Below are 57,671 nucleotides of genomic sequence, written 5' to 3'. Positions count from 1 at the left end.
CGAGCGAGACGGAACACTGCAACGTATTCGGCTGAAATGGTTGGGCGATGCCAACTTGGACCAGAGCCAGACCGCGCGTTGATCAACCCCAACGGCGACGGATCTCACCCTGGCCGAAGTCGCCGGCGGAGTGCGCTGACACCGCGAAAACCTCTTAGCCGCAAGGCAATATCGGAGACCGCACAAGTAGTTACGTTGCCACAATTTCCCAAGTCGAGCAGTACATTTTGCATGGTCTACGGCTCAGTCCGTTGGTACAGCGGGACGTTCTGTCTCATCTCCCCGCAAACGTAGGACAACTTGGCCCTTTAACACCGGCGCGGTGGTTGAGCATAGTTTCTAGATGCCAAGGTCAACGCAGCGGAGGCCGCGGTGACGCGTTGTGTCCATGTAGGTCGATCGCCCGCCTGGACTGATCGTCGTTCGGGGAATCCCCTTATCGAGGAGGTAACTCCCTACCTGTCAAGGCTATTCAAGATGCGCATACAACACCGAGTTGGCTGTGCTGACCGGTTTTCGTGAGTTGACACTTGCCGAAATCAAAGCACCGCGGTTCGCGGTGATGGCCATGCTGGTCGGGTGCTATCGAGGGCCTGACCGTCACGGATGGCCCCAACGGCGTCGGCAACGCCCCCAACGACGTACCAGTCTCGGCGAATCAACACACGACGCTGCGCTAGCCAGTGTGATCATGCGATGAGGTTTCACGCCACCACTCGGTTCCACAGCATGGTGTCGAGCGTGTTGGAGCCGATCGACAGCTTCGGCGAGCAGGCGCTGTTCTTTGGCGAAACCGTGCGGTACATCCCCAACGCGGTCACCCGATACCGGAACGAGACCACCCGGCTTATCGCCGAGATGGCCCTGGGCTCAGGAGCATTGGTCATGATTGGCGGTACGTTGGGGGTCGCGGCATTGCTGACATTGGCCGGAGGCGGCGTGCTCGCCGTACAGGGCTACTCGTCGCTGGGCAACGCCGGTGTCCAAGCGTTCACTGGGTTCCTCTCGGCTTTCCTCAACGTCCGGGTGATCGCGCCGGTGAATACGGGTATCGCGTTGGCGGCCACCATCGGTGCCGGCGCCACCGCACAACTGGGCGCAATGCGGGTAGCCGAGGAGATCGACGCCGTCGAATGCATGGCGGTGCACTCGGTTTCATATCTGGTGTCCACCCGACTGATCGCCGGCCTGATCGCGATCATCCCGCTGTATTCGCTGTCGGTGCTTGCCGCGTTCTTCGCGGCCCGGTCCACCACGGTGTTCATCAATGGACAATCCGCGGGTCTGTACGACCACTACTTCAATACCTTCCTCATCCCATCCGACCTGCTGTGGTCGTTCCTGCAAGCCATCGTGATGGCAATCGCGGTGATGCTGGTGCATACCTACTACGGCTACAACGCCACCGGCGGGCCGGTCGGAGTCGGTATCGCAGTCGGGCAGGCGGTGCGGACTTCGCTTATCGTCGTGGTGGTCATTACCTTGTTTATCTCGCTCGCCGTTTACGGAGCGTCCGGCAACTTCAATCTCTCGGGCTAACACCATGGCAGCAGGCGGATCTCGGCGTGACGGCCATCGTCGTCGTCTGCAGCGGTTCGAAGGAATCGATACGGTCTAACGCCGACAGTGAATCTGGCGACGCGACACGCCAAGTGCGCGTAGCGTAATTCGCACTCGGTCACTACGGACGACCATACGGAGGCGAGTATGTCGTTTGTGCTGGCGGCGCCGGAGGTGCTCGCGGCGGCCGCGACGGATCTGGCAGGTATCGGCTCGACAATCGGTGCGGCCAACATGGCGGCGGCAGCGATAGCGGCAGTACCGCCGGCGGCCGCCGATGAAATATCGGCGGCTGTCGCCACGCTGTTCGCCAGGTACGGCCAGGACTACCACGCGCTCAGTGCACCGGCGGTGGCGTTCCACGACCGGTTTGTCCACGCGCTGAACGCCGCCGCCAGCTCCTATGCCGGCGCCGAGGCCGCCAACGTCTCACTCACGCAGGACCTCTGGAACGCAATCAACGCGCCTACCCAGACGTTGCTGGGGCGCCCACTCGTCGGCAACGGCGCTAACGCCGCACCGGGCAGCGGACTAAACGGCGGAGACGGCGGGTTCTTGTTCGGCAACGGCGGCAACGGCGGATCCGGTGCAGCGGGCCAAAACGGCGGCAGCGGCGGCGCCGCAGGACTGTTCGGCGGCACCCCCGGAGCCGGGGGCGATGGCGGCTTTGGCAATAGCATCAGCGGTATCCAACCGGGCAACGGCGGTAATGGCGGTGCCGCCGGGCTGTTCGGCACCGGCGGCACCGGCGGTCGCGGGCTTGAAACGTTCTTCGGCAGCACCGGCGGCACCGGCGGGGCCGGAGGCGCCGGCGGCACGCTGTTCGGCAACGGCGGCGCCGGCGGCAACGGCGGCGCGCCCCTCGGCGACATCAACGGCACCGGCGGCGCGGGCGGCTCCGCCGGACTGTTCGGCAACGGCGGGGACGGCGGAAACGCGGGCAACGCGATCAGCCTCAGCGGCTTAGCTGGCGCCGCCGGCGGTAACGGGGGTGCCGGCGGCATGCTTTCCGGCAACGGCGGCCACGGCGGCAACGGCGGCAACGCGGACCCCACCAGCAGTGCCGTCGGCGGCGTCGGCGGCAATGGCGGTGCCGGCGGCATGCTTTCCGGCAACGGCGGCCACGGCGGCGACGGCGGACTCGGCGGCACCAGCGGCAATGGCGGTGCCGGCGGCAACGGCGGGCTCGGGGGCATACTTTCCGGCAACGGCGGCAACGGCGGTGACGGCGGTGACAGCAGCGCCGAAAACGGCGGCGCCGGCGGCAACGGTGGGGCCGCCCGGCTGTTCGGTGACGGCGGTGCCGGCGGCGCCGGCGGGCTCGGTGGTAGCGGTGGCAACGGCGGGAACGGCGGCACCGGCGGCGCCGGCGGCAACGGCGGGCTGGGGGGCACGCTTTCCGGCAACGGCGGCGCCGGCGGCAGCGGCGGCGACGGCGGCAATGCCAGTGTCCTGGCCGGCACCGGCGGCACCGGTGGGGCCGGCGGGGCCGGTGGTAACAGCGGCATGCTTTTCGGCGACGGCGGGGCCGGCGGTTTCGGCGGCGGTGGCGGCCTCATTGTCACCGGCGGCATCGGCGGTAACGGTGGCAACGGTGGCGCGGGTGGTAACGGCGCCGCAGTTTTCGGTAATGGCGGGGCCGGTGGTTTCGGCAGCTTCGGCGGCGTGGGCGGCGACGGTGGCGATGGCGGCCGCGCCGGGCTAATCGGCTCCGGTGGTTCCGGAGCCGCGGGCGGGCAGTCGTTCAGCGGCTCCGATATCGGTGGCGACGGTGGCAACGGTGGCAATGCCGGATGGATCGGCAACGGGGGTAATGGCGGCAATGGCGGGCTGGGCAACGGCGCGGCTGGCCCGGGCGACGGCGGCGACGGCGGCACCCCCGGTGCGCTTTTCGGCTTCACCGGCTCACCCGGGGCACCGTAGGCAGGGGTAGCGGATATGACGTTCGTGGCGGTATCCAGGGCCGGTTAGCTGCCCGCGGCTGGAGGCTCGACCGGCTCCACGCCGGCCAAGTGACGCTGAGCCAGGTCGCGGTAGGCCTGCGGGTTGACGTTCACCCACATCTCCGCGCCCGTACCCTCGATTGGCCCCTTGGCCTTGGCGGGCGCACCGACCACCAGCATGCCCGCCGGAATCTGGGTGCCCCCCACCACCACCGCACCCGCCGCCACCATGCAGCGGGCGCCTATCACCGCGCCGTCGAGCACGGTGGCGTGGTTGGCGATCAGCGCCTCCTGCCCGATGTGGGCGCCATGGATGCAGCACAAATGCGCCACGGTAGCTCCCGGACCAATATCCACCGGTATCCCGGGCGGCGCATGCAATACCGCCCCGTCCTGCACATTGGCGCCCTCGCGCACCACGACCGGCGCATAATCGCCGCGCAGCACCGCGTTGTACCAGACCGACGCCCCCGCCTCGACGGTCACGTCACCGATCAGGGTGGCGGTCGGGGCCACAAAGGCGGTGGGATCGACCCGCGGCGAGCGACCCTCAAAAGAGAACAGCGGCATCGTCTACATATACCCCAGCGTGCATATGCCCCAGCAAACACCGCCAGACTCGCCGTCGTTGCGCTCGCCCGCCACAAAACTGTAACGTGTTCTAGTTAGTAGGCCAGTGAGTTGGAGGTGACAGGGTGAGTACCGACACACGCGGCGTCGGTGTCCGGGAGATCGATGCCGGCGCCTTGCCGACCAGGTACGCCCGCGGGTGGCACTGCCTGGGCGTCGCGAAAGACTTCCTGGACGGAAAGCCGCACGCGGTCAATGCGTTCGGCACCAAGCTGGTGGTTTTCGCCGACTCGCACGGAGACCTGAAGGTCCTGGACGGCTACTGCCGGCACATGGGCGGCGACCTGTCCGAGGGCACCATCAAGGGCGACGAGGTCGCCTGCCCGTTCCACGACTGGCGCTGGGGCGGCGACGGCCGCTGCAAGCTGGTGCCGTATGCCAAGCGGACCCCCAAAACCGCACGTACCCGGTCCTGGACCACCGATGTGCGCAGCGGCCTGCTCTTCGTCTGGCACGACCACGAAGGCAACCCGCCGGACCCCGACGTCCGGATCCCCGAGCTCGCCGAGGCCGCCAGCGACGAATGGACCGACTGGCGCTGGAACAGCATCCTCATCGAGGGCTCCAACTGCCGCGACATCATCGACAACGTCACCGACATGGCGCACTTCTTCTACATCCATTTCGGGTTGCCGACGTACTTCAAGAACGTCTTCGAGGGCCACATCGCCTCGCAGTACCTGCACAACGTGGGCCGCCCCGACGTCGATGATCTAGGGAGCTCGTACGGCGAAGCGCACTTGGACTCCGAGGCGTCCTATTTCGGGCCGTCGTTCATGATCAACTGGCTGCACAACCGCTACGGCGACTACAAGGCCGAGTCGATTCTGATCAACTGCCACTACCCGGTCACCCAGAACTCCTTCATGCTCCAGTGGGGTGTCATCGTCGAAAAACCCAAGGGCATGGACGAAAAGATGACCGACAAGCTGTCGCGGGTGTTCACCGACGGGGTCAGCAAGGGCTTCCTGCAGGACGTCGAGATCTGGAAGCACAAGACCAGGATCGACAACCCGCTGTTGGTCGAGGAGGACGGTGCCGTCTACCAACTGCGCCGCTGGTATGAGCAGTTCTACGTCGACGTGGCCGACATCACGCCAGAAATGGTGGAGCGCTTCGAGATTGAGGTCGACACCACCCGCGCCAACGAATACTGGAATGCCGAGGTGGCCGAGAACCTGAAGGCGCGGGACTCCGAGGCCTCCGAAGAAGTACCCGCCGAGCAACACTAACGATCATGCCCGACGAACAGGCCGTCCCTGACGTCGACCGGTTGGCCCGGTCGATGCTGTTGTTGCACGGTGATCATCACGATCACGACGACGCGCCGACGTCCAACGGCGGCTCCGGATCATGGTCTAAATCAAGGGATTTCGGTAACGACCCGCAACGCGCTGCCGCGGTACGAGAGGCCTCCCGCGCCGACCGCGAGCGCTATCTGACGGCGGGCCTGCTGCCGGTGGACTGTCGCTTCTGCCACGTCACGGTGGCGGTGAAGAGGCTGGGGCCGGGTCATACCGCGGTGCAATGGAACACCGAGGCGTCGCAGCGCTGCGCGCACTTCACCGAAGTGCGCGCCGCCGGCGGCGATTCCGCACGCACCCGGGCCTGCCCGAGGCTGTCCGACAGCATCGAGCACGCGGTGGCCGAAGGGTATTTGGACGCGACGCCAGACGCTCACTGAGCGAACCTTCGGCCGTGCTCAGCCACCGCCGAAGGGAGGGATATTGAGTGCTCGCAGCAGCGAGCCGGTGATTGTCGTCGCCACGGACACCGCCGTGACAGGGGGCTGCCCCAGGTTGATCGTTAGGCCCGGATTTAGCGAGGGAACGAACGGATAGGTGTTGGGCATGGCTGACTGCGGGAGCACTCCGGCCAACACCAAGTCGGCCTGGACTCCTTGGATGACGCCTTGGACCAGATAATTGCCGACGTTGATCGGGTTGATCACCGGGAACAGGCTGGCCGGGGTGGGCAGGTTGGCATATTCGGTGTTGGGCCCGCCGATGTCGCCGTAGCCCAGATCGACGAGCACCCGCAGCGGCGGTTGAACCAAGTTGAGGATTGGCTGCGGAAGGTTCAGCGGCCTCAGCAGCGGCAGGTCCTGGCTCGGGATCATGTAGTAGGTGGTATTGCCGGTCGACCCAGGAGACACCGGCGCGACCACAGCTGTAGCAACCTGCTCGGGCGTGAGGTTCGGATACAAGGCCGTCGGACTCAGGTGGTCGTAGTAGATGCCGGCAACGGCGTTGGCGACCGACAGCAGGTTGATTGGATACCGGGGAAAGTGCGCGTAGCCGTCATATTGGATGGTGTAGATGTCGGTCTGATACTCCAAGTCGGGTGTGGCACCACCGAACGTCTCGTTGAAACCGGGTATGTACAAACCGACGAAGCGCTCGAACAAGCCGCCGTTGGGATTGTTGGGATTGCCCGTCAGCACGAACTGAAAATCGGCCGGGTCCGGCGGATTTGGCATGGTGCCGTTGCCGATGCCGATCAGATAGTTGGTGATGATGGTGGAGCTTTGGGAAAAGCCGAAAACGACGGTTGGCGTGCCCGGCGGTTGGGCTGCAATCGCCTGCGTCAGAATCTCGACTCCCTGAGCAACCGACGTATCGAACGTCAGACTGTGCCAGCCGGTCAGGGGCCAGCCCTGCTCAGGGGTCACCAAACCGGTCGGGATGGCAGTGTGCGGAGCGATCCGCGGCGCGATGTAGGCGTTGTAGACGTTGTTGAGGTAGGTGGTGCTCGGGTCGGGGTTGCCGGTGCCGCCCATGATCAGCGTGGCGTAGTCGGTGGCGGTCAGGCTGGCGGCCGTGCCGGTTGCCCCCGTGCCGCCCAGCGCACGCCCCAACGGCGCCGCGCTGGATGGATTGATCAGAGCCAGCACATCGCGCTGCGCGGTGTGCAACGCCGACGCGTTGAGCGCCTCCGCAGCCCGATACGACCCGGCCGCCGCATTCAGCGTCTGAACAAACTGCTGATGCAACGCGCCGGCCTGCGCACTGACCGCCTCGAACTCCTGGCCGTGGCGGGCGAAGAGCGCCGCCACCGCCCCCGACACCTCATCGGCACCCGCGGCCACCAGCCCGGTGATAGGCGCCGCCGCCGCCGCTCGCGCCGCATCCAGCGCCGACCGGATACCGTGCAAATCCGCTGCCGCGGACGCCAACGTCTCAGGCGTTACACCCAGAAGTGACATTCCGCCCCCTGCGCCTCAATTGCACCTAGCCCACGGTCGATCATCACGGCCCCGCGTCCTCTCGCCGACCAGAATCCGCCGATGCTTCGTCGCTACCGTCGCCGCCCCAGGTGTTCGGCAGCATCGGCGCGCTCGGTCCACCGCCGAAGCCGTCAGCCAAAGCGACTAACCCGTCCGGGCGTACCCCATCGGTCTTGGCAATCGTCCCGGTAAATCCCCACGACCCGGCACCCTGGTTGGAGGCCGCCGTCGCGGCCGGCGCACTGTCCGGCGGAGCGTCCAGATCGCCGTCGATGTCCATGTACTCGTCGGCGTTGTCTCTCATCACGGTCCGCCGGCGTCGCCGCAACCGCCGCTGCGCCGATGTCCGTGTCGGGGCCGCTGCCGCCGCGGCGACGTCCGCCGGCACCGCCTGGCCCTTGCCCCGATCGATCAGTGTCGGGCCCTGCCCCTCGTCGGGTCCACCGCCGAACACCAGGTAGCCGAAACCGGGTGTCCCGACCGCCGGTGCCGATGCCGTTGGCGGCGCGGGCGATGCCGACAACGAAGCCGGCGACGACGCACCCGAGGCGGCCGGCACGGCAGGGGCGGGCGCGGCGATCGCCGAAGCAATAGCCACAGTCGGCCGAGTCTGCGTCGCAACAGATTCCGGTATCTCACCACCGACGGGCACCCCGTCCACCGGACGTAAGCCCGCAAGTCCGCCCAAACCCCCAAGGCCGGCCAAGCCGAGCAACGGCAGGAACGGAGTACTCGACAACGCTGCAGGCGTCCCGAAAGTCACGGTGTCGATGGACAGCCCCACGACCATCGCAACCGCGAAAGCATTAAAGTTCTCCAGGGAAGGACTCGCCAAAAAAGCCTCCAGCGCCGGAAGTTGGTAGGGCACGTTTCCTCCCTCAAAGCCGAACAATTGCCCTATGAAGGTCTGGACGAACTTCTGCCAGTCGGCAAAGAGGCTCTCCAGGGAAAAGTCGGCGGCAGCCGATGGATCAGCCGACTTCAGTACCGGCGGCGCCGCGCTGGTTTGTGGCACCGCCGCCACGGTCGCCGCGGAAACCTCCTCATAGCTGCTCATGATCGTGGCGGCCTGTACCCACATCCGCATGTAGTCGGCCTCGTTGAGCGCGATCGGAATGGTGTTGATCCCAAAGAAATTCGTTGCCACCAACGCCGCGTGGGTGGCGTGGTTGGCGGCCAGCTCACCCAGGGTGGGCATCGCCGCCAACGCGGCGGTGTAGGCACCAGCCTCGGTCTCGTGTTGTGCAGCGGTGGCCGCAGCGTTGGCCGCCGCCTGGACTAGCCAAGCCACATACGGCGCATGGGAGGCCGCATACGACTCCGCGCCAGAGCCCTCCCACGCTCCGGACAGCACCGAGGCCACCAGCGCCGACAGTTCCTCGGCCACCTCGGCATATTCAATGCTCAACGAATTCCATGCCGCTGCGGCCGCCAGCAACGAGCCCGGCCCGGGGCCGCTGCTCAGCAACGACGAGTGAACCTCGGGCGGGAACGCCATCCAGACCGGCGCCGTCACCGCCAGCTGGGCGCGATCGGATTAGCGGCACCCGCCGCCAGCCGTATAGCGGTCACCAACGACATGTCCAACTCTCCCTCAGCTCCCTGCTGCGATGACCGCACGCCTCACCGATATTCGACACACGTACCGGCGAGGCCTGTCGAACTCACTGTGAGCGCCACCGGACCGTCCCGTATTGGAAATGATTTTCATGTAGTAATTTGCACCCAGGGTTACCGCGTGTCAACTCCGGGATACGTGACCGAGGAGCAATGAATGGCATTCAGCCCAACTGGCACGCCAAGCGCCGGGCAAGCTCCGCCGATCCTCAAATCGGCTCGGACAACTCTCATTGCATGCGGTGTGCTTTCGGCGGTCAGGTCCTTGATCGGCATGGCGCCACTGTTTGCTGTCGTCGAAGTGAGCAGACGACTCCTCGCGGGCAACACAGACGTCTGGCCGGTCATCATCGTGGCGATCGGCGCGCTGGCAATCAAACAGCTGGGTGTCTTGGCCGCGGGTGTGATGACACATCTGGCCGATATCCGGGTGTCGTTTCGAATCCGCCGTGAACTGCTGGTCAAACTGAGCAGGGTCCCGCTCAGTTGGTTCAGCGATCGCAACTCCGGCATCGTTAAGAAGGCGGTCGAAGATGATGTGGCGGCGCTGCATCGGCTCATCGCGCACTCGATCGTGGAACTCAGCGCGGCCGTGGTGCCGCCCCTGGTCGCGTTGATCTACCTCGTTACCCTGGACTGGCGGATGGCCCTGGCGACTCTGCTCCCCGTTGTCGCCGGGCTGGCCGCCTACCAGCGTGCGATGGCCAGCGCGGAGACCAAGTACCCGCAGTTCATGGAGTGGTTGGCGCGCCTCAACGGCGCGGCGGTGGAACTGGTCAACGGCATCGGTGTCGTGAAGGCGTTCGGAACGCCGGGGACGGCGAGTCGCCGTTTCCAGGAGGTGTGCCAAGGATTCGCACACTTCTTCCTCGACTGGGCGAAATCTACGAGCGTCGCCAGCGTCACCGCCGAGATCCTCCTGTCGCCGCCGAGCATCCTGCTCGCAGTCGCGACGACGGGAGGTATCCTCACGGCCAACGGCGATCTCCCGCTGGAACACTTCATCGCATTCTTGGTGTTCGGCACGGTCATAACTTCGGCATGGATGTCGCTGCTGATGTCGGTGCAGCCCCTGGCCACCGCGCTGAAGGTGTACCGAGAGATCCGTGAATTGCTCTCTACCCCAGAGCTTCCCACCCCGCATGAACCCGTCGAACTTGACACCGATGCCGATGGTCCAGTGGTGCGCATGCGTGGTGTGCGTGTCACATACGGTGATACGGTCGCCCTCGACGGGATCGACCTTCGCCTCGATCGGGGAACCCTCACCGCCCTGGTCGGTCCCTCTGGTTCCGGGAAGTCCACGCTGGCCAAGCTGCTGCCCCGGTTCAACGATCCGCGCGAAGGCTCGGTCGAACTGTACGGCGTCGATCTCCGCCGGATCGACCCCGCCGAGCTCTACCGGCAAGTCGCGTTTGTGTTCCAGGACTCGCACCTGTTGTCGACGATGAGCGTCCGGGACAACATCCGTCTCGGACGTCCCGACGCCGACGACGCGGCGGTGCGCGATGCCGCGCGCAAAGCCCAGATTCTGTCGAGTATCGAAGAGTTGCCACGCGGGCTCGATTCGGTGGTCGGCCAGGACGCGGCGTTTTCGGCGGGCGAACGCCAGCGCGTCTGCATCGCGCGCGCAATCCTCGCCGACCGCCCGATTCTGGTCCTCGACGAGGCCACCGCCAGTGCCGACCCGGAAAACGAGGCGCGCATCCAAGATGCGCTCACCGAGGTCGCGCGCGGCCGGACGGTGTTGGTAATCGCTCACCGGCTCAGCACGATTCGAGGCGCCGACGCCATCGTCGTGCTCGACCACGGCCGCATCGCCGAGAGCGGTAGGCATTCCGAGCTTTTGGGATACAACGGCATCTACGCACGCTTGTGGAAACACGAGCGGGAAGCCGAACGCGGTGTCACCGACCAGCTGGAGGCTAACCGGTGATCACCATCATTCGCCACCTACTCGAACTGCTCGACACTCGCGGCCGCCGCCATCTGCACACCATGCTTGTACTGCAAGGTGCCCAAGGAGTGCTGCAGGGCCTGGGCTTCCTGTTCGTCGTTCCCCTTCTCGGCGCTCTTTTCGAACGCCCCACGAACTGGGGTCAACTGTGGTTCTGGATCGCGGCGATCGCCGTTACTGTCGGCGTCCATCACGGATTGCTGGGCTGGAGCACGTCATTGGGTTATCTGGTGGGCACCGACGTGCTGACCAGTTTTCACACCCGGATCGGAAATCATCTGGCCACTCTGCCCATCGGCTGGTTCGGCGCCGACCGCACCGGCCCGGTCGGACGCCTGGTGAGCAAAGACGCTACCGACGTCGCCGACTTTCCGGCGCATATGCTCCGGCACATCATCGTCGGCGTTACCACTCCGGCCACCCTGATCATTGGCAGCTACCTGAGCGATTGGCGCATCGGGATCGCACTGACCATGGGCGCCTTACTGTGCGCGCTATCGCTGCGGATGTACATGAGCATCGTGGGCCGCAATGACGCCCAGTATGAGCACGACATTGGCGCTACCGCGTCTCGGATCGTCGAATACGCCCGCCAACAATCGACGCTGCGCGCCTACGGCGTGCTCAACCGTCGAGAGTTGGGCACACTCGAAGAATCCCTTACCCGCCAACAACATTCACAGTCCCGGCTGACCATCCGCGGAGCGTGGGGGCTGATCGGATGCTTCGGCACGATGCAACTGGTCGTCACGACGATCATCGCGCTGACCGTTACCCTGACGCTGCGCGGCGAGCTCGCGCTACCCACGATGATCGGTCTGCTGATCATCACCCTGCGCATGATCGATCCGATCGCCCAGCTCGGCGACCTGGCCGGCCATGTCCAAGTCAACGCCGATTCAATCGTCCGAGTGCGCGAGCTGCTGGCCGTTCCGTCTCTTCCGGAACCCGATCGAGCTACCGCGCCCGCGGGCGCCGACATCGAATTACGTGGTGTGCGTTTCAGTTACCAAAGCTCTGGGGACGGAAGCGAAATCATTCAAGGCATCGACGCCGTCATCCCCAGCGGCAGCCTCACCGCGATCGTCGGCCCATCCGGGGCCGGTAAGACCACGTTGCTGCGACTGATCGCCCGCTTCTTCGACGTCGACGACGGCAGCATCCTGCTCGGCGGCCACGACGTGCGTGAGCTCGGCACCGGCACCGTCGCGCACCTGACCGCGCAAGTCTTCGACGACGCTTACCTTTTCGACGGCACCATCGCCGACAACCTGCGGATGGCCGATCCCGACGCGGGAGAAGCCGCGCTGCATCGCGTCGCAGCGATTGCGCGCCTGGACGAGGTGATCGATCGTCTCCCCGAGGGGTGGGACACCCGCGTTGGCGAGGGCGGGTCTGCCCTATCCGGCGGGGAGAGGCAGCGGGTCGCCATTGCCCGCGCGTTGCTCAAGAACGCGCCCGTCGTGCTGTTGGACGAAGCAACGGCCGCGCTCGACGCTATCAATGAGGCCGCCGTGGCCGGCGCCATCCGCGAACTAGCCCACGATCGCACTGTTGTCGTTGTCGCACACCGACTTTCGACCGTGATAGATGCCGACCAGATCCTCGTCCTGGACGGTGGCCAGATCACCGCACGCGGACGTCACGAGCAGTTGGTCGCCGCGGATGGCACCTATTCCCGATTCTGGGGGGAACGCCTGCGTGCCCGCGGCTGGCAACTTCGGCGTGACCACGCCACCATTGCCGCATCCCACGGAGACCGCGGCACTACCGATACGTGACAACGTGCTGAGAGGAGGGCCGCATGGAAGCCGAGCACGGGTACGCGCGACACAAGGACCGCTATGCCGGGCGGCTACGGCGCATAGAGGGTCAGGTTCGCGGGATCGCGAAGATGATCGAAGAGGACAAGTACTGCATTGACATCCTCACGCAGATCAGCGCCGCTAGTAGCGCGCTGCGCTCGGTGGCGCTGAACCTGCTCGACGAGCATATGGATCACTGCGTGAACAGTGCAATTGCGTTGGACGGCAACGATGTCGAGGCCAAGCTTGCCGAAGCGTCGGCGGCTATCGCACGCCTTGTGCGGTCGTGATCGCGAAGCGGAGCTAAATTACCGTTCGCGGATGAGTGTCGCTTGATCTAGATACCGTACCGGGGTATTGTGTGGGACATGGGAACACAAACTGAAACCTGCCAATGCAAGTCCACCGGCTGCGGTTGCGGCGACTCTGGTTGCACTCAAGCCCGCGGCTGTAACTGCGGCCACCCGAATTGCACCTGTAACGACTGATTGCGACGTCCCGACCGTCAACGGCGACCTCAGCCAGCTGAGGTTGCCGTTGACGTGATAGTCAGGGGCGTGCGACACAAGGGCGGCGTGACGACAAGCATTGCCGCCTAAGCAATTTGGTTGCTAACAAGGTACTTGCGGTGAGCCTGGACAACGACGTGCCGCATGGAAGCGCCTTAACGTACTCCAGCCAGCAGCTACCCGAGCAGGGTTGCGCCCAACGCCTGCCCGACGATGCTGAACAGGTTCGCCGTGGCAGCAATCGGACCCACCCCTAGGGCGTGGATCGGCAATACGCCTTGAAAATCCTGCTCCACGAAGGTGAGTTCCACACCCACCGAGTTCAACAGCGAGCCGCCGACGCCGGCGTACATCGGCCCGCTGGCACCGGCAACCACCTGGCCCGTGCTGAACAGCCCGCCGAAGCCAAGGCTCAAGCCGGTGACTTGTTCGGTGCCCCCGGTGGGGCCAGCAACGAATTGGTTGACCACTGGTGCCAACGGGTCCAGGTTCAAGGTGGCGCCGTTGAAGAACCCGTCGACAACGTTGGCCGGGGTATTCATCAGCCCATAGAGCGCACCTGTCGGATTGCCACCGGTGATGTCGGCAACGATGTTTCCCACGCTATTGAACAGCGCCACCCCGGGGCTGACGAACGGACCCACCGCGCCCATGAGCACACCACTCAACGGTGAGGCCGCGAAATCGAGGGCACCGGTGAGCAATACCCCCTCCGGACCGGTGGGGAAGAAGTCGGCAATGAGCCCCGTGTACAGCTCGCCGTGAGAGTCATTGACCAGAACGGGATTTCCGGGAGGGGGGCCGATCGTGGACGTGATATCGCCCAGGGTGTGTTGCGCTACCGCCAACGCGACATCGTTGGGCGCGTCGATCAGTGGCACCGACCGCGCTGCGGTCTGCAGGTTGGCGAAGAACCCGGCGGGGTTGGTAGCAAGATGGCTGAACCCAGTGCAGACGCCGCCGGCCAGCGCGCTCAAGCCGGCGTCCCAGGCGCCGAACACCGTCTGGGCATTCTGGGTTGTCGTCGTAAGGACCTGCTGCCACCGGGTGATCGGGTCGACGCTGGCGGCAGCGGGTGCACCGGACGTACCCCATCCGCCAAGCAGCGTCTGCTGAGCGTTGGCGACCTCGGCACTCGTGTAGGCCCCTACGCCGGCGTTCATCGCATTGACGAACTGGGAATGAAACGCCTGCGCATGAGAGCTCAGCGCCTGAAATTCCTCGCCGAACTCACCGAACATCGACGCGATCGCGATCGATACCTCGTCGGCGGCCGCAGCCGCAATCCCCGTCGTGGGGCCCGAAACGGTCGCGGTGGCCTCAGCCAACGACGAACCAATACCCGCCAAACCCTGGGCCGCACCGTGCACCGGTTCCGGGGTGATCACAAACGACGTATCCAACTCTCCTCGATTACCTCAGATGATGGCGACTGGCCAAGACACTCCCTTGCATCGAGCAAGCGAGTTTTCCGATCGCGTTTCAACGGCTGGCGTGCCTCGACCGCTGGACGAAAAGGGCAGCGTCATAACGGATCAGCTCTCTCCGGAGTGCTCCGCCCCGGGCTAGCAGGACACGATGACGTGAGTCTCCTGGCTCTCGGATCGCTGCTCGCCTCGCCTTCCAGCCAATGGCCGTGGCTTGTGAGGGTCGCTCCCCGATGACAGTGGCGGGACCGCGCCGGATTCGCACCGGCTTCCTGCAACATCATCGCCGTACGGACGAGATTGTTGCATACGCTTGCGCCCGGGGTAACAGATCAGTCCGTAGACGACCCGGCGGATTTGACCAGCAGCGCCGCGATGGCCGTCGTCAGCGGCACCGACAGTGCCAGCGCGATGCCTCCAACCGCTGACCGCGCGATCTCGATTGCCACGCTCTCACTGATCAGCACGTCGCCCAGCGATCGATTGGCGACGCTGAAAAGCAACAGCAGCGGCAGCGAACTGCCGGCATAGGCAAGCACCAGCGTGTACACGGTGCTGGCGATGTGATCACGTCCGACGCGAATGGCGCCCAGGAAAATCGCGCGCCGGGATGCGTTGGCGCCCAGGTGCGCGAGCTCGAACACCGTGGACGCCTGTGTCACGGTGACGTCGTTGAGCACGCCCAGCGACCCGATGATGAAGCCGGCGAGCAGCAAGCCGCTGATCGAAACGTTGCCCAAATACGCCGAGACCGCCGAGCCTTGTTCATCCGACAATCCGGTGAGATGCACCAGATCGATTGCCGCCCAAGATAATCCCGCGGCCAGCAGCAACGACGACAGGGTGCCCAGCAGGGCCGCACTCGTCCGCAGGCTCACCCCGTGCGCGAGGTAGATCACCGCGAACAGGATAGTCGCCGAGGCCACCAGCGCCGCCGGGATGGCCGGTGCCCCGTCCCGAAGCGCGGGCTGCAGAAAACCCACCAACACGCCGAAGGCAACCAGAAGTCCGACCAGAGCCAGCAGCCCGCGCCAGCGTGCCACCCCAACGATCACCACCGCGAACGCCAACGCGAGTCCCACGAGCGGCCAGCGACGCTCGAAGTCGTAAAACGCGTAGGTGGTCGTGCCTTGTGCGTCGACCTGGCGGACGACACGGATGCGATCACCCGCCGCAAGTTCCGGCTGACCAGGGCCAGGGGTGAACTCCAGCAAGGTGTTGGCGTCGGCGTTCGGCCCGGAATCGATTGCAACGAGCGCCAATACGCAGCGCCCAGCGCCTGGGGTTGCGGGCATCGGCGCGGTGGTCAGCACCTGGCCGGCCGACGGACTGCCGCAGTCGTCCAAGGCGCTGGATAGCACGTGCCCACCCTCGGTCGTCACCGCGCCACCGGACGCGTTCTGAAACGGCATGGGGATTTCGACGTGCTGCCGACTGGGCCACAGCCATGCCGCACCGGCTATCACGGTCCCACCGATCACGGCCAGCAGCCCGACGACGATCTTGGCGGGTAGCGGCGCGAGCCATGACCGTTCTGACGACAGGCTGTGGGAATGAGAGTGGGTCACCGCATCACGGTAGAGGCCGCCGCGCGCCAAACGACAATCATTTTCAAAAAGAGCGCATCCCGAGGTATGGTTTCATCATTAATGAAAATGATTTTCAATAACAGCACGCCCTAGTTCCATGTGACGTACGGAGGAGAACAACGATGAAACCGGGCATCCACCCCGACTACCATCCCGTGGTGTTCCAGGACGCCACCACCGGAAAGGCGTTCCTGACGCGTTCGACACTTACCAGTTCGCGCACCATCGAGTGGGAAACGCCCACGGGCACGGAAACATACCCCCTGATCGTGGTGGAAGTAACTGCGGACTCGCATCCGTTCTGGACTGGTACCCGTCGCCTGGTCGACTCGGCTGGACAGGTGGAAAAGTTCCGCCGTCGCTACGGAGGTCGATGACCGGTGGCGTCCGTCCCCGCGCGACTACCCGTCACCGTGCTATCCGGCTTCCTTGGCGCCGGCAAGACAACATTGCTCAATCACATGCTGGCCAATCGGGACGGACGCCGCGTGGCGGTGATAGTCAACGACATGAGCGAGGTCAACATCGATGCGGCTCTGATCGCCGGCCAGGGCCATCTCGATCGGACCACTGAGACACTCGTCGAGCTAACCAACGGCTGTATTTGTTGCACGTTGCGTCAGGACCTCCTCGAGACGGTGGGACGGCTGGCCAGCCGGAATCGATTCGACAACTTGGTCATCGAATCGACGGGGATCTCCGAGCCGATGCCGGTTGCCGCGACGTTCTCCTGGGAATTCGAGGACGGTTCCAGCCTGGGCGAGGTCGCCGCGCTGGACACCATGGTTACCGTCGTGGACGCCTCGACGTTCCTGCCCGAACTCGTCCGGGGCGACGCGCTGGCAGACCGCCGATTGGCGGCCGCCGAGGGCGACGCTCGCAGCATCGCCGACTTGCTCGTCGACCAGGTGGAATTCGCGGATGTCTTGCTGCTCAATAAGACTGACCTGGTCAGTGACACCGCTGCGAACACCACTGAGGCGATGCTTCGCAAGCTCAACCCGACGGCGAGGCTCTTGCGCACCGTCGATGGCAAGGTCGATCTCAGCGAAGTCCTCGATACCGGTCTATTCGACCCATTGGCAGCAGAACAGGTCCCGGGCTGGGACGAGGAGATCGCCGAGGGCCACACTCCGGAGACCGAGGAGTACGGCATCAGCAGCTTCACCTTTCGCGCCGATCGCCCGTTTCATCCGCAACGATTGGGCTCGGTCCTCGAGCAGATGCGAGGACTGCTGCGCAGCAAGGGTTTCTGCTGGATCGCGAGCCGCCCTGGGATCGTGGCGATCTGGTCACAAGCCGGGCCGAACCTGGTGATCGAGCCCGCCCAGTACTGGTCGACGACGGATATGCCGCCCGGGCAGGAGATCGTGTTCATCGGCATTCGGCTCGACCGCGCCCGGGTGCAGCGGCTGCTCGCGTCGGCCTTATTGACCGACGCCGAATTCTCGTCAGGGCAACGTGATTGGCTGAGATACCCAGACCCGTTACCGGCGTGGCAGACTGCCCACAGCCACTGACAGCGCACGGCAGGCGCGGATCATCGACATCGCGCCGACTGCTAGCGCTCACCGTTTTGGGCGTGCTGGGCAGGTATGTCCTCACGGGTATCGGCACCGGCTTCGCCGAAATCGTCGCGCCAGTCGCCGAACGGATTGGCATACCGGCTCCATTCTTCGGGGCAGCCAAGCTCGTCGTCGGTGAGCAGCGCGCCGTCCAGCGCATCCAATATTTCGTCGGCGTGCGCGCTATAGACCAGGACGGTCATCGCCGTGTGCCGATCGCCATGCAACGGGTCCCACCTCAGCTGCGCCAGGGCGCGCCGTTCGTCGTCGACACCGGCCAACTCGGCGGCGGTCATGCTGGCCAGCCATTTGCCCGCGGAACTGGCCCGCCAACCTCGATGCGGTCGGCGCCCACGCATATGCGTGCCCGCGGTGCCAACCGCCGCAGCACGGCGGCCACGACGGGCTCCGCTTCGGCGAGAGCGGCGACGTCGGCGAATTCTGCCTGTCCGACCACTACCTGCGCCTCGGTGCGTCCGTCGTCGAGCTGGGCATCACCGAGCGCTTGGCGCAGCCAATGCGATGGATCGACACATGTCACCACCGCGGCGATCGAAACATCAAGGGCGGCAGGTCCATCGACGTAACCTGGCGCCACGCGTAGCCGGACCTGATCGATGGGCAAGCAGATGGGTTCGGGTTCCAGCCACGGCGCCAGGTGCACCACGATGCGGTCGACGTCATCGCGGCGGCTCAGTTGACGCAACAGCAGGAGCAGGTCGTTGCGGATGGTGCAGGACACGCATCCGTGTGCGAGTTCGATGCCGGTCTCCGCCGTCGTCAACACCCCGTGCTGGAGAGTCACCGTCGTCCGGCGTACCACGTGACCGTCGAAACGATGCTCGACGACCAGCGTTCCCGGGGTGCGTAACAACGCTCCCACGACCGGATCGGTGTCCCTCTGACCGGCAACCAGGATCACAGGTGTCCGCATCACGCCCCTTATCGACAATCATTTTCATTTAATGCGTCCTTACGGTACCGTCTCGCACAGGAACTTGTCGAAAACGGTTTTCAATAAGCATCAAGGACTACCTGCGCCAGGAGGTTGCTCAGTGTCTGCTCGTTGTCAGGTCACCGGTCGGGAACCTGGGTTTGGCAATGCGGTGTCGCACTCGTACCGCAGGACTCGTCGGCGTTGGTCACCCAATATCCAGCTCAAGACGTATTACCTGCCTTCGGAAAGCCGCAGGATCCGGCTGCGGGTCAGCGCCAAGGGCATCAAGGTCATCGACCGTGATGGTATCGAGGCAGTCGTTGCTCGATTGCGGCGCGACGGGCAGCGCATCTGATGGCGCGCAACGAGATTCGCCCCATCGTCAAACTGCGCTCCACCGCCGGCACCGGTTACACGTACATCACCCGCAAGAACCGTCGCAACGACCCTGACCGGCTGGTGCTGCGCAAGTACGACCCGGTGATCCGCCGCCACGTTGATTTTCGAGAGGAGCGTTGAAGCGTGGCCAAGAAATCCAAGGTCGTCAAGAACGAGCGTCGCCGCGCGGTGGTGGCTCGTTACGCTGAACGCCGCGCCGAACTCAAGCAGATCATTCGCTCGCAGTCGAGCACTAGCGCACAGCGGATTGCCGCCCAGCGCGAGCTGATGCGCCAGCCCAGGGATGCCAGCGCGGTGCGCGTGCGCAACCGCGACGCGGTCGACGGGCGCCCGCGGGGGCATTTGCGCAAGTTCGGACTGTCCAGGGTGCGGGTGCGCGAACTGGCGCACGCGGGGCAACTGCCCGGCCTACGTAAGGCCAGCTGGTGAAGCCCAGGAAATCGCGGCGTCCCGCTCGCGGCGCCCAACTCGGCGCCAGACCGGCGAAGAAAAACCTGTTCGATAGCCTCGGGGTCACCGCGGTCGACTACAAGGACACCGCCGCCCTGCGCGTGTTCATCTCCGAGCGCGGCAAGATCCGCTCCCGCCACGTAACCGGCCTCACTGTCCAACAACAGCGGCGGGTTTCGACGGCGATCAAGAACGCCCGCGAAATGGCTTTGCTGCCCTACCCCGGACAGGACATCGGAGGCCGAGGCAAGACCCACCAAGGCCCTGCGCGTTGACTGCCCCGCGCTGCACTGACCGTCCATTCACCGTCATCGTCTGCAATGCCTGTGCGACTGCGAGTGCGTTGTCGGTGATCGACGAATTACTTCCGACCATCCGACGATGCCCACACGCCATGCTCGTGTCGGCTGCATGCATGCTCGGACCACTTACCTGCGCATCCCGGCCGTCGGGCTGTGGCGTCATGGCTGTGCTGCAGCCGTGCACCCGGGACCGGCTGGCGTGCGGACCGCCCCGGTGGATCGGCCCCATCATCGGCGATGGTGACACGGCTGCCCTGCGGGATTGGCTCGAACTCGGCCAATGGGAAAGTACGCCGCTACCAAGGCAACTCGACGGGCATCAGCGCTGGGCCCACCGCGTCCGCCGAACCAATTGAGCAACGACCGCAGCGCTGACAGTACCGGCGCTCTCGCCCTGCGGTTACCGCGGCTGTAGCAGACCGATAATCGGGTGCAGTTGCTGGAATTCCATATCGTGCGCTTCGGCTTCTTGTGCGAGCTCCGCGAGTCCGACGGTGTGCCACGTGTGATCGGTGGTGAAGTCCGTGATGACCTTGTCTTCTTCGCTGACGACGTAGCGCATCGTCCAAAGTTCGGCGTCGGGACCGGCGGGTTGGCCGGATATCCGTACCTCGTTGTGGCGGTTGCCGATACGCTGCTGGGCGATTGTCATCTCAGGTAGTGCTATCGGTTGGTCGATGGCCATCACCTCGACGACAACCGGTGCCCGCGGCGTGAGCCGTGGCCGCAGCATCTCCCAGAATCGGCGCCGTGATGGCTTGTCGAGATACCCGATGACGCCGAAAAGCACTGCGGCGCCGATCCGTTCGGGAAGATCGATATTCTCGACGTGATCGGGGTGTACGGTCACCCGATCAATGAGGTCGCCGCGGCCAAGAAGGCGTGAAACCAGCGCGGCCCGCATCGCGGCCGAAGGCTCGACCGCGTGGATCGCAACGTCGGGGACGGTATCTGCGATGGTGATCGTCGACAGTCCGGTGCCTGCCCCAATATCGAGCACGGGCTCGGTGATTTCGCCGCCTGCGGCCAGTGCCGATATCAACACGCCGCGCTTCATCTCCCAGTGCGGCAGGGCCATTACTTCGTAGAATTCCGCCGATCGAGCGTAAGGGTCGACTTCGGTGGTGGTGGTCATTGTTGCAAAGTCTCCAATCTTTGCCGTTGTCGCGCAATGTCTCGAGCCGTGGTGGTGAGGGCCTCCGAAATCGCTGTCGTTAGCCAGAGTGGGGCCATGATTCGCGTAAGCCGCCGCGGGGGATAGCGCGGGATACAACAACATGTTTCAGGTTCGACCCGACTCCTGCTGACAACGGTTATCATTTTCACATGGTCGAGCCCCATGCTCAAGTCCTCACTTCCCCGACACGAGCCGTCCCCAAGATCAGTCCGCCAGACAGATCCGAACCGTCCGTTAAGGAGCTACCTTCGGTGCCCGCGCCAGCGGTAGGACAACGACGTCGCAGCACTGTCCGGCGCCAAGCCGTTCTCGACGCCCTGAGAACCAGCGATAACTTTCGCAGCGCTCGCCAGCTCTACGTCGAAATGTGCCAGCAGCAGGATGCGATTCGCGTCGCATTGACCACCATTTACCGGATTCTTCATGCATTAGCCGACGAGCGTATTGCCGAAGCTCAGCGCGCCGAAGATGGCGAGATTCTCTACCGCTTACGCGTTGGAACCGAACATCAGCACTATCTACTGTGCCGACGTTGCGGCCGGGCAGTTGCGTTCACCCCGACCGAACTCGAAGAACGCACCAGCGAACTCACCGCTCGATACCACTACACCGACGTCGCGCATCACATCGATATCTACGGGACCTGCCCCCGATGTCTGAGCGACTGAGGCTTGCACGACCCGATCATCACCGCCAAGAATCCTCGGGCCCAACAGAATCCGCCGATTCTTCGCCATGGTAGCTCTCCCAGGTATGCGGCAACATCGGCGCCCTCGGTCCAGCACCGTAATCATCAGCGATAGTGACCAACCCTTCCGGGCGGATCGCGTCGGCCCTCGACAGCGTCCCGCTGAAACCTAACGACTCCGCACCACGGTTCGAGGCAACGGTCGCGGTAGCGGCGCTGTCCGGCGGAGCAGCAACGCTGGTATCCATGTCTATCCACTCGTCGGCGTAGTCTCTGGCCACCGTCCGTCGCCGTCGCCGCGATCGCTGCTGCGTTGAGGCCTGGGCCGGAGCCGCGGCGGCCGCGGCGACATCGGCCGGCACCGCCATCCCCGTACCACGATCGATCAGCGTCGGACCTCCGCCCCCATCCGGCCCCCCGAATACCACATAGTCGAACCCGCCGATACCTCCCGTCTGCGCCGACGAAGCCGGCGTGGACGCGGGCGACGATCCGGGAGTCGACGCGCCCGAGGCGGCGGGCGCGCCAGGCCCAGGCGCCGCGACCGACGATGCGATGCCCAGAACTTGCCCAGGATGCGACACAACAGATTCCGGAAGCTCCCCGCCGACCGGTACCTGCCCCAGCCGAGATAAGCCCGCGAGTCCGGCCAATCCCCCAAGACCGCCCAGGCCCGCCAATGGCAGAAACGGAGTAATCAACAGCGCCACGGGCGAAAAGAACACTGCGTCGAAGACGACCTCGAAAGCCAACGCCAACACCACCGCCCAAAGGCTCGCCAGCGACGGACTCTCCAAGAAGGCGATCAGCGCCTCGAAGATGCGGAGCGGGCTCTGCACGCCGAACAACCAATCGATCAGCGCCTCGACGAACTTCTCCCAGTCGGCGATGATGCCCCCCAGGGAAAAGTCGGATGCGGCCAACGGGCCTTCGGATTTCAGCACCGGCGGGGCCGCACCGGTTGCCGGCACCGCCGCCACGGCCGCCGCGGAAACCGCCTCATAGATGCTCATGATCGTGGCGGCCTGAATCCACATCCGCAGGTAGTCGGCCTCGTTGAGCGCGATCGGAATGGTGTTGATCCCAAAGAAATTCGTCACCACCAACACCGCATGGGTGGCGTGGTTGGCGGCCAGCTCACCCAGGGTGGGCATCGCCGCCAGCGCGGCGATGTAGGCACCGGCCTGGATCTCGTGCTGTATAGCCGCAGCCGCCGCGTTTGCGGCCGCCTGGACTAACCAAACCACATACGGCGCATGGGCGGCCGCATACGACTCCGAGCTCGGGCCCTGCCACGCGCCGGCCCGCACAGCGGCCACCAGCGCCGACAATTCGTCGGCCACCTCGGCGTACTGCACGCTCAACGAATTCCACGCCCCCGCGGCCGCCAGCAACGGGCCGGGCCCGGGGCCACTACTCAGCAACGCCGAGTGAACCTCGGGCGGCGACCCCATCCAGACCGGCGCCGTCACCGCGCACCGCCCATCGACTCCGACGACAACACTCGACGGGGATCGGCCAGTGTCATGATTCGGCGAGCGATCGGCACCTGCGATCCAGCGTTAATGAAAATGATGTTCATTTGTACGACAAAATAGTCGCTGGATACAGCAAATGAAAGTCATTTTCAGTAGAGGTACCTGTGGGTTTACCAGAGGCTATGACTGTGCAGAAACGCATCGATCACCAGCGCGGCTCCGGTCACCAGACACAATGCGCGCACCCATCTGGGGCCATACCGGGTAATCACGCGCACGAGACCACGTTGGAGACGCTGTGCGCGTGCTGTTCGCCTAGTTGCCAGGAAGAGCACAAGCAGAGGTGGCCACAGCTCGATGACGCAATACGCAACCACCATCAGGGGCCACACCGCCGGCCAGACCGAAGGCTGGGGATGATGCGTGCTGAGCATGGCGAGGGCGGCCAAATACACCACGTCGGTTGCCGCCTGGCCGAAACCGAGGGTTGCCCCGGCACCGGCAAACAGCCACGGACGCCGCCGCATAACCGTGAACGCCCATCGCGGCGACGCTTTCTGCGTAGCCGACGGATAACACGCGATGCAGGCGAGAATCGCACCAACTATCAGCTCGCCGCGATAGCGGGTCGCGGGGGTCAGTTTGAAGGCGGTGAGCTCGGTAACGAAGGTCACACCCATTGCTACGGTGATGCCAACAGCCGCCGTCGCCGCGAACAGGCCCGCAACGAAACTCAGCCCGCCAGGCAGCGGAGAACGGCGGTGCAGGCGACTGTCATAGACGATCGCCGAGGGGGCGCCGAGGTTGAGGACGTTGAAAGATTCGACGAACGCCAGCCCCGACAACGTCATTAGTAGCGCTAGCATCCGGCCACAGCGAGATCCGGAAACCTCCTCGGCCAGAAGCGCTTTGAGCACGTCCGTAACGAGCGCGAATCGCCCGGTGTACAAAAGGGCGGCGCGCAGGCTGCGCGTTTCAGTGCGGCTCCCCGAGTTTGAACAAGTTGAACTTATAGGTGTTGACCATCGACGGCACCAGGCGTGCCAGCAGCCGCATGCCGTAACGGCGTTGCGGTGGCCAGCTTTTGGCGATCTCGGATTGCGGAGTAGCCAGCGTTCTGGTGTCGAGCAGCTCCAGCCCGCAGGACTCAAGGTCGCGCGGATCCTCGCAGATCCATCGCAGCCGAGCCTTCACCTGCGCCAGCGATCGGTTGCGGTCCTGGTTAGCGACCATCCGCTCGCCCGCGGTGTCGAAGGCGATCAATGCACCCGGGAATCGTTGCGAGAGCTGGGCGAGAACACGACGCGCGTCATCGCCGCTGAAATAGAGCAGGACGGCTTCGCTAAGGAACAAATAGGGTCCTGGGGAGCCGGCCACCACGTCGAACCACTCGGTGTCGAGCACCGAGCAGCCGAGCATTTTGCACCGCTCGCTGTCGCGAAAAAACCGGCGGCGCAACGCAATAACGTCGGGAAGGTCGAGGTCAAACCAGTGGACTTGGCCGTTGTCGAGGCGGTCGAACCTGGTGTTCAGCCCGGTGCCAAGTTCGACGACGGTTCCAGCGGGATAGTTGCGTAGGAATTGCGCGGCCCAGCCGTCAAAGATCGATGATCGATACACCGAGCCCGACAGGGAAGAACCGCCGAATCGGGTGAACTCGTAGTCGATCGCGTCGACGAGTTCGCGTGCCCGCCGGTCATCCAGCACCGGACGACGTGCGACGGCGTCACAGGCTCGGGCGTAGAGCGGGATCAGCAACGTTTCCTGGATTTCGCCCAGGTCCGGCACGGTCCCGCTCATCAAGCCACCTTCCATGAACCCAGTTCGCACCAGTAGTCAACCATCCGCGACTACCCGCGATGGTCGGCCCTACCCGACTTGTGTCGCGCTAGGCTGCCGGCGGCGGCTGCAGGTTGCCGCCCAGTGCATGCCCGATGATGCTGATCAGTCCCGCTGTTGCACCGATCGGGCCCACCGGGGCCGGGGCGATCGTCAGGCTGCCGTTGAATTCGTCACTCGCGTAGGCGAGATGCACACCCAAGGAGTTGAAGAGGGAGCCGCCGACGCCGTCGTACATCGGGCCGCTGGCTCCTGTTACCACCTGACCCGGGCTGAACAGCCCGCCGAAGCCGAGGCTGAGGCCGGTGAGCGTCTCGGCGCCCCCCGTGCCCGAAGAGACGAACGGGTTGATCACTGGTGCCAGCGCGTCGAGGTTCAAGGTTGCACCGTTGAAGAAAGCGTCGACGACGTCGGCGGGCGTGTTGATCAGGCCATAAAGCGCCGCCGTTGGATTTCCACCGGTGAGGTCGGCGAATACATTCCCCATGCTGTTGAGTAGCGCTACGCCGGGACTGACGAACGGACCTACCGCGCCCATCAGCACACCACTCATCGGTGACGCGGCGAGATTGACGACACCCGTTAGCAGCAGACCCTCCAGGCCTCCCGTGGGACTGAACTCCTCGGTGTTGCCAAGCAGAGCCTCGTACAACTGGACGTGTGCGTCATTGATGGGAATCGGATCGCTGCCATCCGCCTGGATGAACTCGGTGATACCACCGAGGGTGTGTTGCGTCACGGCCGACGTGAGGTCGTTGGGCGCGCCGATCAGTGCTACGGACTGCGCCGCATTCTGCAGATTGCCGAGAAGCGTTGTGGGATTGGCGATTGCAGCCGAGACGCCGCCGGACACAGTGTTCAGGGCCTGCTGGGAGGCGCCGAACACCTTCTGGGCATTCTGTGAGGTGGTGGTGAAGACCTGCTGCCACCGGGTTATCGGGTCGACACTGGCGGCCGCGGCAGCGGGTGCACCGGACGTAGCCTTTCCGCCCAGCAGCGTCTGCTGAGCGTTGGCGACCTCGGCACTCGCGTAGGCACCCACGCTCGAGTTCATAACGTCGACGAACTGCGTATGAAACGTCTGCGCCGCAGAGCTGAGCGCCTGAAATTCCTCGCCGAATTCACCGAACATCGACGCAATCGCGATCGACACCTCGTCGGCAGCCGCAGCCGCAATCCCGGTGGTGGGACCCGAAACGGTCGCGGTGGCCTCGGCCAGCGACGAGCCAATACCGGCTAAACGCTCGGCCGCACCGTGCATCAGCTCCGGTGTTGCGATCACAAACGGCATATCCGACTCTCCTCGACTCCCCTAGGACGATGACGACCGACAAACAAGCATTTCGGCTCGCCGGTGAGCGGCGAACCACCTGCTGCATCCGAAGCTTCCCGGCGAGCTCGCTGCTAGCGAGACTCGAGCGGAACCCGCGGTGCACTCGTTCGAAGACACTTCTTGTTGAAAACGATTTTCATGTTATAAATTGCATCCGGAGCTACCGCTTGTCAACCCCCCAGGCGGAGAAGCGTCACGGACTTGACTGCGGTGGAGATCGAACGGACCAACGCCGATCAATTCGCCTGCGCCGACCAGGATCAGAGGAGCAGATGCATGGTGCTTACGGCGACGGGGGCACCGAACTCCTGGGGCCACAGCGAAGAGTTTCGCAATAATCCGCTCGGGGCGCCGGCGGCGGATCGACGCATTACCGACTTGGTCGCCGAGTGGGCCGAGCGACGCCCCGATGCGGTTGCGCTTCGCATGGTCGATATGGCCGAAACGGATGTCTGGACGTATCGGCGGCTGTGGGACCGGGTGTGCCAGATCCGAGACGGTGCCTTTTCCGATCTGCCGTTGGGCTCGCGTGTGGTGATGGCCAAGACCGGCGACGCGGACTACGTGGCTGGGTTCCTCGCCGCGCTGGAAGCCGGAATCATCCCGGTTCCGCTGTTTCTGCCCTCCGCCGATGCCCCGCAACGGTTTCTCCGACGGGCCGAACACATACTGCGCGATTGTGCACCGTCGGCCGTCTATACCAGCGCCGACCTTGTCGATGTGCTGGCACACGATTCGGCGCTAGGCGGACTTATCCTCAGGACGCCGGACTCCGCTGCCGATGGCTCGCCGCGACCGCCCACCGACGTGGCACCCAACGTGGAACGAGTCGCGTTTTTGCAGTACTCCTCGGGCTCCACCGGGGAGCCGAAGGGGATCATCAATACCCATCAGACAATCTTGAGCCAGCTCACCATCGCCAGGGCGATGTGGAACCAGCCCGAGAAGATACATACGGTCAGCTGGCTTCCCCTGTACCACGACATGGGCATCTTCTGGGGGGCCATGTTGGCCCTGGTCACCGGCGGGATTGCCACCCTCATCCCGCCCTTCGATTTTGTGCGCAACCCGCGCATTTGGCTCGAGTCCGTCCACGAAGCACGTGGAAACTGGATTGCCGGGCCAGATTTCGGCTATCGGCTCTGCGTCGACGCGTTCGACGACGCGACGCTCCAATCTCTCGACCTGTCCTGTCTGCACTTGGCCACGAATGGCGCAGAGCCCGTACGGGCCTCCACCCTGCGCGACTTCACGGAAAAGTTTGGCGCAGCCCGCTTGCGAGCCGAAGTCATGGCACCGCAGTACGGACTGGCCGAGGCGGGCCTGGGAGTTACTGGGACCGTCAACCCGCGGCCCTGGGTGCAGAGAGACTTCGATGCCGAGCAACTCAACCACGGCCGGGCGGTCGAAGTCAGCGTTCCCGTGGCAGGGCGACGCACGCGGACGCTAGTTAGTTGCGGCGACACCACATTCCAATGGGACGTGCGCATCGTGGATCCGCAACGGCAACTCGTCTTGCCCGACGGCGAGGTCGGCGAGATCTGGGTCGGCGGAACGGGACTGCCGCAAGGATATTGGGGTCGGCCGGAGCTCACTGCCGAAATATTCGGCGCCACGACCGCGGACGGCATGGGGCCCTACCTGCGTACCGGTGACGCGGGGTTCCGCAGCGACGGCGAACTGTACATCTGCGGACGTTACCGAGACCTGATCATCGTTGGCGGCGGCAACTACTTCCCTAACGACATCGAATTGACCGTCGAAGAGACACCGTGCGGAGTCGACAGCGGCGGCGCGTGCGCCGTCCAGCCTGAGGCATCCCACACATGGTGGCTGGTCCTAGAAACTTCCGTGACCGCGGCCGAAGACCTCGGCGACTTAAGTCGGGTGTTGCGCCGCCGGATCCTGGCGGTACACCAGACCGCACCGGAGCGCATCATTTGGGTGCGTCCCCGCGTACTACCCCGAACGACGTCCGGGAAAATCCGGCGTCGCAAGGCGCTTGAAATGCTCAATGCCGCGAAATTCGATGTGGTCCACGAGGTTTCGACTTGGCATGAACCCTCAAGAGCCGAATCTCCGGCGACCGATCTAGCTGAATTCGTCGCGGGGCTCCTCGGAGTTGGGGTCGACAGCCTCGCAACGGACGCCGATCTAACCGCGCTGGGCTTAACCTCGATGATGTCCGCACAGGTTGTCGAATGGTCCGCGGCGCGGGGTCGGCAACTGGACTTCGCCGAACTGTACGCCGAGCCGACGCTGGCTAATTGGCAGCGGCGCTACGACTGTGCCCCACCGACCCGGACCCGCGACCCTGGAACGACCGAATCCGACATACCAACGACAGCACTGCAACGTGCGTACTGGGTCGGCCGTGATCCAGAACAACCGCTCGGCGGGGTGGGTTGCCAAACGTACTTTGAACTCTGCGGCGCCACCATCGACCCGGATCGGCTTGATGCCGCCCTCGACGCGCTGGCGCGTCGACACCCGATGCTCCGCAGCGTGTTTCCCGACGCTGGCCGATGTCGCATCGCACCCGAGAACATCCACCCGCGGGTGCGGGTCCACGATCTGTCCGCTGCTGGCGCCGCCGCGCACGCCCCGCATCTCGACGAGGTTCGCGCCAGGCTGCGCACCCATCGATTCGATGTCGAAACCGGAGACACCTGGCGGGTCGAACTCACCCGCCTGCCCGAGGGGTGCATCCTGCATTTCGCAGTTGATCTGATGATCGCCGACCTGACCAGCATCGGCATATTGCTGCATGATCTGGCCGCACTGTACCGCGGTGACGAACTTCCCTCCGTGACAACGAGGTTCAGCGATGCTGCCCGCACGGCCCCCACGGCGTCAATGGATGCCGTCGAACGGCTCCCCGAAGGCCCGCAGTTGCCTATGGCCGACGAACGCGTTATCGAGTTCCGCCGTCAGCAGCACACCTTGGGCGCCACCGCGCTGGCAGCCCTCGACGATTCCTGCCGCACCCACGGCGTCACTCGGGCCGCGGTCTTCCTGGCCGCCTATGCCCTTGTGCTGCAACGCTGGAGCAGCACCGACGACTTTCTGATCAATGTGACGACATTCGGCCGGCCACCGGGCGCCTCGGACGTGATCGGCGATTTCACCAAGACACACCTCTACCGGGCCGTTTTCGACGCCGCGATCGGGTTTGCCGACCAGGCGCGGGGCGCGCAGCGCGGCCTGCGTGCCACGCTCCGCGGACCCGAATCCACCGATCTGCTTGCAGCCCAGCTGTATAACGGCACCGGGCATAGTGGAATCGCACCGGTCGTGTTCACGTACGCGGCGGACACGCCTGTGCTGCAGCAACGGGATGCCGAAACGCTCGGCACCGTCGGCGTGGTGGCCTCGATGACTCCTCAGGTGATCATCGACAACCAGATGGGCGCCCTCGGCGACAACCTGATCGTGTCGTGGGATTATCGGGCAAGCTGCTTTCCGCCCGGTGTCGTCGCAGACATGTTTGGCGCCTACGTCGGTCTGCTGGAGAGTCTGGGCGCCCACGATTGGTCCACTCCCGCAACGATCGATCTGCCGCAGCATTCAGAACTGATTCGCCAGCAACGCAACGCCACCACAGCGCCGCGGCCGGAAGGCCTCCTTTACGACGCGTTCCAGAAGCAGGTGCAGCGCGATCCCTCCCGAATCGCGCTGCGCTGGGCGGCCGACGAGTACGTCGACCAACCCCACGGTGACCCAATCGCGGCCGCGAATTCCGCGCTGTCCTACGGCGCTCTCGACACATACGCGCGCCGCGTCGCCGGCGCGCTGGCTGAGCGGCACGCTGCGGGCTCGATCATCGGGATACAGCTGCCCAAAGGACCCGCTCAAGTCGTCGCCGCTTTCGGCGTCTTGATGGCGGGGTGCAGCTACCTCCCAGTTGGGGTGGATCAGCCGGACGACCGATTTGCTCGCATCTGCGCCCTATCCGGGATGTCGGGGTTGATTCGGTCGAAGCACTTGGAGCACAACGCGATTGCAGACCCTATCGTGCACGACATCGATTCGATGATCCAGTGTGCTCCGGCGGAGCCGATTCGGGTAGACCCCGACAACACCGCGTACGTGATCTACACTTCCGGCTCTACCGGAGAGCCCAAGGGTGTGCTGGTTTCCCATGCCACAGCCCTGAACACGATCGTCGACGTGAACCGCCGCAACGAGGTTGGCCCCGCCGACTCGCTGCTGGCAGTGTCGGCACTTGACTTCGACCTCAGCGTCTACGATATTTTTGGCCCACTCGGCACTGGCGCTAGCGTGGTAACGCTCTCGGAGCAGTCGCGCCGCGACGCATTTCGCTGGAACGCCTTGATCACCGAATTTGGCGTGACGATCTGGGATTCCGTTCCGGCGTTGCTGGACATGTTGCTGATCGCGGCCGGAGAGAACGACGGCGCACTGCCGAGCTTGCGGTCGGTGTTTCTCTCCGGCGACTGGATTCCGCTGGATATGCCGCGGCGACTACACCGCGCCGCACCGCAGGCACGTCTGGTTGCGATGGGTGGGGCGACGGAAGCCGCGATCTGGTCCAACGAGTTCGTCCTGGCAGCAAATGTCGACGTCGACCCCGAATGGGTGTCGGTACCATACGGATACCCGCTGTCCAACCAAATGTTTCGGGTTGTCGACAACCTTGGCCAGGACTGCCCTGACTACGTGGCGGGCGAGCTGTGGATCGGTGGCGCGGGTGTGGCGCAGGGCTATCACAACGCACCCGAGCTGACCGCCGAGCGGTTTCTCGAGGACGAGGCGGGCTGTCGCTGGTACCGAACCGGCGATCTCGGGTGCTACTGGCACGACGGCACGTTGCAGTTCCTGGGTCGCCTCGACTCGCAAGTCAAAATCGGTGGCCACCGAGTCGAGTGCGGTGAGATCGAACACGTTTTGCGCGGGCATGCCCTAGTCGACAGCGCAGCGGTGGTGCCGGTCTATGACAGCACAGCGCTGGGAGCCGTGATTGTCCGGCATCGCGGCGCCGGCGAACTCACCGACTCCGAAGCGGCGCAGCTACGCAAGTACCTGGCAACTCGCTTGCCGCAGTACATGATTCCGAAATGGTTTAGCTGTCGAGCCGAGCTGCCGCTCACCGGAAACGGCAAGGTCGACCGCAGTCAGGCCGCCAACGACGTGGAGACGTTCGCGCGAGCCGCGGCAACCCGGCAATCGGGCACCGAGCTGAGCCCGGTCGAGCAGCTAGTCGCCGATGTCTGGTCCGCCGTACTCGGTGTGCCGATCACCAGCCGAGACGACAACTTCTTCGCGCACGGTGGTGACAGTCTGCGCGCAACACAGGTGACCGCGCAGCTGAAACGCAGCGGCGTCTTTGGCGCGGAGGTCAGCCAACTGCTCGGCCGCCAGACCCTCGGCGAATTCAGCTCGGTCTGCATTCTGGGTGAGCTTGCAGACGACCCGCTTGTTCCGACCGTCGAACCGATGCAGTACGACACGGAGTTTCCGCTGAGCCGTCTGCAGCAGGCGTACGTGCTCGGCAGTTCAGGGCTACACGGAAGCACGCGGGCTCCAACGTATTTCGCTATTGTCCTGGCCGCGATCGCCCCACCGGGCAGCATCGACCTGAACCGCTTCTTAGCTGTCGTCAGGCGATGTGTCGACGAATTCGCCGCCCTACGTTGTGTACTGGATTCCGACACCGGCCAGCGCGTACACGACATCGCCGCCGAGGTGCCCGTCCACGTTGTCGACGCCGCCGCTCCGGACGCGTTGATGCGACACATGGCAGACGCACCGTTCGATCCGCGGGCGGTTCCGGTCATCCAGTGTTTTGCCCCAGCCGACTCATCACGGTATGTCGGTCTGCTGCTCAACTACTTGAGCCTGGACGCCCGCAGCCTGGCCACCGTCATCGCGACGATCATCGCCGACTACCAGCAGACCCCCCGGCTGCGACCGGTTGATCCCAGCGCCGATGTCTTTGCCCGCTTTGTCATCGAAAGCCGTTGCAACGAGCAGGGTTTCAGTGCGGTCAGCCCACCGCCGGCATTGCCGCTCAGCGGCCAACGCGTCGACCCGACTGCCCGGGTCGGCTTCGCACGGTCGAGCTTCACGCTGCCCGACGACGCATTCCGCGGCCTGCGCGATCGGGCATCGCGGTTGCACGTCACTCCTACCGCGCTGATCTTCGAAGCATTCGCCGATGCCCTGCATTCGATCGGCGCCGGTGACCGCTTCGCGGTCGTGGTTCCCGCATCCCACCGGCCAAGTTACGCGCCCGCCGACCGCGAGGTGCTCGGTAACTTCACCCGACTGGCGCTGTGTAACACCGACTACGGCCTCGTGCGACCCGGCTCGCCGGAGGCGGTCACCGCTGCGCAGGAGCAGCTATGGGGTGCGATCGGAACTGACGGCGATGCCACCGGACAGCTCGCCGCGATGCGTTCGGCCGGCAACGCTGGCTACCCGGTCGTATTCACCAGCACGCTCGGCCTGGCCCCACAGGGACAAGCGGAGTTGTCGAGTGTCCGCACACTGACCCAAACCCCCGGTGTGTGGTTGGACTGCCAAGTCGAGGATGACGCGGGCGGCGCACGGATCAGCTGGGACGTGGCTGGCGGCGTTATCGCCGACGAACCACTGGCGGTGGCGTTTTCGCACTTTGAGCGCGCGGTGCGCCGTCATGCCGGACAGATCGAAGAGTTGCCGCGAATCGGCGAATCCGACTGGGCTAGTGCGGTACTCGCCGACGCCGCCCGTCTCTGCGAAACCGTGCGGATCCGCCCCGAGTACGCAGAACTGGTGCGGCGCTGGCAGCAACAGCCTTTGGTGACCGGTCATGACACCGCCCGCGCGGCTCACAGGTTGGCCGATATCGTCGCCGGAACGGCGTCGCCGCGGACGCTGATCGGCGACCCACAGCTTGCCCCCGAGGCGCTGTTGCTCGCCGAAGGGCGGCTGCAGTGGGCGCTCGACGATCTCAGCGAACGCATCTTCGAGCATTCACGAGCGATCGGCAGGCGGTTGCGGATCATCGAGGTCGGCTCCCGGACCGGACTCATCACCCAGCGGCTCAGCGGCCTGGTTGGCGCGGTCGTCGATGAATACCTGTGCTTCGAGCCAAACCCTGTCTTGGCCGAAATTGCCGCTGGACGGCCCGCTAAAACGGTTATCCGTCAGGTCAATTCAGCCGAGCAGCTGGACACAGTGGCCGATGTCGTGGTCTGTTGCGGGTCACTGCACCAGCTGGCCGAGGCGGGAGCGGCGCTCGAGGCACTCACAGTGGCCGATCGCGGCTGGCTGTGGGTGGCCGAGATCTGCGAGCTCACCTCGGCCACGCTGGCCAGCGCCGCCGTTCTGAACCCCGGTCTACTTTCACCCGGGTCGTTGCCGGCGGCCGACCAGTGGTGGCGGTTCATCGCACAACACGGCTGGCAGCCCATGCAGATGACGCAGGACGGTCCGGGCCTGGCGATCATTGCCCATCGACAGCACCGGGCCACCCCACCGCCAGCCGCGCCCGGCACTCACACCCCACCGCCTTCGGCGGCCCCCGAGCGAACCTCCAGCGCCGACGCATCGGTGCTGGCCACGATTGCCGAAATATGGCAACGACACCTGAACATTGCGGGGCACACCGTACCCACCGCGTCCGACGATTTTTTCCAGCTCGGCGGTGACAGTCTGGTGGCGACCCGGGTCTACGCCGATCTGCGGGCCGCCGGCTTCGGTCGACTGGCCCTGGTCGACCTGTTCAACTACCCATTGCTGGGCGAGCTCGCGGCGCATGCCGGCGTGCCCACCGCGCCGCAGCCCACGCCAGCTGCGCATCGGACGGTGACCCAACCCCACCCACATGACGAAGCCGAGTTCCCACTCACCGTCGTCCAGCACGCGTATCTTGCGGGTCGCGAAGGCGGGTTCATGCTGGGCGGCGTTGCCGCACATTGCTATTTCGAGTTCGAGTTGAGCGATTTCGACCACGACAGGTTCGATGCGGCCGCGCGGCAACTCATCCAGCACCATCCAGGACTGCGCAGCACCGTGACAACCAAGGTCGACGGTGACGAACCTCCGCGGCTTTGCGCCCTCGTACACCCGGCGCCGATCGAACCCATAGTCTCCGACTACCCCGACGTGCGAGCGCGGATGCGCGATCAGGTTATCGACCTGACGACGCGGCCCGGAATCGACTTCGGGGTGCAGCTCTGTGCTGCGGGTCGCGCCGTCATCGGGATCAGCATGGACAACGTCATGCTCGACGGCACCAGCATGATGATCGCCCTTGCGCAGCTGGACCATCTCTACCGGGGCGGCAGTCTGGACGAATTGCCACCTTTGCGAACGACTTTCGGGAACTACGTGCGTAACCACCCGGAATTGTGGCCGGGTACGGACGAGTCTGCGCTGCCGCAGCTTGCCGCGAGCCGCGACTACTGGCGCGCACGCCTGCCCTCGCTGCCGCCGACACCACAGCTGGCCCCGACGCAGGTGCTACTGGATATCGACAAACCGGTGTTCGATCGAGCAGAAGCCGTTATTGCACAAGACGACTGGACAAGGATCCTGCAGTCGTGTCGAGCCGAGAGGGTCACCGCGGCCTCGTTTCTGCTGGCTCACTACGCACGAGTGCTGGCTAGTTGGGCTGGCACAGCGGACTTCTGCGTCAATGTCACTCTCTTCGACCGGGATCCCGACGTCCCCGGGATCGAGGACGTCATTGGTGATTTCACGTCGTTGCTGCTGTTGGAATGTCGCGTCGATACGACCGTGTCGATCTGGGAACAGGCACGTCGACTGCAGCGGCAGCTGATCCCCGACCTGCCCCACCGCACCGCCGATGCGGTATGGCTGCAGCGCGAACTACTGCGTCACCACGGCCAGCCGGCAAACGCCTTCTTCCCGGTGGTCTTCACCAGCGGGCTCGGACTCGCCGATGCGTCGCGCGGATCCTCGGCCGAGCTGGGCTCGTTGGTGTTCGGTCTCTCGCAGACCCCCCAGACGGTGCTGGACTTCCAGATGTGGGAAAACGCCGGGTCGTTGTCGTTGTCATGGGACTTTGTCACGCAGGCGATTACCCCCGAGGTCGCACGGCGCCACCTCGACGCGATGCTGCACGCGATGGTCTCCACGGTCGGATCACCCGCGCATTCCGCGCAGCACGATGCCCCGGCCACCGATGAACTCGTCCAACGCGTCTCGATGATCTGCGCAGCAGCACTCGGCCTACCACGGGTCGAGCCCGGCCAGAATTTCTTCCAACTCGGCGGGGACTCGGTCGCCGCCACCAAGGTGGTGGAGCAGATCAATCGCGAGGTGACACCCACAGCGACGATGCGGCTGCTGTTCGAAAATCCGGTGATCGGCGACTTCGCTGAAAAGCTGGGAAAGCTAGGAAAGCTGGGACAGCTAGGAAAGCTAGGAGAGCTTCGAACGGCCGTCCCAGCCGAGGATGCCGAGATCGAAGAGGGCGTGTTGTGAACGCCGCCGCGCTGATCGACCAAGTGCGCCGCATCGGCGTGCAGCTCTGGGTCGACGGTGAGAACCTGCGTTTTCGGGCACCGCAAGGCATCTTGAGTGCGGATCTGAAAGCGCAACTGGTCGCGGCCAAGCCAGACATCATTGCGGAGCTGACCCGTGAGACGGAGGTGCTGCGGGCACCGCAGGACAGGTTCGAGCCGTTTCCGCTCACCGACGTTCAAGCCTCGTATTCGGTGGGGCGTACGTCGGCGTTCCGCTGGGGCGGGGTCGGCTGTCACGGCTATGCGGAGTTCGCCGTCGACCACGCAGTGACCAGACCGAGCGCCGACGCGTATCGGTCGGCGTGGCGCAAAGTCGTTGACGCCCATGACATGTTGCGCTGTGTCGTCCATCCCGACGGCTACCAAATTATCTGCCCCGACCTCGATGACGGACTGCAGCTCCACGAGAGCTCCGATCGTCGGCACATCGCTCGCGAGCGCGCGCGCGTAGCGGGCGAGCTGGCCAACCGCACCTACCCGCTGGGCGAAGGGCCGATGTATGACATCGTGGTCACGATCGGCCCGGATGACACCGTGGTGCACGTGTCGGTCGATCTGCTGATCGCCGACTTCGTCAGCATTTCCATCCTGATGACCGACTATGGGCAGTGTCTGCTCGATCCGGAATATTGTCCTCCCGCAGTAGATTTCAGCTTCCGTGACTACCTGTTGAACCTCACCCGCTACCGCTCCTCGAGCGCCGGGGCCCGTCGTCGGCAACGAGACCTGGACTACTGGCAGGCTCGCCTGGACCAGCTACCGCCGCCGATCGCGTTGCCGCTGCTGCCGATCGAGCTGAGCGGCTCACCCACCTTCTCGCGGCGGTCAATGCGCCTGCCGGCCCACCAGTTCACCGCCTTCAGCGCAGGTGCGACCGAGCGAGGTGCCACGGCCAGCGTGGCGATCACGGCGGCGTTCAGCACCGTCCTGGGCCGCTACGGTGACCGCGACCACTTTCTGCTGACCCTCACGACGATGGCGCGTCATCCCTTCACCCCAGAAGTCGGACGGCTCGTCGGGGACTTCACCGGTACCAGCCTGTTGGAAGTCGACGTCCGTGGGCAGCGCACCTTCGCCGAACTCCTGCGAGTGATCGGCACCCGCCTCTTCGACGACATGGACCATGCGTCCGTCAGCGGCGTGGATGTGGCGCGCATGCTGGCGCGCCATGACGAACACCGCGGCGAGCACTCGCCCGTGGTGCTCACCTCGACGTTGGGCTTTGGCACACAGGTGAAAGGCGCCGAAGCGTCTTTCCTGCGTCCCATCCCGGGCCGTGGACTAAGCCAGACCCCGCAGGTGCTGCTGGATTGCCAGGTATTCGAAATCGATGGTGCGTGTGAGATCAACTGGGACACCCGCGATGGGGTAATCAGCGATGCCGTACTCGATCGTGCGTTCGCCGACTTCCGTTGTGCGCTCGAGACGTTAAGCACCGACCCGCTGGCCTGGGACAGGCCGCTGCTGCCGACGCTGGCGCCCGACCCTACCCCAACGCTGGAAGAGCCGAACGCCCTGCTGCAGTCCGGGTTCCTGCATCATGCGACACAGATTCCGCGGGCGGCGGCGATCCGGCATGGTGACCGGTCCATCAGCTATGGGGAGTTGCTCGCCGCTGCAAACGCGGTCGCCATCGAGCTGTCGCGGGCCGGCGTCGGCCTCGGCGACTATGTCGGAATTCGCCTGCCAGAAGGCCCAAGTCAGGTTGCGGCGATCCTGGGCACCGTGCTGGTCGGCGCCGCCTACGTGCCGCTTGACGTGGAGTGGCCGGACCACCGGATCGCGCAGATCACCCAGCAGTGTTCGCTGGCGGTCTTGTGTGAACCGGCCGGGCGGGTCGACGAGCTGCTTGCCGATCCGGCAACCTGGACGCCAAACACCGCCGCCGCCACGTGCGGCGCGCCGGCAAGCCCCGACGACACGGCCTACGTGATCTTCACTTCGGGATCCACCGGAACTCCCAAGGGAGTCATGGTAAGTCACCGTGCCGCGATGAACACCGTGGACGACATCAACGACCGGCTGAACATCGGCGCGGCCGACTCGGTGCTGGCCGTATCGCAGCACACCTTCGATCTGTCGGTGTACAACATCTTCGGGATGCTCGCCGCCGGCGGCGCCATCGTATTCTCCGAAGGCACGGCACGCAACGATCCGCAGTCGTGGTTCCAGGCCATCTCGAAGCACCATGTCACCGTGTGGAATTCGGTTCCCGCGCAGATGCAATTGCTGCTGGAGTACGCCGACACCGAACCGCTGCCGACGCTAAGGCAGATCATGTTGTCGGGCGACTGGATTCCGGTGTCGCAGCCCAAGCAGATCGCGTCGATGGCACCTGGGGCCTCGATGCTCAGTCTCGGCGGTGCCACCGAGGCCGCGATCTGGTCCATCTGCCATCCCATGGACGCACGACTTTATGTGCGCAGCGTCCCCTACGGCACAGCGATGCGCAACCAGAGCGTCCATGTCCTGACCCACCGTGGTGAGCCCGCGGCGCCGTGGCAGGTCGGGGAGATACACATCGGCGGGGTGGGTCTCGCGCACGGATATCTCGGCGATCCGGCGCGCACCGCTTCGGCGTTCATCACCCATCCGGTGAGCGGCGAACGACTCTATCGCACTGGGGATTACGGTCGGGTTACCGATGACGGCGTGATCGAAATGCTGGGCCGCCGCGACAACCAGGTCAAGATTCGCGGTCACCGAATCGAATTGGCGGAGATTGATGCCGCCCTGTGCGGTATACCCGGCGTGCAGACCGCCATGAGCACCGTGCTCGGCCAGGTACCGCACGATCGGGCCATCGCGGCCGCGGTGGTCCCCGACGCCGCGAGCGATGAAGAGATGTCCGACCGTCGCCGTAGCACTGCGGCTGTCGGCGAGTCCATCGACCGAGCGCATCGCCGCTGTACCGCCGATCTTGACGTCGAGAGTTTGCTCCGGTTCGCTTCCGCCGCGCGGGCTACCGCGCTCGACAGCATGTGCGCGGCCCTGGGCACCGCGGCGCACCCAGGCGAGCGACTCACCGTCGACGAACTCGCTCGGCGACTGGCGCTGCCAGATCGGCTGCACCGCCTGTTGCGCCGCTGGATCGAGGTTCTCGCCGACGAGGGTCGGGTGAGTACGCACCCAGGATCGAGCCTGGAACTGCTGGCACACCAAGAACTTTCGGACTGCAACGTTGCGTGGCAGCAGGTGCGTCAGTTGGGCGCGGCCGTTGGCTATGGCGACGACTTGCTGGCCTACGTGGGTGAATGCATCCAGAACCTCCCCGGCCTCCTGGCCGGCACCGTCGATCCGCTCATGCTGCTGTTCCCGGAGGCAACCGTTGACATCGCGACGGCCGCCTACCGGGAAAACCTGCTCAGCAGGTACGTCAACCAGTTGGTGGTGTCCGCCGTCGCCGCACGCGCGGCCCGGGCAACACCGCAGCGACCGCTAAGGGTCTTAGAGGTCGGGGCAGGCGTCGGCGGCACCACCGCGGATCTGCTCGCCGCTCTGGCCACGAGCCACGTGCGCTACGTGTTCACCGATGTGTCGAATTTCTTTCTCGTCCAAGCCCGCCAGACGTTTTCCGACTACGATTTCGTCGACTACCGGCTGTTCGACATCAACCGGCCGCCCGCAGCACAGGGCTTCTCGCCATGCTCGTTCGATGTCGTCGTCTGCGCGAACGTGCTGCACAACGCGGTGAACATCGACGACACGCTCGTCATGCTGAACCGTCTCCTGGCACCCGGCGGATCGCTGGTCTTCATAGACGCCACCGCTATCAACCACCCGTTGATGATCTCTATGGAATTCAAGGAGGGCCTGCACGGGTTCACCGACGCCCGTGCGGGAACCAACTCGGCATTCCTTACCTATGCGCAATGGAATGCCGCGCTGGAACGGTCACCGTTCGGCGAGGTGCAAAGTTTCCCGCCGCCGGACTATCCGTTGGGACGGCTCGGTCAGCACGTCTTCTGCTGCGAGTCCGCAGCTACCGCGCAGTCGCTGTTGCCCGCGGAGTTGACCGAACGCGCCCGCCAGGTATTGCCGAGTTACATGGTCCCACAACAGCTCATCTGCATTCCAACTCTGCCGCTGACGACTAACGGCAAAATCGACCGCGCGTCGGTGACAGCCGAACTCGAGTCACTGCGCTCCGCGGCCCGTGCCGGTAGCAGTCATCTCGATGGGCAGTCAGGCAACCTGGACGACTTGCAAACCCGCATCGGAGAGATTTGGGCTGCCGTGCTCGGACTGGAGTCTGGCCACTCGCTGTCGCCTGGCTCAGATTTCTTCGCCATCGGCGGCGATTCCCTGTTGATGGCGCAGGCGATCGGCCGGATCCGCCGCGAAATCCCCGAAGCCGCCGGGCTGGCCTGGGACGATCTGCTTCGCGCGATGGTCTCCAATCCCACCCTGTTGGCCGCCGCTGATGCGGTGCGCGGCGGCCCGACAGAGTCTCGGCCGAACCTGTCCGACGGTGCCGGGATCGGTGCCGGGATCGGCTCGCCGCTGGTGTATCTCGGTACCGGCCAGGGCTTTACCCCGGCTACCGAGATCGCGATATGTGTGCACGACGGCAGCGGGGGGCTGGCTCCCTATGAGCAGTTGGTCCCACGCCTGCGTGACTCGGGTACCGGACTGCCCGAGTTGTATGGACTGCAACGGATTCCGGGCGACGGCTACTCCGGCATCGAACCAGCAGAGCTGTTCACCACCTTGGCGGCACGCTACAGCGCCCGCATCGTCGCCTTGTCGCCCAGCAAGGTTCATCTGCTCGGTTACTGCATGGGCGGTCTGCTCTCCGCCGAGATCGCGAAATGCCTGGAAGAGGCCGGCATCGAGGTCGGCACGGTGACCGTGGTCAGCTCCTACCGGGTCCCCATGGACGTCGAAGACGACGACGTTCTCGACTACTGCTTTGCCCAAATCCTGGGTGTGCAACCGGAAGTGCTCGGCATGCAGGTCGACGACGATGCGGTTCGTGGCGCGTTCACCCGCGCCAGGGAGCGTTATGCCGACGTGATACCGGCCGGTGCCCTACGCAGCATGGCCGAACCCGTGCTCGCAGCTTGCCTCGAGCGCAGCGCGGAAGCCGGCGACCCGCGGCTGAAGCTGCTGGCCGAATCAGGCGCCCTCGGCCAGTCGTGGGATGTCGAGTCGCTGCGCGAACTACGGTCGATCTTCGTGCACAGCCTGCGCGCCGTGGTGCACGGCGCCGCCGAGCCTTTCCTGGGCGACATTCACTTTCTGCGGCAACGCGGCGACATCCACTTCCTGCCGACACTCCAAGAGGACATGACCGCGTTCTGGGCGGACTATTGCCTGGGCACGTTGACCATCAGCGACATCGCAGGTACCCATTTCGACTGCCTGACAGGGGAAAACGCGCAATCCGTCGCCAAGCTGCTGGTGGACTCCTGGACCCAAAAGGCGTGAGCCCCATGAAGAACGTGTTGCTGCTCGGCAGCACCGGAGCGGTCGGCAGGGCTTGCCTCGACGTGCTGGCGGAACGCCACGACATGTACCTCGTAATCGCCGGGCGCGACGAAGCACGGCTGCGCGAGGTGGCCTCCGCCATCCAGGGCGATGTCGAGCTGGCGCGACTCGACGTCACCGATATGGCATCCGTCGCCGCCGCGGTGCGGCGCTGCGACATCGTAATCAATTGCGCCGGACCGTCGCAACGGCTCAGCGCGCAAGTCGCCGAAGCAGCCATCGATGCGAGAGTGCCTTACGTTGACCCGGGCGGTAACCAAGCGCTGCTTGACCGCATCAGGACAGCGGCCGTCCCCGTCGTCCTGCAAGCGGGTGTGCAGCCCGGCCTGTCCGGGCTGCTGCTGCGGGTGCTCGCCCCGCAGCAGACCGACCACATCACCGCATGGTGTGGCGGACTGCAGCCGCTCACCCCGGCGTCGGTGCTCGAATATCTGGCCAGCCTGCACGACACGCACGGCCATCCGGGTGCTGTGCTGCGCAACGGGATAATCCAGCGGGTTAGTCGGGCTGAGTGCAAACCGGCCCCGGCACAGCAATTTCCGGGTCCCGTCAGCGCACATCCGTACCTGGACGCTGAAACCATCGCGGTCGCAGCACATCTCGGCGTCAGCAATATCTGTTGGATGAACGTTTTCGACGGCAAACACACCACGCACGCGATCCAGCTGCTCGCGGTCGACAACGAAAGACAGCACGACCTAGACGCCGTTCTCGCGGCGGCCAAACTGGACCTCTTCGGCCGCCGACCGTACTTCGCCATCGTCGCCACCGCCGGCGCCGATGCCGGTTGCAAGAGCGTCGCCTTCACCTGTACGGACAGCTACCGCGTCACCGGCGCGTTGGCAGCATTCGCGGCCCAACACATCGCGGACATGCCGGCCGGCGCCCACCCGTTCTGGAGCGTCGATTCGCCGCACCGGGCGCTGGAGTTCTTGACCGAAGCCGTGCCCGGGGCCGAGGTATCGTTTGCCGAAGAATCGCCGGCGATCGAGGAAGGGTTCTTGTGACCGTACGGCGCCAGGGGCGCCCAACAGCGGTAGTCGTGGGAACGACGTTCGGCGCTGTCTATGCCGAGGCGCTGGCGGCATTGCATTCACCGGTCGAATTGGTCGGGTTGGTTTCCAGTGGATCGACGGCGTCGGCCGAACTGGCGGATCGGCTTGGGGTGCCGTTGCGTACCGGCCTGGACAGCCTTCCGCCTGTCGACATCGCGTTCGTGGTCGTGCGTGCGGGCGTCGTGGGCGGAGAGGGTACCCAGATTTGTGAACAGTTGCTTACGCGGGGCATCCACGTGATGCAGGAGCAGCCAGTTCATGCCGACGAGATTCTGTCCCTACTGCGGGTCGCCAAGGCGAACGCAGCGCTCTACACCGTCAACGACTTCTACAGCCGTGTAGCGCCAATGCGCCAATTCATCGGTGCGGCGCAGGCTCTCGACAAGCGTGCGCGGATTCGATACGTTCACGCCCGGTCGGCGATCCACGTCGCCTACCCGTTGTTCACCATTCTCAGTTCCGTCGTCGGCCCGCTGACGCCGGCACGGATCACGGTGCCACAGCACACGCACAGCTCGTTTGTCGCCGGTCGCATCGTCCTCGGCGACGTGACCGTCGACCTGCTGATCCAAAACGAACTGTGTGCCAGCGACCCAGACAACCACGCGCGACTGCTGCACACCATCACCGTGGGATCTGATGCCGGAGAGCTGGTCCTTGCCCATACCCACGGGTCTACTCGATGGCATCCGCGTCCTCGCGCGGAAGCCGCATTGGCAGACGTGCCGATCGTCGAACCCGTCGGCCTCGAATTCGAGGCCACCACAGCTCAGGTGCGAAACCAACTGTGGCCAGACGCAATTCGGCTCGCAGCAGCCGATTTCCTCAACTCGATCGACCATGCCCGCACCCCGATATCACAGAGGTTCATTCGCGCGACCCGATTGTGGTCGGATTTCACCTCGGCCATGGGGCCGGCGACGTTGATAGACCCACAGCCGCCAACCTTGGTTTCAGCTGCGGAATTGGTCGCGCAATGACGCCGTGCATCCAGGCGTTGTCGCACTCGACATCGGGCAACTGCGCCATTGTCGTGTTCCCCCATGCGGGCGGCAGTCCTCGCTACTTTGCTCCATGGTGCCGGGAGCTTCCGGCGGCGATCGACCTCTACGGCGTCACCTACCCGGGGCGCGACCTGCTGCTCGACGTACCCGCCCCGGAGACGTTGGTCGACCTGGCATCGGCTTGCGTCACCGAGTTGGAGCCGATCATCCAATCGTCGGGCTCTGTCGTGATGTTCGGCCATTCGATGGGTGCTTACCTCGCGTTCGAAGCGACCCGAACCCTAGAGCGGTCAGGAATCTCCGTGACCGCGTTGGTCGTATCCGGCGCGGGGGCACCGCACTTCGGCACCGAACAAGCCTGGCACCGCGCTTGTGACGATGACCTCGTCAGCCACATCGGCGCACTCGATGCCCGCGGCCGTGCGGCGCTTGCGGTGCCCGAATTGCGACGGATGTTCCTACCCGCCATCCGAGACGATTACCGATTGGTCGAAAACTACCGGGCTAAGCCGCACCCGCAACTGTCGTGCCCCATCCACATCATCTACGGTGACTCGGATCCCGAGGTGACAGAGTCACATTCGGCGGCGTGGGCGGCGTACACACGAGCCGGCTGGCATGTGAGCCGTTTTCCCGGTGACCATTTCTATCTAGTCGCCCACACCGCCCAGGTCGTCGCCCACATATCCGACATCCTTGATTGACCAAGCGGTCAGCACATGCGGCCAACTTCGTCGGATGAGTTGGGGCCCGCCCAGACCCGGTTGTGCAGGAGTCGCAGTCCGTTGAGTCCGACGAGGACGGTAGAGCCCTCGTGGCCGGCAACACCGAGCGGCAGCGGGAGGTGTCCGACGAGGTCCCAGATGACTAGCACGGCGATGAAGGTCGCGGCGATAGTCAGGTTCGCCGTCACGACTCGGTGGGCGCGGCGGGCAAGGGCCAGCACTGCCGGCACGGTGGAGAGGTTATCGCGGGTGATGACGGCGTCGGCGGTTTCCAGGGTTAGATCGGCGCCGGATCGGCCCATGGCGACACCAACGTGGGCGGCGGCCATGGCCGGGGCGTCGTTGACGCCGTCGCCGACCAGCATCACCTTGGCGCCGTCGGCTTGCAGCTCGCGTACGGCAGCCACCTTGTCCTCGGGCAACAATGCAGACCGGACTTCAGTGATGGCCAACTCGTGGGCGAGAGATGTTGCCGTGCGCGGGTTGTCGCCGGTGAGCAGGATTGGTGGAGAGTCGGTGAGCGTGGCCAGCCGCGCTATCGTCTCGGCGGATTCGTCGCGGGGCCGGTCGACGATGCCGAGCACCCCGGCGGGTGTGCCGTCGATGCGGATCACCACCGCGGTGTGGCCGGTGTGTTCGAGTTCGACGACGATCGAGTGGGCGTGGTGGTCGTTGTCGTCGAGCAGCGCAGGGTGGCCGACTTCTACGGCATGGTCGCCAACCCGGGCGCGGATACCCCGCCCCGGCGCGGAAGCGAACTCGGTCGCCGGCGGCAAGATCGGGTTCGCCTGCCTGGCCGCGGCGACGATGGCGCGCGCTATTGGGTGTTCGGAAGGATGCTCGGCAGCGGCAGCCAGGGCCAGCAGCTCAGCCGCACTGAGGCTGGTGTCGGGCAGGGCGTGGATCCGGGTGAGTCGGGGTGTGCCCTCGGTGAGGGTGCCCGTCTTGTCGAACGCCACGCGGGTGACGGTGGCCAGCTTCTCCAGCACGACAGCGGATTTGACCAGCACGCCGTGACGGCCGGCGTTGGCGATCGCGGCCAGCAGCGGCGGCATCGTCGAGAGCACCAGAGCACACGGTGAGGCCACGATCATGAACGTCATCGCCCGTAGCAGCGCCGATTGCAGGTTCGCTCCGAACGTCAGCGGAATGACGAACAATGCGACGGTTGCGGTGACCATGGCGATCGAGTAGCGCTGTTCGACCTTCTCGATGAACAGTTGCATGCCGGCCTTCGTGGCGCTGGCCTCGGCGACCATCGCCACGATGCGCGCAATCACGGTATCGGCGGCCGGTTTGGTTACCCGGACCTGCAACGTGCCGGTGCCGTTGACAGTGCCGGCGAACACCTCATCGCCGGGGGTTTTGTCCACCGGCAGCGGTTCGCCGGTGATGGTCGCCTGATCGACCTCGCTGGCCCCGACCACCACCACCCCGTCGCCGCCGATGCGTTCGCCGGGGCGGATCACCAGCACATCGCCGATATCGAGGACGGCGGTATCGACGATCTGCTCAACACCGGCAGCGTTCAGGCGGGTGGCGGTGTCCGGAGCCACGTCGAGCAGTCCGCGCACCGAGTCCTCGGTGCGCTTGGTGGCTACCGCTTCCAGCGCGCCGGAGGTGGCGAAGATGACGATGAGTAGCGCGCCGTCGAACACCTGCCCGATCGCCGCGGCGCCGATGGCGGCCGCCACCATCAGCAGATCGACGTCGAGGGTCTGGTGCCGTAGAGCCCGAAGTCCCGCCCGGCCTGGTTCCCACCCGCCGCTGACATAGCAGGCCAGATACAGCGTCCAGAACACCCACGACGGTGTACCGGCCAGCTGGGTGGTCAACCCGAGGATGAACAGCACGGTCGCGATCAGCGACCACCGCACTTCCGGCAGCGACCAGGCACTGACTCTCGGTGGGCGCCAGGACTCGATGGGTGGATCAAGCGACGGTGCGGCAGTGGCCCGAGAACTCACCGGACACACATTACCTGCATAGTGGTGCATATTCGCAAATGCGATATCAGCGTGATAGATGTTCAGGCTGGTAGAGGTATGCTCGGTTGCGTGCACACCTCGATTCCAGGCTTCAACATGCCCACCGAGGAACAGGTGGATGCCGCGGTCGAGTCGTTTCGGATGCTCAGTGATCCGACCCGGATCAGGGTCCTGTGGGCGCTGCTGCAAGGGGAGTCTTCGGTGGCATGCCTGGCTGAACTGGCTGAGGTGGCACCTGCGGTCGTGAGCCAGCACCTGGCCAAACTCCGCCTTGCCGGTCTGGTCAAGGGCCGGCGACAAGGAACGTTCGTCTATTACTCGGCAGCCGATCAGGCCGTCTTACAGGTGCTCAGCCAGGCCCTGTTCGGCAGCAGCACAACCGGTTCGCTGCCCGCGTCGACCACCCAAGGAGTCAGAGGCGGCGTCGGCGATAGCGTCGCAGGCGGTGAACGTTAGCGAGGCTCGCCACGTCGTTGGACGGACGCAGCGCGGTATCGAGTTGGGCGCGGACGGCGTCGGAGTCCAGATGCATCCCGATCGCAACGAGGCAGTTGGCCGACACCCCAGGCGGTGCGGTGGCGATGTGAATCGCTGTGCCGACCAGGTTGATCGCAAAGGTGGAAGTGCCCTTTCCGCAACGCATCAACGCGGCTCCCTTGAGCCGGTACACCCCACACGGCGGGTTTTCGAGTAGGTCAATGAGCGCGCCGGGATCGACTTCGCCGTCGCTGGTCGCCGTGACCGAGTCGGCGTGGTCGTGGTCGTGAGCCGACGAGTCGCGCGTGGCGTCGGCGAGGAGATCTGTCAAGGAGAGCTGGCTGGGTTGTTCGTGTGACTCTGACACGTCGTAGAGCAGTGTTGGGTCGATTTGTCCGCCGACCGCTCCGATAACGGCTGCACGCGGATTACGTTCGCGGACACGGTGTTCGACCCGCTCAAGCATGGCGGTTCTGGCGCTGCCGGGGAGTTGATCGAGTTTGTTGACGACGACGAGAGATGCCGCACCGTAACGCGCCGGCAATGCCCGACCAACGTCGACGATGTCGAAGTGGGTGTTGGCATCGACGACATCGACAAGTCCGCCGTAGCGGACTCCAGCGACCTTGCTGAAGGCGATCATCCGGGCGACCGAGACGGGGTCGGCCAAACCGCTGGCTTCGACAATTATGGCATCGAGGCCGAGCCGGGGATCGGTCAGCTTGGTCAATGCGTCGGCGATCCCGTCGTCATCGGGTAGGCAGCAGATGCAGCCGCCGGCTATCGATGCGGGCTCGTCGACTTGCCCGGTCACGAGCATGGCGTCGACATTGAGGTCGCCGAAGTCGTTGATAATGACGCCGATTCGTGCTCTCTGACTACGGAGTACGTGGTTGAGGAGGGTTGTCTTGCCGGCACCCAGATAGCCGGTCAAGCCGATAACGGGGATCGCCTGCACGCTACTGCTTGTTCTCACAAGGCACGTTCCCTAACGATTCGCGCCAGATCGATGCCGTGAATCCTTCGCACAACGGGTATTTGGGCCAATGCGGCCGCAAAGAGAATGGCGCATGCCACCACCACGGGTGTCGTCGGCCGCATCTCGAGTCGCACATGGTAGCCGTGACTCGTGTAGGTCGACAGCAAAAGCTCCGCATCCAGTATGCCGCCCAGCACCCCGAACGGTACCGCGGCGGCAGCAAGGCCGAAGTTTTCGGTGGCGATCAGTCGGGAAAGCATGCCGGCACTCATGCCCTCGGCATGCAGTGCGCCAAGCTCGCCGAGACGTTCGGATATGTTGGCGGACATCGCGTTATACAACATTGCGGCCGCCATGACGGCCGCGAGCACGAGCATGATGTTGACCAGCGTGTTGTACAGGCTGAAAGCGCGCCGCATGGTCGACGCCAGGGCGGTCGTCGACCGGTACGCCACCACGCCCGGTGTCGCCGCTATCCGGTCCCCGGTTACACGACCGTTGGTTCCGGGTTTGAGTTTGATGAGCACGCCGTTCTCCGGCAGCGAACCAGCCTGTGCGCGCAAGTGATTCAGCGAGATGTACGCGACGGGTGAGAATGGCTCGTCGACGAATCCCGCCACCCGATCGGTGAATCGGAGCCCAGACTGCGGCACCGCTATATCGATGCGGTCGCCCAGTGCGACAGACAGCATGTCGCGCAGGCCGACCCCAAGCAAGACCCCGTCGTCTGAAAGGCGGTCCGCTCCCGATTCGGCTGGAAACGCATGCATTTGGGTCTCCGGCGCCAGCCCGATCAACATCGTTTCGTAGTGGTGCGCTCCATTCGACAGCGTGACGCGGTACGAGCTGAAGGCCTCGGCCGCGGCCACGTCGGGGTCCGCGCCGAGCTGGTTCACAAACGCGTCGGCCGGGCCGGACACAGAGCCGGCCAGCACAGCCTCCCCATCTTGGCGCTCGATCTGTCCGAACTGCCGATTGACCATGCCAGGAACCGTGTCGCGCATGCCGGCGAACACCATGACCAAGATCACCGACACCGCGACCCCGACCGCGGTAAATATCGTGCGCCGGCGGTTGCGCTGGAGGGTCCGCAGCATCATCCGCCACCGGGCGGGGATGCGTTCAACCACCGGCAACAGGCGCTCGACAATGCTGCGATTACCCCGGTTCATGGGCGGGGCCACCCGCATGGCCTCCGCAGGCTGCATTCGGGCTGCGGCATTGGCCGGTGCCACCGCGGCCAGCAGTGCGACAGCGAACGCGGCGACGGCAGCGACCAGGTAGGTAAGCAAATTCATCGAGGTGAGGTGCATCGGCAGGGCAATGGCCTCGGTGTACTTGGTCGTGATGAATTGACCCAGTAGGTAACCGCCGAATAACCCCGGCGGTGTTCCCATCGCTGCGCAGGCGAGGCCGTATCCCAGGTAGTGTCTGCGAACCGCGCCCGGTGCGAGTCCGTTGGCGATCAGGGTGCCGATGACGGCCCGCTGGGCCGTCACAATCCGTGACAACAGCACATAGGTGCCAACTACGACAGCCGCGAGAAACAGCCACGGCAGGATCCCAGCGAGGCTGCCGAACTGCTTAACGTCGTCCCGCAGGGTTTGATATGACCCCTGTCGCTCGCGGGGAACGAACTGCAGCCCCGCCTTTCGCGCGAACTCGCCGGCCGCGGTGATCAGGGCATCTGCCTCGGTGCGATCGCGCGCGTAGACGGCGATCTGTTCGACAGAATTCGGCAGGGCACGCTGCAATTCGCCGTCAGGCAGGAATACCACCCCGAAATCCTCAGGAGTGGTGAGGATCTCCTGGGCTGAGCGTGCTGGCCAAAGGTACTCGGTCGACAGGGCCGAGCCCGAGACCGTAATGGGTTGCCAACCTTGCCGTCCAAGAATTTCGACGGTAGACCCCGGGGAAAGGTGGTAGTGGTCGGCCACATGCTGCTCGACTACCAACTGCCCCACGAGCGGCAGTGTCCCCGTCCGCATGTCAAGCAACGACACACTAGGCTGCCGGGCATCGGGTACGCCGATAGCGCGGCCGTAGAGAGCGTGTCCGCCGATCCGTATGCCGACGTCGGCAACATGGCGGACCTCGACCAGCGGCCTACCGGGCAAGCCCGTGACGGTGTCGCGCAATCCGGCTGCATTCGGCCCGGACAAGATGGCGTCCGGCAGCCGTTGGGTGGCGTAGGACCGGTCAAGGGATTCGTCGAGATTTCGATAGCCATCAGTGGCGGCGACGAATACGGCTACGCCGATGGCCATGATTGCTGCGATCGCCGCGAAGCGCCATCGTTCCCGCCACACATCACGACGCAGTTTTCGGCGCAATGCGCGGCTCACCAATCCAATTCCGATGCTTCGACCGGATTTTCGTTCGTCTCGGACTTACTGATCGCGCCCGAGTGCAACCACAGGACCCGGTCCGCCATGCGGGCGATCTCGGAGTTGTGGGTCACGACAATCACCGTTTGCCGACCGTTTCGAGCTAGGTCGCTCAACGCGGCCAAGACCTGACGGCCGGTGACCAGGTCGAGGCTTCCAGTGGGTTCATCGCACAGCAAGAGAGGGGAATTCTTGACGATTGCCCGGGCGATCGCCACGCGCTGTTGCTGGCCCCCAGAGAGTTGTGCGGGGAAGCGGTCTGCGACCGCACCGACACCCACTCGTTCTAGAGCCGCACGACTACGTGATCGCGCGTCGGGCCCCGTCAGCTCGGCAAGGAGCTCGACATTCTCGAGCGCCGTCAATGTGGGCACCAGGTTGAAGAATTGGAAAACGAAACCGACGTGGTCCCGGCGATATCGTGTACGCAGTTTGCGGTTGAGCCTTCCGGCGTCCTCGCCGTTGACCTCGATCGCGCCAGCGGAGGGCTGATCGATTCCGCCGATGATGTTGAGCAGCGTCGTCTTTCCCGATCCCGAAGGGCCGAGTAGTACCACAAATTCCCCTGCTCGGACTTCCAGGTTCACCCCATGCAGCGCGATAACTCGGGTGGGTCCGGCACCGTAGGTTTTCTCAACGTTGATCAAGCGCAATGCGAGCGATTCGCCGTCGCGAGACCCTTCCGACGTGGCCGTCTCCCCCACGTCTGGCTCTGCACTCATCTCCCCACGCGAATCACAGTCCAGCGAACCGCTCCTTGACCGTCTCGGGGGTAAGCCCATAGTCCGCCAGCGAGTACTTGTGCTTGGGCGCCCGAGCACCAGTCTGGCTGTCGGCGTGGCTTTCCTCCATAGCCTTTCGGGCCTCGTCAGTCAGCGTCAGTCCGAAGTGCCGGTAGATGTCGGCCACCGTACCCAGCGGGTCGGCGATTAGGTCGTGGTAGTCGACGTCATAGAACTGCGCCGAATCATATTTGGCCCGAGCCGTATTGAATCGCTCCAAACCCCGAGACCAGGTTTCCATTGAGTCAGCACCAATTTGGGCGCCGACGAACGTCGTCGACCACCCGTCGGCGGTGTGTTGGGCCAGCGAGCACATTGAAGCCATGATCGTCTCGACGGGCCGGTGGGTCTGGATCACCAGCGCGTCTGGATAGGTTGCCATCAATGCGTCCAATGCGAAGAGATGGCTGGGATTCTTGAGCACCCAACGCTTTTCGCGATCGTTGAGCCCGATCAGCTGTAGGTTGCGCCGGTGCCGTCGATATGAGGGCGTCCAGTCCTGGCGGGACAGCCACTCCGCGTAGCTGGGCAGGTGCGCCAGGGTCTCGTAGGACACCGAATGCACCGACTGTCGCAGCAGCTGCCAACACTCCTCCAGCTCGTAGGCGGCCATGAAATGCAGGCCGGTGTAGTCGGGGTTCTCCTCGTGGTGCTGGGTGAATTGCGCGTCGAGCTGACGGTACAACGGGTTGGACTCCCAGGTATCGCGGGGCGGACGCGGCTGCGGAAACTCGGCCAACCACATGTGCAGACCCTGATGCGCCGGGTCTGCGCCCAGCAGCCGGTGTAGCACCGTGGTACCGGTACGCACCAGCCCGGTCACGAAAATTGGCCGCTCAATAGCCACATCGGCATAAGCCGGGTACTGCTTCCAGGCCGATTCGGACAGCAGCCGGGCCACCAACGCGCCGCGCAGAAAGAACCGATTCATCTTGCTGCCCAACACCGTCAGGCCGGCCTCGCGCCGGTAGGAGTCCAGCAACACGCCTAAGGCTTCGCGGTAGTTGTCGTCGTCGGTGCCGAAATCGTCGAGGCCCACTAGCTTGGTGGCCGATGCATGCAGATCGTCCACGGTGCCGACGTCGGTGCGGTCGGTCATCAGGTGTGGTACTCCCCGCAGTTGATGTCCAGGGTCTGCCCGGTGATGCCGCTGGACAGATCGCTGGCGAAGAAGAGGATCGCCGAAGCCACCTCGTCCTCAGTGGGCAGCCGCTTGAGGTCCGAGTTCGCCGCGGTGGCCTGGTAGATCTGATCCACAGTGGTGCCGTACTTGCCGGCCTGATGCTCGAAGTACGACTTTAGCGTGTCGCCCCAGATATAGCCAGGTGCAACGGAATTCACGCGAATACCCTTATCCCCGAGTTCGGTGGCCAGTGATTGCGACATCGCCAGCAAGGCGGACTTGGCCATCTTGTAAGCGCCGTATTTTGCCTGGGAGTGCCGGATCACCATGGAATTGACATTGACCACGGATCCGCGGGCCTCAGCCAACGCGGGGGTAAAGCCCTGGATGAGCCGCAACGCCCCCAGCGCGCTGAGCTCGATAGCATCGCGGATGTGCTGAAAAGTCGTGCCGGCCAACGGTTTCATCGACGGCACCCGAAACGCGTTGTTTATCAGCACATCGACTTTGCCATAGGCCTCCAAAGTGGTGTCGACGAGGTTGTGCACCTGGTCGTCATCGGTGATGTCGGTGGGCACCGCCACCGCCCGCCGCCCAATGTCGGTGATCTGCTTGGCAACGTCATCAAGGCGGTCGGCGCTGCGGGCGGCCAGCACCAGGTCGGCGCCGTCGCGTGCACACCGCTGCGCCAGCGTCGTCCCCAGCCCCGGGCCAACACCGCTGATCACAACCACTTTGCGCTTGAGCATCTGTGTCACCCCAGCATCCTGGCCGCGATTTGCTGTTGGCGCAAAGCAATTCGGGCGCGCCAATCGTCCTCGGAAATCTTATTGTGCTCGAAATACGGCAGCGTCGCCGGGACCGCGTCGACGTCAACCAGCTCGACCGTGGGCCCGTCGGCCTCGGTGAGCTGACGAGATACCCGCTGCCAACGGAACTGCAGAAAGCCGCGTCGATGGCCAAGCGTTTCAACCCAATTGGTCACACCCGGATTTTGGTCGGCAACAACGATACGGACCTTGCCGTCGGGATCCGGTTGGGCCTGAGTGTTATTCAATGAGGTCTGGTGGTTGATGTAGTCCAGCGAGATGTACCACATGCTACCCAGCTGGAAGCCCAGGTAAGGCGCATCGGAGACCGGCACCGTGATCACCAGCGCCTGACCGGGTAGCAGGTCGAAATGCCCGGCCGACGAGTACTGGGTCGACAGCCCGCCCGGAGTCAGCCTGGGCGCCACCATCGTGTTGACCGGGATGTTGAGATAAAACCATTGCGGGAACTGCAGCCACGTCTTCACCCGGTTGACAAGTTGCTTTCCGGCCGTGGCGTAACGCTTTTCAATGAGCTCGCGGGTCAACGGCGACGGACCGGTGCCGACGGTATCCAGCCGGGAGATGGCCAGCGTGCCGCGCCGCTGTGACCAGTCGCCGTACACCTCGCGGATCACCAGTTGCCCGGGGCTAGTGGGCCGCACCCGCCACTCGAAGCTACCGTCGGCGGCGATCTCGAGTTCCCGGTCGTCGAACGCGGCCTGGCTAGCGGGCACATTGTCGTCGGTGTACTCGCCACCGAGCAACTGGAAACTCAGGTCGGTCGTGGTACCGCGTCTACCGGTGATCACATAGTCGCGGTCGGGCTGCACGCGGGTGCCGAAGTACAGGGTGTCGGGGTTGTCCAGGCCCATCTTGGTGAACGGCCCGGTTCCCGACTGCAGGAAAGGGTGGTCGCGTTCGTAGTCAAAGGCCAGGTGCAGGCAGCCCGCGATACACCCGGCCAGGTATTGCAGCCCCTCGAGTAAGTCGGCTTCGGTCTCGATGTGGGGTGCGGAGGCCACGAGATTCTCGGCCTCCGCGATCGCTGAGCTGAGCGGGCCGGAGACGGAACTAGAGAACACTCTTCGACGCTAGAACGTGTTCCTGTTTTGAGTCAACCGCGAACATTTTCGCCTATCGTTCACGGCGATTGCCGACGAAGCCCGCTCATTAGGAGGTACACCGGCTCGCCTGCCAGGGGTGATTCGCGGGGACGGACACTAACCCAAACCGCTGAAGGCGCCGACCGATCGCGATAGCCTGCGAATCACCAGCTATTCATCATATGTATAGCGAGGAACTGCTGGTTGGGTAATCGACCGTGATGGGTTGAGAGGTGCGAGATGTCGTATCTGATCGCGGCACCGGAGATCATGGCAGCCGCAGCTTTGGAGTTAGCCGGAATTGGTTCGACGCTCAGCGCAGCAAATGCCATGGCCACGAAACCGACGATGGGGGTGTTGGCCGCCGGCGCCGATGAAGTGTCAGCGCAAGTGGCGTCCCTCTTCAGCGCGCACGCCCGGGGATATCAGACACTGAGCGCCCAAGCGGCGGCGTTTCATGACCAGTTCGTGCGAACCCTCACCACTGGCGCAAACATGTACGCCAATGCGGAGGCAAGTAATGCATCGCCATTGCAGGCCTTGCAGAAAGAGGTGCTGGGCGCCGTCAATGCGCCCACCCAGACGTTGTTGGGCCGCCCGCTGATTGGCGACGGCGCTAACGGGTCAGCGCCGGGGCAGGCCGGTGGCCCCGGCGGATTGCTGTTCGGCAACGGAGGCAACGGCGCTGCGGGCGCGGCTGGCCAGACCGGCGGCGCTGGTGGGCCCTCGGGGCTGTTCGGCAACGGCGGCAACGGTGGGCAAGGCGGCGCTGGCGCCGCAGGTGGGGCCGGCGGTGTCGGCGGGTGGTTGTACGGCAACGGCGGCACAGGTGGCCACGGCGGCGCCGGCGGGCAAGGCGGGGCCGGCGGGGCTGGTTCGTTACTGTTCGGCAACGGCGGGGCCGGCGGCAACGGTGGGGCTGGGATGGCCGGCCTCCACGGCGGCACCGGAGGCGCTGGCGGTAGCGGCGGCAACGCCGGGCTATTCGGCGACGGGGGGAACGGCGGACAAGGCGGCACCGGGCTGCGCGGGGCGGACGGAGTCAACCCCACCCCAGGCCCGGCGGCCGGCACCGGCACCACGCCCACCGACGTATCCGGGCTTGGTCCTGTCGGCGGCGATGACGGCGGGACCGGCGATGCCGGTACCGTCGCCACACCCACTGGCGGCACCGGCGGCAACGGCGCCAGCGCGACCAGTACCTCGGGGGGGCCCGCCGCCGGCGGTCGCGGTGGCGACGGGGGGATGGCCACAGCTGGCGGTGCCGGCGGCGCCGGGGGTAACGGCGGCAGCGCGAGCACCGACACCGGTGATTCGCCCGCCCAGGCCATCGGCGGTGACGGCGGTAACGGGACCAACGCAGTGTCTGCCGGCAGTGCCGGCGGCAACGGCGGTACGGGCGGCGACGCTACCACGCGCGGCACTTCTCCGAACGCCGAGGGCGGTCGCGGTGGTTTCGGCGGGAACGGGGCCGACAGCACCTCATCCGGTGGCGACGGGAGCGCCGGAGGGGTGGGCGGTCATGGCGGTGCCGGCGGGCTGCTGGCCGGCAATGGCGGCGCCGGTGGCGCCGGTGGTACGGGCGGTGCCGGTGGCATGGGTGCCCCCGGAGGCGCCGGCGGTGCCGGCGGAAACGGCGGAACCGCAACCAGGCTGACGGGCGGCGGTGCCGCGCACGACGGCATCAACGGCGGCGTCGGCGGCGACGGCGGCGCAGGTGGTAGCGCGCTGGGAGTCGGCGGCAACGGCGGGGTCGGCGGTGCCGGTGGCGACGGCGGGGCCTCCTCGCCATTGTTCGGCAACGGTGGTCGCGCCGGTGCCGGCGGTATTGGTGGTGCCGGCGGTGCCGGCGGTGCTGGTGGCGGTGGAGGCGTGGGCGGCGCCGGCGGCAACGTTAGCGTTCCCGCCGGTAGTGATCTCCCCTTCGGTGGCGCAGGCGGCGCCGGCGGTGACGGCGGTGACGGCGGCGACGGCGGCGATGGCGGCAACGGCGGTGCCGGCGCTACCGGTGGGCGCGGCGGCATGCTGATCGGTGCACCAGGCGCTAACAGCACCGCCGGCGTCGGCGGCGCTGGCGGCGCGGGCGGCGCGCGCGGGACCGGTGGCACCGGCGGGGCCGGCGGCACAGGCGGGTTCGGCGGCTTGACCGGCGCCACCGGACTCGCCGGCACCGACGGCGCCGGTGGCGCCGACGGATAGTCCCGACATCGACAGTTCCCGAGCCTGCGAATAGCAGTGGGTGGGCCGATATGCTTCGCCAACTGATTCCGGCGCTGCTCGAAGGTGCGGGCGTTGACCCGTAGTTATGTCGAAAGCAACCCGGCCGAGGCCAACGGTCGAACGCGCCGGCGTGACGCTATCCGATGGGTTGCAGTTGCATCCCGGCCAAACGACTGATGAGTTCGTCCTGCACCCCCCGGAGTCCAAACTCAACGTCTAACGCACGCATACCTGGAAGTTTGCGAAAGAGTCGGTGGTGGCGCGAGGGCCAGACTACGATCTGGGCCGACCGCGGTAGCGATTTGCGTGTGCCGGGAGGTGGGCGATGTCGTTTGTGGTGGCGCCGGAATTGTTGGTAGCGGCGGCAACGGATTTGGAGGGTATCGGCTCAGCGCTTAGCGCAGCTAGGACGGCGGCGGCCCAGACTACGGGAGTGTTAGCGGCCTGGGCCGATGAGGTGTCGGTTGCCATCGCGGCGTTGTTTTCCGGACATGCTCAGGCCTATCAGGCGGCGAGCGCGCAGGCGGCGGCATTTCACCAGCAGTTTGTCCAGGCATTGACCACGGGAGCAGGCTCGTATATCAGTGCCGAAGCCACAAGCGCCACTCCGTTGCAGGCGGTGCAGCAAAGCGTGCTGGATGTGGTCAATGCGCCCACTCAGGCGCTGTTGGGGCGTCCGCTGGTCGGCAATGGCGTCAACGGCACCGCAGCCAACCCTAACGGCGGGGCCGGCGGGTTGTTGTACGGCAACGGCGGTAGCGGCTACACCAGCACGGCGGCGGGAGTGGCCGGCGGCAACGGCGGGGATGCCGGGCTGATCGGCAACGGCGGCTCCGGTGGCGGCGGCGGAGCCGGCGCGGCCGGTGGTCATGGTGGCAATGGCGGGATGCTGTACGGCAATGGCGGCCAAGGTGGCGCCGGCGGCGTTGGTGTTGCAGGGGGGCCGGGCGGTCATGGCGGCGCCGGCGGCAATGCCGTCGGACTGATCGGCAACGGCGGGGCCGGCGGTGCCGAAGGCGCGGGCGAGGCCGGTGCCGCGGGTGTTAACCCCACCCCCAACCCCACGAGCAAGGCGGGCGACGGCAGCGACGGCACGAGCACCATCAACCTTCCCGGCGTTGACGGGGGCGACGGCGGCAACGGCACCAGCACTGGGGTGGCCGGTGGCGATGGCGGCACGGGCGGTACCACCCTCGGAACGTCCGCCGGTGTAACCGCCGGCTCCGGCGGCGCTGGCGGCTCTGGCGGCGACTACGCGGCCGGCGGCACCGGGGGCGCGGGTGGCCCAGCCATCGCCGACGGCGGCGGCAGCGCGTTTGGTGGCAATGGTGGCCTCGGGGGCGCCGGTGGGGCCGGCGCCGCAGGTGGCGACGGGGGTGCCGGTGGCAACGCCATAGGCAGCGAACCAGGCGGCAGCAACCTTGCAGGCGGCACCGGCGGTGCTGGGGGTGCCGGAGGCACCGGCGCCGCAGGTGGCAACGGGGGCGCCGGCGGCAACGCCATAGGCTTTACGGGTTCCTCCTTCCCGCCTGGCGGCGCCGGTGGTCACGGAGGACTCGGCGGTACCGGCGCCGCGGGTGGTGACGGTGGTGTTGGAG

Annotated in this window: 40 protein-coding genes, 1 pseudogene and 1 riboswitch (1 of these 42 running past the window's edge); of the genes and pseudogenes, 23 read left to right on the top strand and 18 right to left on the bottom strand. The window is 65.1% G+C overall.

Going from position 1 to position 57,671, the window contains the following annotated elements; translation table 11 throughout:
• From MSIMFI_RS09005 to MSIMFI_RS08995, 3 genes are all read left to right on the top strand, one after another.
• Positions 1-82: the end of an ABC transporter substrate-binding protein gene (locus MSIMFI_RS09005; RefSeq protein WP_224770126.1), read on the top strand. 683 nt of this gene lie to the left of the window's left edge; 82 of the gene's 765 nt are visible here — the last part of the coding sequence; its start codon lies beyond the left edge, outside the window; it ends in the stop codon at positions 80-82.
• 614 nt (positions 83-696) lie between these two features.
• The gene (locus MSIMFI_RS09000; protein WP_191496950.1) at positions 697-1,539 is read left to right on the top strand and encodes an MlaE family ABC transporter permease; all 843 of its coding nucleotides are present in this window, start codon (positions 697-699) and stop codon (positions 1,537-1,539) included.
• A gap of 168 nt (positions 1,540-1,707) precedes the next feature.
• The gene (locus MSIMFI_RS08995; RefSeq protein ID WP_191496949.1) at positions 1,708-3,483 is read left to right on the top strand and encodes a PE family protein; all 1,776 of its coding nucleotides are present in this window, start codon (positions 1,708-1,710) and stop codon (positions 3,481-3,483) included.
• A gap of 44 nt (positions 3,484-3,527) precedes the next feature.
• Here the strand turns inward: MSIMFI_RS08995 and MSIMFI_RS08990 are convergent, their stop codons facing one another.
• Positions 3,528-4,073: a gamma carbonic anhydrase family protein gene (locus MSIMFI_RS08990; protein WP_191496948.1), complete on the bottom strand. Its 546-nt coding sequence runs from the start codon at positions 4,071-4,073 to the stop codon at positions 3,528-3,530.
• Between the two features lie 125 nt (positions 4,074-4,198).
• On the opposite strand from MSIMFI_RS08990, the gene MSIMFI_RS08985 reads away from it, so the two are divergent.
• On the top strand, positions 4,199-5,365 hold the full coding sequence (locus tag MSIMFI_RS08985) for a Rieske 2Fe-2S domain-containing protein (protein ID WP_191496947.1): 1,167 nt from the start codon (positions 4,199-4,201) through the stop codon (positions 5,363-5,365).
• Positions 5,366-5,370: 5 nt separating this feature from the next.
• Entirely contained in the window at positions 5,371-5,817 is a 447-nt protein-coding gene (locus MSIMFI_RS08980; protein ID WP_191496946.1) for a hypothetical protein, read from the top strand.
• An 18-nt stretch (positions 5,818-5,835) separates the two neighbouring features.
• Here MSIMFI_RS08980 and MSIMFI_RS08975 read toward each other — a convergent pair whose 3' ends face one another.
• Together MSIMFI_RS08975 and MSIMFI_RS08970 are read right to left on the bottom strand one after the other, a co-directional pair.
• Positions 5,836-7,338 carry a PE-PPE domain-containing protein gene (locus tag MSIMFI_RS08975; protein ID WP_191496945.1) on the bottom strand — a complete coding sequence of 501 codons (1,503 nt, stop codon included), beginning with the start codon at positions 7,336-7,338 and terminating at the stop codon, positions 5,836-5,838.
• Positions 7,339-7,381: 43 nt separating this feature from the next.
• Positions 7,382-8,875 carry a PPE family protein gene (locus tag MSIMFI_RS08970; protein WP_191496944.1) on the bottom strand — a complete coding sequence of 498 codons (1,494 nt, stop codon included), beginning with the start codon at positions 8,873-8,875 and terminating at the stop codon, positions 7,382-7,384.
• 258 nt (positions 8,876-9,133) lie between these two features.
• Between MSIMFI_RS08970 and MSIMFI_RS08965 the strand changes: the two genes are divergently transcribed.
• From MSIMFI_RS08965 to MSIMFI_RS08955, 3 genes are read left to right on the top strand one after another with little or no spacing between them, the layout of a single operon-like run.
• The gene (locus tag MSIMFI_RS08965; protein ID WP_224770125.1) at positions 9,134-10,912 is read left to right on the top strand and encodes an ABC transporter ATP-binding protein; all 1,779 of its coding nucleotides are present in this window, start codon (positions 9,134-9,136) and stop codon (positions 10,910-10,912) included.
• The gene (locus MSIMFI_RS08960; RefSeq protein WP_191496943.1) at positions 10,909-12,714 is read left to right on the top strand and encodes an ABC transporter ATP-binding protein; all 1,806 of its coding nucleotides are present in this window, start codon (positions 10,909-10,911) and stop codon (positions 12,712-12,714) included. The genes MSIMFI_RS08965 and MSIMFI_RS08960 overlap by 4 nt, the downstream gene beginning before the upstream one ends.
• A 23-nt stretch (positions 12,715-12,737) precedes the next feature.
• Entirely contained in the window at positions 12,738-13,028 is a 291-nt protein-coding gene (locus tag MSIMFI_RS08955) for a metal-sensitive transcriptional regulator (protein ID WP_186244931.1), read from the top strand.
• Positions 13,029-13,423: 395 nt separating this feature from the next.
• Here the strand turns inward: MSIMFI_RS08955 and gjpA (MSIMFI_RS08950) are convergent, their stop codons facing one another.
• Positions 13,424-14,650: an outer membrane porin GjpA gene (gene gjpA, locus MSIMFI_RS08950; RefSeq protein WP_191496942.1), complete on the bottom strand. Its 1,227-nt coding sequence runs from the start codon at positions 14,648-14,650 to the stop codon at positions 13,424-13,426.
• Positions 14,651-14,812: 162 nt separating this feature from the next.
• A riboswitch (cobalamin riboswitch) is annotated at positions 14,813-14,989 on the bottom strand.
• 17 nt (positions 14,990-15,006) lie between these two features.
• Positions 15,007-16,242, bottom strand: coding sequence for a YibE/F family protein (locus MSIMFI_RS08945; protein WP_191496941.1), 1,236 nt, complete (start codon positions 16,240-16,242; stop codon positions 15,007-15,009).
• A 143-nt stretch (positions 16,243-16,385) separates the two neighbouring features.
• Between MSIMFI_RS08945 and MSIMFI_RS08940 the strand changes: the two genes are divergently transcribed.
• A complete protein-coding gene (locus MSIMFI_RS08940; protein ID WP_186244934.1) occupies positions 16,386-16,640 on the top strand; it encodes a type B 50S ribosomal protein L31 in 255 nt (84 codons plus the stop codon).
• Between the two features lie 3 nt (positions 16,641-16,643).
• Positions 16,644-17,783, top strand: coding sequence for a GTP-binding protein (locus tag MSIMFI_RS08935; RefSeq protein ID WP_224770124.1), 1,140 nt, complete (start codon positions 16,644-16,646; stop codon positions 17,781-17,783).
• 41 nt (positions 17,784-17,824) lie between these two features.
• Here MSIMFI_RS08935 and MSIMFI_RS08930 read toward each other — a convergent pair.
• Positions 17,825-18,762, bottom strand: a pseudogene (locus tag MSIMFI_RS08930) (GTP-binding protein).
• A 121-nt stretch (positions 18,763-18,883) separates the two neighbouring features.
• Here MSIMFI_RS08930 and rpmB point away from each other — a divergent pair.
• From rpmB to rpsR, 4 genes are read left to right on the top strand one after another with little or no spacing between them, the layout of a single operon-like run.
• Entirely contained in the window at positions 18,884-19,120 is a 237-nt protein-coding gene (rpmB, locus tag MSIMFI_RS08925) for a 50S ribosomal protein L28 (RefSeq protein WP_191496940.1), read from the top strand.
• Positions 19,120-19,284 (top strand): 50S ribosomal protein L33, encoded by a 165-nt coding sequence (gene rpmG / locus MSIMFI_RS08920; protein ID WP_068275540.1) that lies wholly within the window; start codon positions 19,120-19,122, stop codon positions 19,282-19,284. Before rpmB ends, rpmG begins: the two co-directional genes overlap by 1 nt.
• 3 nt (positions 19,285-19,287) lie before the next feature.
• The gene (gene rpsN / locus MSIMFI_RS08915; protein WP_186244937.1) at positions 19,288-19,593 is read left to right on the top strand and encodes a 30S ribosomal protein S14; all 306 of its coding nucleotides are present in this window, start codon (positions 19,288-19,290) and stop codon (positions 19,591-19,593) included.
• Complete coding sequence (gene rpsR / locus MSIMFI_RS08910) at positions 19,590-19,889, top strand: 30S ribosomal protein S18 (RefSeq protein WP_191496939.1); 300 nt, start codon at positions 19,590-19,592, stop codon at positions 19,887-19,889. Before rpsN ends, rpsR begins: the two co-directional genes overlap by 4 nt.
• A 427-nt stretch (positions 19,890-20,316) precedes the next feature.
• Here the strand turns inward: rpsR and MSIMFI_RS08905 are convergent, their stop codons facing one another.
• Positions 20,317-21,051: a class I SAM-dependent methyltransferase gene (locus MSIMFI_RS08905; RefSeq protein ID WP_186244939.1), complete on the bottom strand. Its 735-nt coding sequence runs from the start codon at positions 21,049-21,051 to the stop codon at positions 20,317-20,319.
• A gap of 191 nt (positions 21,052-21,242) precedes the next feature.
• Here MSIMFI_RS08905 and MSIMFI_RS08900 point away from each other — a divergent pair, with 191 nt between their 5' ends.
• On the top strand, positions 21,243-21,761 hold the full coding sequence (locus tag MSIMFI_RS08900; protein WP_191496938.1) for a Fur family transcriptional regulator: 519 nt from the start codon (positions 21,243-21,245) through the stop codon (positions 21,759-21,761).
• A gap of 19 nt (positions 21,762-21,780) precedes the next feature.
• Here the strand turns inward: MSIMFI_RS08900 and MSIMFI_RS08895 are convergent, their stop codons facing one another.
• From MSIMFI_RS08895 to gjpA (MSIMFI_RS08880), 4 genes are all read right to left on the bottom strand, one after another.
• Positions 21,781-23,253: a PPE family protein gene (locus MSIMFI_RS08895; RefSeq protein WP_191496937.1), complete on the bottom strand. Its 1,473-nt coding sequence runs from the start codon at positions 23,251-23,253 to the stop codon at positions 21,781-21,783.
• 176 nt (positions 23,254-23,429) lie between these two features.
• Positions 23,430-24,125 (bottom strand): GAP family protein, encoded by a 696-nt coding sequence (locus tag MSIMFI_RS08890; protein WP_191498093.1) that lies wholly within the window; start codon positions 24,123-24,125, stop codon positions 23,430-23,432.
• Between the two features lie 109 nt (positions 24,126-24,234).
• Complete coding sequence (locus MSIMFI_RS08885) at positions 24,235-25,059, bottom strand: class I SAM-dependent methyltransferase (RefSeq protein ID WP_186244941.1); 825 nt, start codon at positions 25,057-25,059, stop codon at positions 24,235-24,237.
• A gap of 88 nt (positions 25,060-25,147) precedes the next feature.
• Positions 25,148-26,389, bottom strand: a complete 1,242-nt coding sequence (gjpA, locus tag MSIMFI_RS08880) for an outer membrane porin GjpA (protein WP_191496936.1) — start codon at positions 26,387-26,389, stop codon at positions 25,148-25,150.
• Between the two features lie 318 nt (positions 26,390-26,707).
• On the opposite strand from gjpA (MSIMFI_RS08880), the gene MSIMFI_RS08875 reads away from it, so the two are divergent.
• Genes MSIMFI_RS08875 through MSIMFI_RS08855 form a run of 5 tightly spaced genes read left to right on the top strand, consistent with a single transcriptional unit; the run spans position 26,708 to position 44,181 of the window.
• Positions 26,708-35,887 (top strand): non-ribosomal peptide synthetase, encoded by a 9,180-nt coding sequence (locus MSIMFI_RS08875; RefSeq protein ID WP_191496935.1) that lies wholly within the window; start codon positions 26,708-26,710, stop codon positions 35,885-35,887.
• Positions 35,884-41,358, top strand: a complete 5,475-nt coding sequence (locus MSIMFI_RS08870; protein ID WP_191496934.1) for a non-ribosomal peptide synthetase — start codon at positions 35,884-35,886, stop codon at positions 41,356-41,358. The genes MSIMFI_RS08875 and MSIMFI_RS08870 overlap by 4 nt, the downstream gene beginning before the upstream one ends.
• 5 nt (positions 41,359-41,363) lie before the next feature.
• Positions 41,364-42,425 carry a saccharopine dehydrogenase NADP-binding domain-containing protein gene (locus MSIMFI_RS08865; protein ID WP_191496933.1) on the top strand — a complete coding sequence of 354 codons (1,062 nt, stop codon included), beginning with the start codon at positions 41,364-41,366 and terminating at the stop codon, positions 42,423-42,425.
• Complete coding sequence (locus MSIMFI_RS08860) at positions 42,422-43,453, top strand: Gfo/Idh/MocA family oxidoreductase (RefSeq protein WP_224770123.1); 1,032 nt, start codon at positions 42,422-42,424, stop codon at positions 43,451-43,453. The genes MSIMFI_RS08865 and MSIMFI_RS08860 overlap by 4 nt, the downstream gene beginning before the upstream one ends.
• A complete protein-coding gene (locus MSIMFI_RS08855) occupies positions 43,450-44,181 on the top strand; it encodes a thioesterase II family protein (RefSeq protein ID WP_191496932.1) in 732 nt (243 codons plus the stop codon). Before MSIMFI_RS08860 ends, MSIMFI_RS08855 begins: the two co-directional genes overlap by 4 nt.
• Positions 44,182-44,189: 8 nt before the next feature.
• Here the strand turns inward: MSIMFI_RS08855 and MSIMFI_RS08850 are convergent, their stop codons facing one another.
• A complete protein-coding gene (locus tag MSIMFI_RS08850; protein WP_191498091.1) occupies positions 44,190-46,199 on the bottom strand; it encodes a heavy metal translocating P-type ATPase in 2,010 nt (669 codons plus the stop codon).
• A gap of 60 nt (positions 46,200-46,259) precedes the next feature.
• Here MSIMFI_RS08850 and MSIMFI_RS08845 point away from each other — a divergent pair, with 60 nt between their 5' ends.
• A complete protein-coding gene (locus tag MSIMFI_RS08845) occupies positions 46,260-46,646 on the top strand; it encodes an ArsR/SmtB family transcription factor (RefSeq protein ID WP_191496931.1) in 387 nt (128 codons plus the stop codon).
• On the opposite strand, the gene MSIMFI_RS08840 is transcribed toward MSIMFI_RS08845, so the two are convergent.
• The 6 genes from MSIMFI_RS08840 to MSIMFI_RS08815 are packed head-to-tail and all read right to left on the bottom strand — an operon-like array spanning position 46,603 to position 53,832.
• Entirely contained in the window at positions 46,603-47,625 is a 1,023-nt protein-coding gene (locus tag MSIMFI_RS08840; RefSeq protein ID WP_191498090.1) for a CobW family GTP-binding protein, read from the bottom strand. The two genes, MSIMFI_RS08845 and MSIMFI_RS08840, sit on opposite strands and share 44 nt — an antisense overlap.
• A gap of 14 nt (positions 47,626-47,639) precedes the next feature.
• A complete protein-coding gene (locus MSIMFI_RS08835; protein WP_191496930.1) occupies positions 47,640-49,991 on the bottom strand; it encodes an ABC transporter permease in 2,352 nt (783 codons plus the stop codon).
• On the bottom strand, positions 49,988-50,755 hold the full coding sequence (locus MSIMFI_RS08830) for an ABC transporter ATP-binding protein (RefSeq protein ID WP_191496929.1): 768 nt from the start codon (positions 50,753-50,755) through the stop codon (positions 49,988-49,990). Before MSIMFI_RS08830 ends, MSIMFI_RS08835 begins: the two co-directional genes overlap by 4 nt.
• A gap of 13 nt (positions 50,756-50,768) precedes the next feature.
• Complete coding sequence (locus MSIMFI_RS08825) at positions 50,769-51,914, bottom strand: sulfotransferase family protein (protein WP_191496928.1); 1,146 nt, start codon at positions 51,912-51,914, stop codon at positions 50,769-50,771.
• Positions 51,914-52,696 carry an SDR family oxidoreductase gene (locus MSIMFI_RS08820; protein ID WP_191496927.1) on the bottom strand — a complete coding sequence of 261 codons (783 nt, stop codon included), beginning with the start codon at positions 52,694-52,696 and terminating at the stop codon, positions 51,914-51,916. The genes MSIMFI_RS08825 and MSIMFI_RS08820 overlap by 1 nt, the downstream gene beginning before the upstream one ends.
• A complete protein-coding gene (locus MSIMFI_RS08815) occupies positions 52,693-53,832 on the bottom strand; it encodes a hypothetical protein (protein ID WP_191496926.1) in 1,140 nt (379 codons plus the stop codon). Before MSIMFI_RS08815 ends, MSIMFI_RS08820 begins: the two co-directional genes overlap by 4 nt.
• 261 nt (positions 53,833-54,093) lie before the next feature.
• Between MSIMFI_RS08815 and MSIMFI_RS08810 the strand changes: the two genes are divergently transcribed.
• On the top strand, positions 54,094-56,052 hold the full coding sequence (locus MSIMFI_RS08810; RefSeq protein ID WP_191496925.1) for a PE family protein: 1,959 nt from the start codon (positions 54,094-54,096) through the stop codon (positions 56,050-56,052).
• A 346-nt stretch (positions 56,053-56,398) separates the two neighbouring features.
• Positions 56,399-57,671: PE family protein (locus tag MSIMFI_RS08805; protein ID WP_191496924.1), on the top strand; the 1,273-nt coding region annotated here is incomplete at its 3' end.

It is taken from the genome of Mycobacterium simulans, from assembly GCF_900232995.1.
GTDB lineage: Bacteria > Actinomycetota > Actinomycetes > Mycobacteriales > Mycobacteriaceae > Mycobacterium > Mycobacterium simulans.
The sequence above is the reverse complement of the archived record's forward strand: the minus strand, read 5'-3'. Positions and strand labels throughout refer to the sequence as shown.

Coding starts and splice junctions, on each gene's coding strand:
- MSIMFI_RS08890 (WP_191498093.1), bottom strand. CDS start 24,125: ATGCTAGCGCTACTAATGACGTTGTCGGGGCTGGCGTTCGTCGAATCT.
- MSIMFI_RS08885 (WP_186244941.1), bottom strand. CDS start 25,059: ATGAGCGGGACCGTGCCGGACCTGGGCGAAATCCAGGAAACGTTGCTG.
- MSIMFI_RS08830 (WP_191496929.1), bottom strand. CDS start 50,755: ATGAGTGCAGAGCCAGACGTGGGGGAGACGGCCACGTCGGAAGGGTCT.
- MSIMFI_RS08965 (WP_224770125.1), top strand. CDS start 9,134: ATGGCATTCAGCCCAACTGGCACGCCAAGCGCCGGGCAAGCTCCGCCG.
- rpmG (WP_068275540.1), top strand. CDS start 19,120: ATGGCGCGCAACGAGATTCGCCCCATCGTCAAACTGCGCTCCACCGCC.
- gjpA (WP_191496936.1), bottom strand. CDS start 26,389: ATGCCGTTTGTGATCGCAACACCGGAGCTGATGCACGGTGCGGCCGAG.
- MSIMFI_RS08875 (WP_191496935.1), top strand. CDS start 26,708: ATGGTGCTTACGGCGACGGGGGCACCGAACTCCTGGGGCCACAGCGAA.
- MSIMFI_RS08995 (WP_191496949.1), top strand. CDS start 1,708: ATGTCGTTTGTGCTGGCGGCGCCGGAGGTGCTCGCGGCGGCCGCGACG.
- MSIMFI_RS08855 (WP_191496932.1), top strand. CDS start 43,450: ATGACGCCGTGCATCCAGGCGTTGTCGCACTCGACATCGGGCAACTGC.
- MSIMFI_RS08990 (WP_191496948.1), bottom strand. CDS start 4,073: ATGCCGCTGTTCTCTTTTGAGGGTCGCTCGCCGCGGGTCGATCCCACC.
- MSIMFI_RS09000 (WP_191496950.1), top strand. CDS start 697: ATGAGGTTTCACGCCACCACTCGGTTCCACAGCATGGTGTCGAGCGTG.
- MSIMFI_RS08825 (WP_191496928.1), bottom strand. CDS start 51,914: ATGACCGACCGCACCGACGTCGGCACCGTGGACGATCTGCATGCATCG.
- MSIMFI_RS08975 (WP_191496945.1), bottom strand. CDS start 7,338: ATGTCACTTCTGGGTGTAACGCCTGAGACGTTGGCGTCCGCGGCAGCG.
- MSIMFI_RS08980 (WP_191496946.1), top strand. CDS start 5,371: ATGCCCGACGAACAGGCCGTCCCTGACGTCGACCGGTTGGCCCGGTCG.
- MSIMFI_RS08850 (WP_191498091.1), bottom strand. CDS start 46,199: ATGCACCACTATGCAGGTAATGTGTGTCCGGTGAGTTCTCGGGCCACT.
- MSIMFI_RS08865 (WP_191496933.1), top strand. CDS start 41,364: ATGAAGAACGTGTTGCTGCTCGGCAGCACCGGAGCGGTCGGCAGGGCT.
- MSIMFI_RS08940 (WP_186244934.1), top strand. CDS start 16,386: ATGAAACCGGGCATCCACCCCGACTACCATCCCGTGGTGTTCCAGGAC.
- MSIMFI_RS08905 (WP_186244939.1), bottom strand. CDS start 21,051: ATGACCACCACCACCGAAGTCGACCCTTACGCTCGATCGGCGGAATTC.
- MSIMFI_RS08955 (WP_186244931.1), top strand. CDS start 12,738: ATGGAAGCCGAGCACGGGTACGCGCGACACAAGGACCGCTATGCCGGG.
- MSIMFI_RS08810 (WP_191496925.1), top strand. CDS start 54,094: ATGTCGTATCTGATCGCGGCACCGGAGATCATGGCAGCCGCAGCTTTG.
- MSIMFI_RS08900 (WP_191496938.1), top strand. CDS start 21,243: ATGGTCGAGCCCCATGCTCAAGTCCTCACTTCCCCGACACGAGCCGTC.